Genomic DNA, 57,671 nt, shown 5'->3' with positions numbered 1-57,671 from the left:
CATCGCGACGGCGGGATCTCGCGCGAGCGGCAAACCGCCCTCGTACGGATTCGGAGATTGCAGCAAGGCGCGCACTCCTTTTTTGTACAACTCCTGCTGCTTCTTGTTGAACTGGATTAGCCCGAACGGTTCTTTGTTGAAGTCGTAAAATTGCTCGCCCTCGCCTTTGAAAGCGGCGGATTGGCGCATATCCCACCACAGTACGAAGTAGTAGCTGAGCTCGACGTAGATTCCCTGCTTTTTCATCGCGGAAACAAAGTAGTGGTATTTATCCAAAGCCTTGGGCGCGATATTACCGTTCTCGTCGAAAATTTTGCCGTGAATCCGCACCATGTTGACACCGTATTTGGCTAGCTTACTGGCGAGGTAATCGACATCCGGCTTCTCCAGATTAGTGACGTCGGTCCCAGCGTTAATCGCCCAGAAACGGACTTCCCGGCCGTCGCCGAGCAGCAGCTTGTCTCCCTGCTTGCGGACGAAACCATTTTCGCCGGCTTTCCGCTCGTTCAAATTACGCAAGTCGAGTATAGCGCTGTCGTCATAAGCGTCCGTATCCGGCTCGAATGCCCACCAGCCTTGCTCGGCCAAGTTCAACTTCTCGCCCGGACGAAGCAAGCCGTTAGGCGTATGCGGCGTCTTCGTCAGCAGAAAACTGTCCATCCCCGACACGAAATTGTCGGCTTCGGGATCAGGAGTAAGCGCAAACTCGAAACGATGCTTGCCTTTCGTAAGCGTGACGCTGCCCATTGCCACCCAGTTCGCCCCGATGAACTGGCGTAGGAACGTATCGTCCAGCAGCGTTATATCGCGGTCGAGTTGCGTCCATTCGTTATTATCGAAGCGCCATTTGAACGGACCGTGCAGCCAAAATTTCCGCACATAGAACGTATAAGTCCCGTTCTCCGGTACGTCCACTTCGTATTTCGCATACGGCGGATTCGCGGAACTGGAAGGAATATTATCCGTAGACAGCCAGTCGCTGCCGGACAGTCGGTCTCGCGTATCCGGCAGCGTGTCCACGGAAAAGCTAGACGTTGCCGGATAGTTCGTCTCCAACGCCTCTTCCGCTTCCCACCATACGTACACCGGTTCCGAGGGTACTGTCGGCTTAGGTACGTAAGGATTACCGACTCCGGCGCGCTCTACAACGGTATACATAGCGTTGGGCTTAAGCGCGAAGGTGTAATTGCCGGCGGACGCGCTTCCGGTCGAAGGCTCCTTGTAGTAGCCGTTCATATCCAACGCGTATACGTTCGTAACGTCGGTTATCCCTTTCAGCGTCACGGACGTGCTCACGTTCTTGACGTTCATCGGCCCCGTGCCTAGAGATGTAATCTTCTGCAACGTCTTCCCGTCCTGATTAACCGGCACCGACGCGAATCCGTAAGGCTTATCCTCGGTGAACGCCTGTACGAGCAGCTTGCGGGAGCTCGCGATCGGCTTGCCGTCGAGCGGTACGACGATCACTGTGCCGAAGTCGTTCTCGGAATGGATGGACACGTCTGTCAGTTCGATCGACCCGACAGCGTTCAGCACGCCGGTTGCTCCCTGGCTTGCGGGCGCATCGACTTTGGCGATGCCGACTCCGTAATCCCAATTCAATTGTCCCGTAATGCTGGATATATGCTTGTCCGCGTCGCGGATATAGGAGGATAGATTCGCTGACAGCGTCTCGTCCTTGTCTCCGAATTGCCGGGCCACTCTCCCTACGTAAAAGGCGTAAGGGTCAACGGCGGGCGCCGTCACTTCGGACATCGCGTATAGACCGACATCCACCGCTTGCGCAAGCGGCTTTTGGGATTGGACGCTGTCCCAGACGAACAGCTTGACTCGATGCTTCTGCGGGTCTATCGCTGTGTCGAAAGCCACGGAGAACGACTCGCCAGCTTCGGGTTCCACCCGTATTTGCCTCGTTTTCATTTCAACGATCCGGTTGCCCGAATCGTATAGCGTCGCGATAAGCGTGCCGCTGATGGCGGCCGACGCAACGTTGTTCAGATTGCCGGATATCGTTCCGTTATTCGAGAGCTTCGCCTCATGGAATAGAAGATCTTCTTGCGGGTACTGTCGCGCCGTTGCACCGACAACCGTTTGGTGCGCAGGCCATACGCCTCCGCCGCCTAGCATTGCGACCGCGATCGCAATCGCCAACCATTTTCCGTATCGCATCTTTTGGCTCCTTTCCATTATCTTACGATGATGTGGATTCCGAGCGCGTTCAATTGCAATCCGTTCTTCACCCCCGTTATGGAAGCGCTTTAGCAAACGTGGAGGATGATCTTGGCGGAGCGCTCGATACCAGTCTACTCTTGACCTCGGACGATCGGAGGCGAATTTGGTCTGCTTATCGCCGACAGTTGTTGGTTTTACGGCGCGTGCGGACAATTATCCGAAATCCCGAACGAAATTCGCCGATCATAAACCTTTCTCACTGTTGTTACATGAGTGGTTTCCTTAAAAAAGGGACTGATAGGACAAATTTCGTACAATTCCGTACGAATGTCACTTCGGGGTAAACAGGATTCCATATCGGGGGACGCCATCCGTTGTTATTCTGTTGACGAAGGGGGTGAACGCGCTCTCGTGCGTTACGTGAAAAGCTTAAAAATTCATTTCTTATGAGGAGTGAGGTTCATGTTGAAAAAGTGGTTTACGTTTATGATGGCCTTGGCATTGATAAGCTCCGTGGTACTGCTCGGAAACGGAAAGCCGGCTTCCGCCGCGACGATCACGCTGAACCCGATTGCCGACACCGACACGCAAAGCGACTCCGCGGCGGGCACGAATGCCACGTTATACGCTAGCAAATGGAATTATACGTTCACCAAATTCAGCTTGTCTGGAGTCTCTTCCCCTATTAGCAGCGCAAAGCTGCGAATTTACCATGAAGCCCACGTTTACAATCATACGTTGACCGCAAGCAACGCTTCGACGGAAAGCTGGAGCGAAGGCGGGACGAAGCCTAACTTGGCCGCCTCGATTGCCCAGGCCTCGGTTACGGGTAACGGTTACGTCGAATTCGACGTGACGACCGCCGTGCAGAACAAGCTGAACGCTTCGCAGTCGTCCGCCAGCTTCGGATTCAGCACCAATCTGGACACGTGGGAAGCCTATCAATCTCGCGAAGGCGTCAATAAGCCGCAATTGATCGTGACGACCGGGGGAACTACTCCAACCGGGACAATGAAGATCGGTACGAATTTCTGGTTCCTCGCCCCGTGGTCTGGAGAAGCGCCCTTCAAATCGAACGTGAACTGGGCTACCGCTTATGCAAGCGGTACGGACATCTGGAATCCGACCTTCATTGGCGAACTGGCCCCTTATTCGACGATCCGATTCATGGACTGGGGCGGTACGAACAATTCCAAAGTTCAAACTTGGTCTCAACGGCGCTTGCCGACCGATACCGGCAATCCGGATATCGGTTATATCGGACCAAGCGATCCGTTAAGAGCGGGTCTAGCCTATGAATGGATGATCGATCTGAGCAACCGGACGAACAAGGATATGTGGGTGACCTTGCCGCATATGGCCGATAACAACTATGCCTACCAGTTGGCCGTTCTCGTGAAATCCAAGCTGAATCCGAACCTGAAAGTATACGTGGAATATTCCAACGAAACATGGAACGGAGGATTCACCCAATTCCAGTACACGATCGATCAAGGCGTGGCGTTGAATCTCCCCGGCTACAACCAATGGTACCAGGGCGGCGCGTTCAGCTTATATCGATCCGTAAACATATGGAAGCAGTTCGCGGACGTCTACGGCTCTGAAATGGCGAGTCGCGTCGTACGCGTCGGATCGTTCAGCGGCAACTACGACATTTTCGATCAAAGCTACCAGAACGTCATAAACAGCGCGACTTGGAATCCTACCGGACAAAAAGCGGATCTAATCGCCATTGCGCCTTACGTGGGTTCCGGTCTCGATGGAGCCAGCGCCAACATTCAATCGCAGTTCCGGCAGGATACCGACCAAGTATTCATCGATCGCGTATTAACCGCGGTGACGATCGCCCAGAAATACAACGTTCCGCTCGGTACTTACGAGGGAGGTCAGCATCTTCTGACCAACGCCCACCAATGGAGCGCGAATCAGCAAATCTATAACGAGTACATTTACATGTTCAACAAATTCGCTCCGTACTTTAAGCTGTTCAATCATTATGCCCATGCCGGTACGTGGTCGTCCGGCGGCGCTTGGGGCGCTAAATCCGAGACGGGACAATCGAACGCCAACGCCCCGAAATACAGGGCGATCGTCGATTGGGTTGCCTCGCATCCTTGAGCCGTCAAGCTGTAAGAAAAACCGTCAGGGGACTTTCCCTGACGGTTTTTCGCAGCTTATCGTTTGGAAGAGAGGGTTATTTACCATTCTCTCGCTAGGCACTACGTGTAGAAAGTACACTTAGATTGCCCGAAACTCGGGAGCTTTCTAGTCTAAGTGTAAAATGCACAATTAGATAGCGGATGATCTTCGATAATCGCTCAAATTCTCGAAATAGATGTAACTTCTGCACTTAGATTTCTATTTGAAGAAAAGTATCCCTTCTAAATGTCATTTTTACACTTAGAGGCTGATGCATGAATCTAGCTTGAATATATACTCCCGCTGACAACGAGAATATCACGACTTCGCCGTCTTTGATCGGTCTTACTCTTATATAGCAAATGGACACAGAAGCCCTTATGTGATAGGAATTCAGTAAGTTGTCAGGCGTACTACTACGCGAATCGTACCCGTATGCCTTCCGGCGCGCGGACGTAGTCGAATATGCGGGCACCGGTTTCGTCCAGATGCCACTTGACCTCGACAATCCCGCGAGGATGCGGAACCGTACCCTCGGCCGCGGTCACGTCCGCTGTACGCACGTCGATGGTGACCTCATCCGGATGCTCTAACCCGGGCGGGCACACACCCAGAACGTATCTCGACAGGAAGTACGTAGGGCAAGCGGACCAGGCATGGCAGAGGCTCTGAGCCAAGTCGTAATACTCGGGCGTCTGCTGCAGCCCTTGCTGCAGAAACCATCCCCAGCCTTGACGCATCATCCTCTCCGCAACATCCGCAAGACCGATCCGGTACAATCCGTCGAAAATGTAAAACGAGAAGCTTGGCGAGACATACACGCCGTCCTCGGGTCCGTAGCCGTTCACGAACAACGACCGCAAGTTGCGACGGACGTGGCTCCGCAACGGCTCCAGTTGCTCCTCCGTAAGTACGCCCGAACGGGCGGCGAACAAGCTGGCATGCACCGACGATGTCGTTCGAGCAGCATTGTCGCTGTAACAGCCGCGCGTCCCATCCCAGAACATTTCCCGGATGGACCGCTCGACGATGGCAATCCGTCGCTCCAGCTCAAGCCGGTCCTCCGTCCGGCCGATCGCAGCCGCTAATTCGGCCGCGCATCGCATCGCTATCAAATACGTGCAGCTAAACACGCAATGGATGCCCTTCGTGTCCATGTAGCCTGGAACGATGGCTAGATCTCCATGAAACCCGCCATAATGCGCTTTTATGCCTCGTTTGGTATCCCATTCCGCATCCAGCAGCAAGTCGTCCCGTTCGTCGGCCAACTCATGGAACCAAGCCAGATTACGCATCATGGCGTCCCAATACGTCTCGATCAACTCCCGGTCTCCCGTTCGGCCGTAGTAAGCATGGAAACCTTCCAGCGCGTTCAGCGCAAAGTCCGATATCGTGTAGTCTCCCGTGTTCGGGTATACCGCCCTGAATTTCCCGGTAAAATCCGGCGATTGGCCGATCAACTCCAGGCTTCGCCGCATAAGGGCATGATCGCCGAACGCCATCAGATTGGTGTGGTATTGAATAATCGTATCTCGAACGTATTGACCGCGTTCGCGAGTCACGCAGTCCGTGTAGGCGTCCTCCATATTAACGGCTTGCGTCCGAACGCCCATTGCCCATATTTGCTCCAACAGCGGATCGGAGCAGCCGAACGCTCCGACCGTCTTCACCGGATAGCTCGCCGAAGCTAACTCTAGCTTCCGCAGCGTCACGTTGTCCCGCGCCCCGCGAACCGTCAACATCATATACCGGAATCCGCGGGGCTGGGTCAGCCGCCAATCGAGCGAGGGCTGACGAGAATCCGCCTCCGCACGGTCGCCGAGTCCGTACCAGTGATAGTGACGTAAATGCTTGCCGTCCGGATTCAGATGCTCGCCGTACGTCAGATCGACGGTGGCGCCGCCTGCCCCTTCCAATACGAGCCGAGGCAATACGAGCCGCGTCAATCCCAAATCCAGCAAGAGCGAGAAGCCTTCCGGGTAGTCTTCCAACGCGAACGTCCGTCCCACCAACGTATCCAACTCTAAGGACTCGATCGGTTCGCCGTACGAATCCCAACTGGTCGCCATCGTTGGACTGGCGCCCTGCTCTTCGGCAGCGACGTCGATCCAACCGCCCGCCTCCTGGAAAGCCGTCTCCGTTATCCCGGGAAGCGCGAGATTTCGCATCGCGGACTCGTACTGCTCCTGCGAGACGACCGGAGAGCGGCGGAACCGCGCGGCCGAGCCGATCTCGCGATCGGCCGACACGATCAGCCCCCGGCCTGCCGGCAACGCCAAGTAATGATGAACGCCGTCTTGAAGCGCGTCGATCTCGGCAACGTAATGGTTCCACCCGCCGCGCAGCCGCACGCGATGGTTCAACCCCATGCTCTTGTCTATCGACGGCAACCCTTCCGCGATCGGCTCGCCGTTCATCCAGGTTGTCTGATAGAACAGCCCCAGAGTAACGACCGTATCCGCCGGCGCATAGATCCATGAGAACACCGCCATCTTCCGGCTGGTACGGTCCGGCTCGTGAATCTCGTTCACATGCGGCATCGGGACGCTGAACGAATAGAGCTCTTCCTGCCGGACGAGCGGCAGCGCGTGCAGTACGCGCTTTACGGGTACAGGCTCGCCGGACATGAACGGAATTGCCCGCGGCTGCGGATGTCCCCAAGCCTTCTGATCCGCCAGCTCCGTTCCGCGTAGCCACCGGCCATCATCGTAATCGGTCTGCGCCCAATCCGGCTCGTCCAACCGCTGATCGTAATGATCCGCCGCTTTCAGAAACAGGCTTGCCTTTGTCGCATAACGGTAGGCCGGGACCGGAACCGTTTTCCAGCCAGCCGCCCCCGTCGTTAGATCGACGGATGCGCCTTTCACCGTCACCGCTTCTCCCCATGCCGCGAATCCGCCTTGGGACGGCATCGTCATGAACGTCTTGTGTCCGACATAGTTGACCTGCACGGCGATCGAGTTACGACCGGGAACGAGCAGACCGGTTAAGTCGTGCGCGTCGTAAACCGGATGCCGCGGATCGAATCGTACGGATCCGTTGCCGGCGTATGTTCCATTTACGTACAATTGATAGGTCGTGTCGGCGAACAAATTCAAAATCGCCTTTTTCGGCGCGCCGTCCATCTCGAACGTCAGCCGAAAACGGGCGTACATGTTGCGGCCTTGCCCCTGCTCGTCGAACCAAATCGCCTTTGAAGCCCCAGGCAATACCGTCTCTTCCGTCCCATTCAATCTTTTCGTTCCATCCATTCGTTGCGTCTCGTTCATATTCGTTTCGTCCCCTCCTTCCCGTCCACGTCCCTCTAACCGCAATTTCCCGCTTATTCCTTCACCGAACCCAGCGTAATCCCCGAAATGAAATAGCGCTGAAGAAACGGATATAACAGCATGATCGGAAGCATGGACACGAATATTTTCGCGGCGCTGAGCGTTTTGTCCGAAACGCTGGCCATTCGCTTAACGTCGTCGACCGTCTTGAGCAGGTTCGGATCGATCCGAACGACAAGCTGCTGCATGTAGGTCTGCAACGGCGCGTCTTCAATGTTGCGCATGAAGATCATCCCGGTCATGAACTCGTTCCATATGTTGACGATCAGGAACAGCGTCGTTGTCGCCAGTACCGGCATCGCCAGCGGCATATAAATGCGGAACACCTTGTACCACGGTCCCGCGCCGTCCATCGAGGCGCATTCGTCCAGTTCCTTCGGGATGCCCCGGAAGTAGTTCACGATCAAAATGACGTTAAACACGTTCACGATCATCGGAAGCACAAGCACCCAAAACGAATTCATCAGCCCCATCTGCTTGACGATGAGGTAGAACGGAATAAGTCCGCCGTTAAACATCATAACGAACACGAGCAGCCACATATACACGTTGCGTAGAGCGAAGTCCCTGTTCGTCCTCGACAGCGGATAAGCCATCAACAGAGAGACGAAGAAGCTGAGAATCGTCGTGAGGACAACCCGCTCCACGGAGACGAAAAACGTCCGGAAAAAGGTGCTGTCCTCGAACAGCTTCTCGTAGGAGGCAAAGGTGAAATCTTGCGGGAATATCGTAACGAATCCGCCGGTCGCCTTAGCGGGCGAACTGAACGAAATCGCCAAGTTGTGCAATAGCGGAAAAAAACAAGTGAGCGAGATCAGCACCATGAACGCGATCAGCGCGCCGTCCGCCACCTTCGTTCCCCAAGTTGCGTTCCGTACCATCGGGCTTTCCTCCTCGTGATCAGAATATCCGGTAGTTCGCGAACCTGCTGGCCAGCGCATAAGAGCTGACGACGAGCACGAAGCTGATGGCCGACTTAAGCAGCCCAACCGCCGTCGCGATTTCGAAGCGCCCTTCTTCCAGCCCTGCACGGTATACGTAGGTGTCGATGATATCGGAGGAGTCGTACACCAGCGTGTTGTACAAGTTGAAAATTTGGTCGAAGCCCGCGTTCAGCACGTTCTGCATGCTAAGCGTCCCGACCAGCACGATCATGGGCACGATGCCGGGCAGCGTAATGTAGCGCAGCTTCTTCATGCGGCTGGCGCCGTCGATTTCGGCCGCCTCGTACAACGACGGATTGATCGCCGTCAGCGCGGCCAAGTAGACGATCGTTCCGAATCCGAATTCCTTCCAAACGTCGGAGCCGATAATGATCGTTCGGAACCAGAAATGTTCCGCGAGGAACATCGTCGGCTCGAGCCCGAACTGCGAGTGAAGCCACTCGTTCACGATGCCGTCGATCGCGAACATGTCCCTCAATATGCCCGCGATAAGCACCCAGGACAGAAAATGCGGCAAATAGACGATCGTCTGCATGGTCCGCTTGAACCAACGGATGCGCAGCTCGTTCAACATGAGCGCGAACACGATCGGCACGACGAAGCCGATCGTCATCTTCATAAGGGCAATGACAACCGTATTGGTGAACACTTGCATCGCTACCGGCGTATCGAACAGCAGCTCGTAATTTTCCCAACCGACCCACGAGGAGCCCCATATGCCCTTGGTCGGACTGAAGTCTTTGAAAGCAAGGATAATGCCGCCCATCGGCCATACGCTGAACAGCAGCACGAGCACGATGCCGGGGAGCAGCATCAAGTTGTAATGAACTTGTTCCGACCATCTTCGAATCATGACGTTAACCCCCTTGCTTCCTGAGAGATAAAGGACAAGCATAAACGGCCTTCGCCGTCCTTAGGGATGGCGGGGGAACGTTTATGTCGGAGACATTTCAGAAAAGTAGAGTGGATTTTATACTTTCTGAAATGTTAAGAAAGGCGCCGAGACTTGCTCGGCGCCTCCCCCAAGCCATTACTTTTTCAAAGCTTCGGCGATTTCCGCCAATATTTCGTCGCCGCCCTGGGATTTCCAGTCGCTCGCGAACTTGTCGAAGTCGGCGTCGATGTCCGTAGACTTCATGATCATCGAATGATAGGCTTTCATCTGCAAATCCTTCAGCGCGGTCAGCTTCTTCTCCATCGTAGGCGTCTGGCCATCGAACGCGGAGTAGACGACGTTCAGCTCGTATTGCGCGGCCGAACCCATCGCATCGTACCAACTGCGGGTATTTTGCCATTGCAGCATATTTTTGCTCGCGGCCTGCGGTTGATCCTGCAGCTCGTCAATATACTTCTTAATGTGGTTGTACGCGTCTTTGTTCGTAACGGGCAGCGTGCTCGGATCAACCGTACCGTTCACGGCACCGACGATTTGCTTCGCTTCTTTCGTGATTTTGTCCGTCGAGTTGACGCCCATGCCCCACAAGATCGGTTCCTTGTCGTTCGCGTCTTTGAATTTGTCCTGACCGAGCTTCATGAAGAACTCGTCATGCTGAGGGTCGTTATAGACATTCAACCATTTGATCGGCAGTTCCGGGTTCTTAAAGCCTTTCTTCACGACCAGAATGCCGTTGACGGGCAGCGTCGTGCCATAGTTGATCTTACCGTTCAGCTTGGATGGAATGATGTAAGGCTTCCAGTCGGCGTCCGGCACGTTCTGCAACGTCATGAACAATGGATACCATACTCCCCACCACGCTTGCCCGACGATGCCCGCGCGGCCGCTGGCCAGCAACTCCTGCAGCTTGCCGGTATCCTTTAACGCGATGTCCTTCTCCACCAGTCCGCCTTTGTATAGCTGGGACAATACCTTCAGCCCATCCTTGATACCCGGCTGGATGCCCCCGAACGCGACTTCGCCGGCATCGTTCTTATAGAACAGATCCGGGTACGCTCCGAATTGGTCGAACAGGAATCCCGGTCCGAACAAGCCGGCGGCTTCCTTCTCCATTTGCATGGCGATCGGCACCGTCTTCCCGTCGCCGTACGGGTCCTTATCCTTGAATGCTTGGGCGAGCGCGATGACATCATCCAGAGTTTTCGGCTCCGGCAAACCCAGCTTTTTCCGCCAGTCTTCGCGTACCCAGACGAAGTTGAAGTTTTCCAATGAATTTTGTCCCGGCAACGCGTACAATTTGCCGTCGACCTTGAACAGATCGAGCACCGCATTGTCGGCGCTTCCGAACGCTTCCTTCATTTGCGGAGATGCGTATTGCTCGTAGACTTCGGTCAAGTCTTCGATCATATCCGCGTCGACCAGCCTTTTGAGCGTCGACAGAACGGCGGTCGGACTTGTATCCACGATCTGGAATACGTCTGGAATATCGTTGCCGTTAATGGCCAGCTGGAGCTTTTTATTGTATGCTCCGCCGTCCTGTGGAGACGTCCACACGATTTTCGGTTTGACGTTCAACTGATCTTGCATGAACTTGTTGAAGTCGTTTTCTTCATACGATTGCCCTTCCGGGAATTGCGGATTGTTGGCGACCGGGCGCACGGTCGTAAACTCGACCGTTTCCGGGTACTTCCCGAACGGGTCGATCGCTTCGACCGGCGAGGCGGATGGAGATGCCGAACCGGATGATGCCGGCGGCGCTTCGCTCGACGGCGCGCTCGGCGACGCCCCGTTATTGTTGTTGCCGCCTCCGCCGCTGCAGGCGGTCGTTAGGAATAGCAGCGAAGCCAGCGCGAAGGCTGTCCATTTTGCAGATTTCGTCATTGCGGATTTGCCCCTCTCTTCCGGATGTTGATGACGCTTACAAACTCATATTAACGGAAGCCTGCATGCGGAAAATACGGAGAAAGCGCCTCAGTTGACGGAATGTTGTCATCTGCGCGCTTTTTCGCATTACAATTTTCACTGCCGACGCTACAATAATCGAATGTCGGCATTCCCGATGCAGCGGAGGCCATACTCTTCCGCCGCTTCCGGCATCGCGCGGTATTCCTTCGCGGCAAGCCCCGTCTCCTCGCGAAACAGCTTGCGGAAATAAGGCTCGTCCGCGAAGCCGCAGCGCCGGGATATTTCATGCACGGGAACGTCCGTGCAAGTCAACCACATCCGGGCCCGATCGATTCTTAGCTCGCGCATGAAATCGTTGAAGGTGACGCCGATCGTGCGCTTGAAGCAATCGCTATAGTAGCCGCGGCTGAAATGAATGGAGGCAGCCGCCTCCTCCTGGGTAATCCCTTCCGCAAGCCTTCGCTGCACGCCCTGTATCGATTGAAGAATACGCAGCGAATGCTCCCGATTTGCTTCCGGTCCTTCCAAGGCGCGCTTCAGATCGCGGCGCAACCGGGCGAGCCAAAGCTGCCAATCGGTCCACATCCGCAGCGTCCGAGCTTGCGTCACATAACGTTCGATTTCCGAAAACCTCCGGATACCTCGCCAACATCGAACCGTCCGATAGATAGCGCCGCACAGCGCGGACGGCTCGGGACGTTGCATTCGGATGCGCTCCTGCAGCTCTTGCCAAGCGCGATCATCGGCAATCCACCGGAACGAATCCCATTCTTCCTCCCAATCCGGCGGTTGCGCTTTTTCTTCGAACAGCATGATGTCGCGGAGCGAATCGTGCCAGACGACGCTCCCTTCCTTACGATCGACGAGGTAGAAAATATGGCGCCTGACGTATACCGGCAACAGTTCCCGTAGCCGATCCTTCATGGTCAAATGATGAAGAATGACGACAGCCCAGCGACCGAACCACTTGTTCGTCGGAACGGGACCGTCCGCCCCGTCATCTCTTTTGTCTAACGCCGGCAGCTCGGCGAACCAAGCCTGCTCCGCGTCGCTGACCGGGTTAGGCATCCGCTCCGATACCCAAGGGACCGCGTACAATTCGCCTACGGAGCAATCGGACTGCATAGCGACGAACAGCGCCCCCTCCTTATCGGCTGTAGCGGATTTGGCGGCAGGCGATTGCCGACGAACCCGCTTCTCTTCGATTCGGGAAGCAATCCGGCCGAAAATCCGGTCCAGCTTGTCGTCGTCCATCTCCGTCTTCACGATATAATCGAGCGCTCCAATCCGGAGCGCTTCCTGAACGTATTGAAATTCCTGGTGGCAAGTAAGAATAGCGATACTTACTTCCGGAAATCTCGCTTGGGCTTCTTGGATCAACTCGAAGCCGGACATCCCGGGCATCGTCAAATCCGTCACCAACAGATCGATCGGCTCCCGGCCGAGCAAGTCCAGCGCCTTCTCGCCGCCGTCGAGATCGGCGACGACGCTCATGCCGTGGCGATCCCAAGGCAAGATGTGCAATAACCCTTTGCGAACAATCGGCTCGTCATCAACTAGCAGCGTCCGAATCATCGTCCATCCCCTCCTGCGGTTTTGCCGGAATCCGGATCGTCAGCTTCGTGCCCGCTCCCGGCCGGCTATGGATTTCCAAACCATGCGCTTCCCCATAATAAGTCTGAATAAGCTGATGCGCGAACGACAGTCCGATGCCCATGCCGGTCTTGCGTCCTGCCGTTCGGTTCCCTCGGGACAGCATGGCCACCGTCTCTTCCGACATGCCGACGCCATTATCCGCGACGGTAATGCGCAAGCCGCCGTCCTCCTCTTGGACAATCCTCACCGTAATGACGCCATCGTCGCTAAGAAAGCCGTGGTATAGCGCGTTCTCCACGAGAGGCTGCAGCACGAACCGGGGCAGTACGTTGTCCTCTGCCGCGGGATCGACGTCGATGTCGACTCGGAAGGCGTGATTGTACCGAATTTGCTGAAGCGCGAGATAATCCCGCAAATTCACGATCTCGTCTCTTACGTGAACGAATGCGCCTTCCTTGCCCAAATTGTAGTGCAGGATGCGCGTAAAATAAGTGATCAGCCGGACGATCTCTTCCTGCTTGTTTACTTTGGCGATGACTTGAACCGTATTCAGCGTGTTATGTATGAAATGCGGGTTGATCTGGAACCTCAGCTTCTCCACTTCAATCCGGCTGCGGGCGCGTTCGCGATATTCGATCTCCTTCAACAGGTCGAACACGCGATCCCGCATCCGGTAAAAGCGGCCGAGCAAGTCGTCGAATTCGGCAAGCTGCATGTAACGGCGCGGCCGAACGATCCGGTTGTCGCCCATCCATTCGATTTCCTTGCGGAACGTCTGCAGCGGCCGAAAGATCGATCGCCAGGCGATGATGGCGAGCACGGCGCTGAGAATGAGCGAGAACAGGCCGATAGTGAAAAACTGGGTGAACCAGTTGTTCAGCTCCGACTGGAACACCGTACCCTTCAGAAACACGATCAGCTTCCAGTTTTGCTCTCCGGCGGCGACGAACGTCATCTCGCCTGCTCGTCCGACTTTCATTGCCGCCTCATAGACGGAGCCGATCGGATATAACTCCGTATTCTCGCTGTATACGATCCGATCGTCTCCGTCCAGTAGCAGATGAGTCGCTTGTTCTCCGTATTGCTGGCCTCCGAACAGTTGGTTCAGCGTCTGAAAGTTACTCTCGATGTACACGTAAAAAGACAATTCAGGCTGTTGGTAATCGGTAACCTTGCGGGCTAACGAAAATACGGGATCATCTTCCGGTTTCCCGTATTTGTCGACCGATCGATGGGGAGCTTGATACGACACCCCCTTGGCTTCATGAAGTATGGGGTATCGGTCCAGGTCGACGGTGTCCTGCGACGGGAAGCTTTGGAACAAAATTTGCCGGTTGCCGTCCAAAATCGTCAAAATACCCGCATGGGGGCTGGAATAATTGATCAGCGTCATCCGATCTTGCACGTACTTGATAACATCCTGTTTGACGAGAATGTCGTCGGTCCGCATATACTCCTGGATATACTCGACCATAACGATGTCCAGCGCCAACTGCTGGGAAGCGAAGTTCAAATTTTTGAGCACGTTGTCGACGCCGGTCAGTTCTTTGTTGACGTTCTCCTGGATGCCGCTCGTCAACGTGTTTTTCAGGAAAGAGTGGAACGACGAGTACGAGATTGCTCCAAGCAAAGCTAGCGGAGCGATCGAACTGAGTAGGAGGATGAGCGTCATTCGGCCCTTAATCGTGCGTCCGAACGGGTATATTCCTCGGGGTAACAACGGCATGTCCATCCCTCCTGACGGCTGTCGGCTGCAAAGGTATGCGCTTTCATTAGTTCATTCTAGCATCCGGGATCATATACCTCAATGAATTCAGCCAAGCCTGGTTCCCTTGTCCGGAGCTCGGCCGCGTGTGGCCTGCCTATGCATACTACTCTAATTGTAATGCAAGGAATAGGACGGCGGAGATAGAATGCGGTCGCATAAATCTTGAATTCTGTCATCAATTGATCATCCCGCATGGCGCGGCCGAAAAGCGTAATTACGGAGCCACAACAAAAAGACCGCAAGGGTATCTTCCATTAACCCCATCGGTCTTTTTGGATTGTTTCTTTTTAACTCGCTTCTCTCGAAATTCTTTAGTGTAAAATTTTTTTGACGATTCTTTCCGCCAATTCTTTGGATTGCTCTTGAATGAGGATGAGGGCTAATTCTTTTTCCATCTCGATTTCGTTAACGGCACGGGCAATACGCAGATTGTTTTCATCTTTTGCTTCGTTTACGATCTGTTCAGCTTGAACCCATGCCGAATCCCTCAAGTCTGAAATGATCGTCCGAGCCTCGACTTTAGCTTCTCGGATTACATTTATTTGCTCATTTTGCAGATCGATCTGTTGTTTCTTCAAGTTTTCCCAATCGGCAACATGATTTTCAATCCACATTTTTCTGCGTTCCATCACCGTGAGCAAGGGGGTAATCGCAAATTTTTTCAGCAGCACGTATAAGAGAAAAAAGAACACGAGTTGAAGAATAAAATTGGTAAGGCTTGCCCCATGAAAGAGTATAAGATCACCTCCAAACTTGGAATATGGATTTCCACTCACACTAATATTTTAGTTTAATAGGATAAAATTGTAAATTATTTCATGAAAAAAAGCTTACCCGCGACAATCACGGATAAGCCTCTTGAATGATTAACCGCTCGCCATGTTCCCAACTGCTGAAATGATCTTCCCAAATGATGTGGTACAGATTATCATGGATTTCCACGATAACCCCTTTCGTTCCGTCCTGAACGTATACGACGTGATCTCCGATTTTCATTCGCGTCCCACCCCTGTCACCCGAGTCGAAAGACGATGCCGTGTCCGCCCTTCGGATAGACCCACTTGATGTTCTGATGAGGACAGCCGATGCGACAGCTCCCGCATTCATGACAGCCCTCGTATCCGACATGCATGCGGATTTCTTCCCACTTGTATACCTCTGCCGGGCAGAAAATCGTGCATATTTTATCGGGGCAGCTGGTCATGCATACTTCCGTATCCATCACATGCAAATGCGACTGCGTATCCGCGTTGAATCTGAGCAAATATTGCTTCTCCTCGATGTTGGCCCCTTTGGAAGGAACCGGCTGAGAATCGCTGCTCATTACTTGATCACCCTCCATGCCCGAATCAGATCGCGGGCGATCTTGAACTTCTGCTTGGCCGGACCGATGTCGCGCCATATCTTCTTCTGCTTCTCCCATTTCGAAGAGCCGTCTACGGTCAGCATCTGGCTTGCCGCGCGATTCATCATCGGAATGTACTGTTCGAAATACTGCGGGAACTTGTCGAAATGGTGCGTGGAATCCTTGTACTTCTTCATATCCTGACCGACGAAGCTGCCCATTAATTTCACCCGGTACTCGTCGAGCGACGCTTGGGAGAAGTCCTCCCGCTCTCTCGCCGCCACGATGGTTTCCGCCGCGAACCGCCCCGAAGTCATCGCCATGTTCGAGCCTTCGCGATGAATCGCGTTCACGAGCTGCGCCGCGTCCCCGACGACAAGCACGCCGTTTCCAACTACCTTCGGAATGGAATGATACCCTCCCTCCGGGATCAGATGCGCCAAATATTCTTGAGGCTCCGCCCCAAGAAGGTACGGCCGGATCATCGGATGCGTTTTCACGTATTCCATCAGTTCGTAAGGCTTTATCTTATGCTTAATCAGTCCGGAAAGTAACGTGCCGACGCCGATGCTGAGCGTATCTTTGTTCGTGTACAGAAATCCGGTGCCCAGAATGCCCTTCGTCGCGTCTCCGAACAGCTCGATCGTGCAGCCCTGGCCTTCTTCGAGGTTAAACCGATCCTCGATAATCTTCTTGTCGAGCTTCAGCACTTCCATCGTCGCCAGCGCCACTTCGTCCGGACGGAACTCCTTATGGAAGCCTAGCGACTTGGCGAGCAGGGAGTTCACTCCGTCCGCCAATACGACGACATCGGCGCGAAGCTCTCCGTCCGGACGGTCCGTGCGCACGCCGACGACTTTGCCGTCTTCGACGATGCACTCCAGGACAACGGTTTCGTTGACGAGCAAAGCCCCCTTCTCCACCGCCTTGGAAGCGAACCATTGATCGAACTTCGCCCGCAGCACGGTGAAGTTATTGAACGGTTCCGTTGCCCACTCCATCCCTTTGTAAGAGAAGGTTACCGCCGAGGATTTATCCATCATCATAAACCTCTGTTCCACGATCGGACGCTCCAACGGGGCTTCCTTATGGAAATCGGGCACGATTTCCTCCATCATTTTGCGATAGAGCACGCCGCCCATGACGTTCTTGGAACCGGGATATTCTCCCCGCTCGATCAGCAGCACCTTCACGCCTGCCTTCGCTAACTCGTAAGCGCAAGCGATTCCGGCAGGGCCCGCTCCGACGACGATCGCTTCAAATTTTTCCGGCATCGGCCTCTTCCTTTCTCCCTAGCGCAATTTGGAAAGCTTCGGTAAGCATAGGCACGATCGTCAGCGCATCCCCTACGATTCCATAATGGGAGGATTGGAAGATCGGCGCCGCCGGGTCTTTGTTGATCGCGATAATCAATCCGGAATTCTGCATCCCGACCAAGTGCTGAATCGCTCCCGATATGCCGATGGCAAAATAAATCTTCGGCGTCACCGTCACCCCGGTCTGACCGACTTGATGATGATGCGGAACCCAACCGGCTTCGACCACGTCGCGGCTAGCGCCGACCGCTGCGCCAAGCGTCTCCGCCAAGCGATGAATAACCTGGAAACCCGCGGGACCTCCGAGTCCTTTGCCTCCGGCAACGATAACATCCGCTTCGTCGATCCGAACGTGTTGCGTCGTCGAACGGACGATCTCCAGAACTTTCGTACGGATGTCCTCTTCCGTAATCGGGATGCTCTCCTCGATGACGACACCCGACGCCTCCTTATTGCGGGGGAGCGCTTTCATTACTTTAGGGCGAACGGTGGCCATCTGAGGGCGATACTTCTTGCATAAGATCGTAGCCATGATGTTGCCGCCGAAAGCCGGACGGCTGGCGAGGAGTAGTCCGGTATCTTCCTCCACGTCCAATTGCGTCGTATCCGCGGTTAACCCCGTCGGCAGATCGGTCGCCACCGCGCTTGCCAAATCTTTTCCCGTCGAGGTAGCGCCATAGAGTAGAATTTCCGGCTTATGTTTCTCCACGCAAGCTAACACCGCTCGCATGAACGTTTCCGTCCGATAGTAGCGATAGATGGGCGCATCGTACATATAGACTTTATCCGCTCCGTATTCGAACGCGATCTGCGCCAGCGATTGAACGTTATCCCCGATCAACACCCCGGCCAGCTCCGTCTTTCGTTTGTCCGCAAGCTGCCTTCCCGCTCCAAGCAGCTCGAGCGATACCGAAGCCACGTGTCCGTCCTTCTCTTCGATAAACACCCAAACGCCGCGATAATCGTCGAAGTTCAACTTCCTTCCCCCCCTGCTACAGCATCGAACAGCTCTCTTCGCGTCAACACGACATCCAGCAGCTGTTGAATCTGCTCTTCCGGCGTCCCCTCAAGAAGCTTTCCGCCTTGCGGTTTCTGCGGCGCCCATACCGAACTGACGATCGTCGGCGAGCCTTTCAAGCCTAGCTGCGTCTTGTCAATGTCGTTCAGATCGCTGACCGCCCATACATGCGGCTGATATCGCGCGGCTCGCAACATATTCGGCAGAGTGGAATAAGGAACCTCGTTGATGTCTTTCTCTACCGAGAACAGGCAAGGCAAGGTCGATCGGATAACTTCGTACCCGTCCTCCAGCTTCCGATGAACGATCGCGTACCCTTCGGCCCGATTGATCTCGACCACTTTATTGACCGAGGTAAGCGGCGGCATGTCTAACCTGCGCGCGATTCCCGGACCAACCTGCCCGGTATCTCCGTCAATCGTCATTTTGCCGCAAATGATCAGATCGATAGGCCGGACTTCGGACGCTATCTTCTCCAACGCCTTGGTCAATGCGTAGCTGGTCGCCAGAGTATCCGCTCCCGCGAATGCCCGGTCCGTGATCATGTACCCTTCGTCCGCCCCGATCTCGATGCATTTCCTTATCGCCTTCACCGCCGGAGGAGGGCCCATCGTCAGAACCGACACGACTCCGCCATAACGCTCCCTCAGCCTAACCGCCTCTTCGACCGCATGCGAATCGTACGGATTCAGAATCGCCGGAGCGCTCGAACGATCCATCGTATTCGTCTTGGGGTTCATCTTAATGATCTTCGTGTCCGGAACTTGCTTAATGCATGCAACGATATGCAGCATACTATTCACCCTTTCCGCGCTAGCCTGACATCCGGCTCAACCGTTCAATCTTATCTATATTAAAGAAAGGGCGAGAACATGACTTGGTTTGTCCACGCTCCAAAAAACACGGGATCGGCAGCACTTTCGCCGCGATCCCGTGTTCTTATTTTTCAAACTCTTCTTACTTACCGTTCGCTATCTTCCACTCGTCCAATTGCTTCTGCATTTCTTTCACGATTTCATCGATCCCGGCTTTGTCCAGCTTGTCGTTACGTTTCTTGAGAATATCCGCAGGATCGACCGAACCTGTGCGTAGAATATCTTTGAACTCCGTAAAAATCGTATTATAGGAGGCTACCTGCGTCTTTACGGGATCGGGATTGAAAGAGAAACCAAGCAACGGCGACTGCTCCGCCGTTTTGTTGAATTCCACGTATTCTTCATACTTGCTGTCTAATTCATTGTCTAATAAATAGTTATTTAGCTGGTTGCCGATAATCCACGAGTTGCCCGGAGCATAACCTGAATCCGCGATTTGCTTGATCTTGTTGTCTCCGACCTTAGTGTAGTGTTTGTCTTGAATTCCATATACGACCGTATTCAATAGCTCTTTATCCGTATAAAGCAGATCAAGCACCATCATTGCACGCGCTGGATCTTTGGAAGAGCGGGCAATCGCGAACTGTGAGCCTGTCGCTTGAGACGTCGTTACGAGAGGCGTTTGGGTATTCACGACGGACCAATCGAAGTGCTCTGGACCGCTGCCGGAGTTGTTCTTAATCCGGAAAGAAGCTTCCCGGCCTGGAGAGGTCGTCGTGGAGAGGAACCATATTTTTCCGGCTGACCTAACGTCATCAATCTTCTCTTGCGTTGTCGGAGCGTTTTTGTTCAGATAACCTTTCTTGTACCAGTCATTAAGCAGCTTGTCGTTCTCGAGCTCAATAGCTAAATATTCGGGACTTGTTACGGAGATAACCTTGCTGCCCTCCACCTTGCGGTTAATATAAGTGCCGAAGCCCAAGTCTTGATACCCGTAATCCTGCAACCAATCTAGAACGGAATCTTGCTTGTTGCTATAAACCGGATAGATGTTCGGATCCTTCTCTTTAATGACTTGAAGGAACGGCTCGATATCCTTTAGCTCCTTGACCGTGCTGATGTCGAATTGATACTTCTCCACGATATCCTTACGGAAGGCAAAGCCCCGCCCCTGAGCCAGCTCCTTATTCGTTGGAATTGCATACAGTTTTCCCGCGATGACCGGCGCTTGCAGGTAAATAGGATTGATGGTTTCGCTAATACCCTTACCATATTGGGAGAGCAAATTGCCTTGAGCCAGACTGTCGTCATTCAAGGGAAGGAATGCCCCCTTCGCCGCATTGGAGAAAAACTGATACCATTCCGGAGCGAAGACGAGATCTATCGGCTCCCCCGTTTGAAGCATGAGGTTCGTTTTCTCCAAATAAGCGCTCCAATCGATATAGTTCAGACTTACCTTCGTATTCGGCAGCTTATCCTTAAGTAGCTCATCGATCCTTTCTTCGACGACAACTTGATCCTTCTGTGGCGAACCCGGCATATAAATGGACACTTCGAAGGGTTGAAGCTCGGCTGTAGCGGGTTCTGATGAGCTAGCGCTTGGCGAGTTGCTTTCATTCGTTGTTGCGGTTGGGGATGCGGACGGTGACGCGTTATTGTTACTGTTGCCGCAAGCGCTTAAGCCGATAGCCGCCGTCATGCCTAAAGCGAGCAGCAGGGCTGGAACTTTTAGATGTTTTATCACGGAATACCCCTCCATTAATGAATGCATATCATGATTGCTTCTCTATGCTAACCGGGCGTCCCCGGGTTTAGCCTTTAACGGAACTTACGGCTTGTCTAGCCTTTAACGGAGCCTACCGTCAAACCTTTGATGAAAAAACGTTGGAAGAACGGGTAAGACAATACGATGGGACCAATACCGACAACGACCATTGCCATTCTAAGCGTTTCGCTTGGAAGCTCGCTGAGGTTCAGGTTCATTAGCGCTACTTGATCCATGCGGTCTTTAATGAACTGAACGTCGTTCATAACCTTGATCATGAGATATTGAAGCGGCAGCTTATTCGCATCGTTAATGAACAGCAGCGCGTTAAACCAATCGTTCCAGTAGTTAAGAGTGCTGAACAAGGCGACCGTCGCGAACACGGGCAACGATAGCGGAATGATGATTCTAGCAAAGATTCGAAATTCGCCGGCGCCGTCGATCTTAGCCGATTCCAGAATCGCGGGATGGATCGTCGTCTGGAAGAACGTCCGCATGACGATGACGTAGAACGGTAGCATCAAGAGCGGCAGCAGTAGGGCCATATAAGAATCTCCAATGTGCAGGATGCGAGTATAGACGATATACTTCGTGACCGTCCCCCCGTTGAATAGGAGAACAAAGACAAGGAGGAACGAGAAGATAGGGCGGTAAGGAAGGTCCCTCCTTGAGAGCGGATACGCGTATAGCCCCATAATGAGGATGTTAATCAGCGTTCCAACGAGGGTCAAACCGATGCTAACGCCATAGGCACGGAATACCGTCGAAGCATCCTTAAATAGAAAGTCATAGGATTTAAGCGACCATTGCTCCGGCCAGAAGAGATAGCCGTTCTTAACGATAGAAGTCTCGCTGGTGAACGAGATCACGATAACGAGCAAGAGCGGCACGACGCAAGCGATGGAAACGACAGTGAAAAGAGTGTGGATAAGAAAGTTAGCCGTCGGACCGACAACGTTTTCCCTTCTTGCCGTAAGTTTGCTCATAGAGATCCCCCTCCTAGAAAAGCGAGTCTTCCTTGCTTATTTTGCGAACGACTGCATTTGAACTCAAGACTAAGACGAACCCTACCGTTGATTGCACGAGCGCTGCTGCCGATGACATACCGATGTCGTTAAGGTTAATAAGGGATCGGTAAACGAATGTATCAATAACGTCGGTCGTGTCGTAGAGGATACCTGAATTTAGCGTCACTTGATAGAATAGCCCGAAATCCGAGACGAAAATATTAGCCATCGACAACAGAGTGAGAATGATGATGAGCGGACGGATCATCGGCAATGTAATCGACTTCGCCTGCTGCCAGCGGCTAGCGCCATCGATGACCGCCGCTTCGTAATACTCCGGATCGATACCCGCCATACCGGCGATATAGACGACTGCGCTGTAGCCGATATTTTTCCACAAAGTAATCAGAACAAAGATTGTAGGCCAGTATTCGGAGGAGGAGTACCAATCGATCTCTGCTATACCCATGCTCCTGAGAATGGTATTAATAAAGCCGCCTTGCGGGCTTAGGAATGCGAGCACGAGATAACTCACAACGACCATGGAAAGGAAGTAAGGCAAGATCATTAAGCTTTGATACAGCTTCGCGAACAATCGCGACCTCAGCTCATTGAAGAGCAGGCTGACCGTGACGGCGAACACCGTCGTCAACGACATAAAGGTGACGCTATAGAGGACGGTATTACGAACGGCTCGGATGGCATCGTCGTTGCTGAAAAGAAACTCGAAGTTGTGGAAGCCTACCCAAGGGCTACCGAAAATACCGTCTATATAGTTCACGTCCTTAAAGGCGACGAAAACGCCGAATATAGGCAGGTAATTGTTGACGAGAAGTACGAGCAGTCCTGGAATGAACATCAAGTAAAGCGCTTTGTAAGAGATCAAATTCCGAACAAACCGGGATAACCCCCTTTGCTTGAATGCGAGAGGCTTAACCCCCTTGTCGGCATACACCGTGCGATCTATGGAAGTCTGAATTGCCATGCGAATTCCTCCTGCCTCTAGCTTAATTCTCTAGCGTCGAATATCTGACTCTAGCGGATATAAACTGATTATAGAGGCGATCCTGAGGCATTACGATGACGGTTGTATTCATTATCGTGATGGATATTCATGCCTCGATCGTTCAGGACAAAAACAACTTCGCAAACTCGAGTAGAGTTTGCGAAGCCGGAAAAGGTGCGAGAAATTATAACGAACCGTCATTATCATCCAATGGCACAAGCGGTCGGATCGGTAGACGAATCTCTGCTCTAGTACCCCCATCTTCGCGTAACGAATATCGGATGCCGAACGCGTCTCCGAAATGCAGCTTGATCCGTCGGTCTACATTACGAATCCCGTACCCCTCTCCCACTCCAAAGGCCATGAGACGATGCAGCGATTCAGGATCTGCCGGCTTAAAGCCATTATCGTCGATAATAAAAGCGAAGTACTCCGCCCCTCGTACCGCCCGAATCCAGATTTCTCCCTCGCCGTCCATCTTCCCGACGCCATGGAGAATGGCATTTTCCACAATCGGCTGCAAAATAACCTTAGGCGTAGTCTCGTCCAGTAACCCTTCATCCAAGTCATAATGCACTTCGAATACGTTTTGGTACCGCTGCAGTTGCAGACGAGTATACGCCTGAATATGTTGGATTTCCTCGCGAACCGTTACGAGTTCCCTTCCCCTGCTTAAACCAATCCGTAGAAGAGAGGATAAGTCTTTAACCATTCGCGCAAGCTCGGGCTCGTCCTTATCGATTGCGGTCCAATAAATGGAGTCCAATGTGTTGTACAGCAGATGCGGCGTAATCTGGGTATGCAAAGTCATAAGCTCCATCTGCTGCTGCTTCATTTCCAACAAGTAACGTTCTCCGACTAACTGGTTCACCCGCTCGGTCATTCGCTGAAAGGATCCGTACATTTTGCCGATCTCATCATTGCGTTGCACCATAGACAGAAGGCTGAATGTCATGCCCGGCTCATACCTCTCGGCTAATTTAGACAGCTTGTGCAGCGGACTCAGCATTAGTCGAAGCATGTAGACGAGATACCCGGCAACGAAAAGGAAGCAAAGCAACATAACGACGAATAACACCCGTTGATAGGACTCCTGCTCGCCGATCATCGTATGAACGGGGACCTCGTAGACAAGGCGTGTGCTGAATTTCTGATTATAGATCGAGGTGAATAAGACCTGGCGATTGTGCCAATTCACCACGCGGTAATCGTTAGTTATCTGTTGCATCTGTACCGGAATATCCATCTTACTGCCGATCTGCTCGTTCGAGTCGGAGCTTAACACTTCGTTCCTCTCGTTGATGAGGTAACTACGACTTCCCGATGGAACTTGGTTATCCCAGATGTCGTTAAACAGAATAGTCTCTAGGTGCGTCACATAGAGAACACCCAATGTTTGTTTCGAATCCTGCGGATCGACGATCGCCCTTACGAAGCAGACGGTTGGACGGAGTGAATCGCCGAACTTCACGACGCGAATGATTCCTGTCCCGCGAAGCTGGACCGCTTCCTCGTAGAAGGGCGGCAGACGATTCGAATCGGTATAGATCAAGCCGAATTCCTTACCCGAATCGAGCGTATAATTCCATTTGTCGTTCGCGTCGGGCACGAACAGGGCGTAATGCGTTCCGTCGAGCGTGAACTTGGAAATGATATCGCTGATCGTATTGTACTCGGATAGGTCGCTAATCTGACTGAGGACAATCGGACTCTTCGCATTATTGATGAAGTGCTCCTCAATGAACTTGAGAGTCTTCTCGTTCATGCTGTTTAGCGTTCGCTCCAGCGTAATCCCATTCTGCTTGGCCAGCCGAAACAGAGTAAGGCTCACCTGCTCCTTCGTCATTTCCGATGCCTGCCTATAAGAGAATCCGCCGACTATTAGAAAGGGAATGACGATGAAAGCGAGAAACGAGAGAATGATCTTGTTCTTTAGCGGCATAATGGCTTCCCCTTTCTCCTCCCGCAATGGATGGGTTGTCCTTACCTATTGCGATAGTCGGCGGGGCTGACACCGAAGTGCTTCTTGAATACTCGACTAAAATGCTCAGGAGACTCGTAACCGATGGATTCGGAAATCTCATATCGCTTTTTGTCGCTTTGTAGAAGGAGTCGTTTGGCCTCTTTCATCCGGATTTCCGTTAGGTAGTCCCACAGGTTCTTATCCGTCACCCGCTTGAAGAGATAACTGAAATAGTTCGGGCTAAGGTGAACCTCGCGGGCCACATCCTGCAGCTTCAAGCCCTTGTTTGCATAAGAACGGCGAATATATTCCATTGCCTTCATGACCGTCGAGCTCTCTCGCCGAACATGTCCTACAATGACACATCGGGCGATCTCCGTGAGATAGGCTCCGAATTCGCCGATTTTCTCCTTCGACACCGCATGCCTTGCATAAGCCTGCGGTTCTGGCGGAAGACTCTCCTCTTCCAACATATCGCGTAATTCACCCAGCATCCCGTACAGGCAATATGCCGCCTGCAGCAAGCAGTTCGCCCACTGCTCTTCCGGCATGCCAAGCTTCGTTAGCTCTTTAAGTAAACGCATGACAACCGCCTCGGCCTGCTCGGCTTCCGTTTGCTGTTGCAGCACCTTGACGAGACCCTCGAGATGCTGCTGCCAACGGAGCATTAACTTGTCAAGCTGCTGCTCGACATCGCCGATATAATAGACCGGTAACTCAGGACGGTCATTCTGCTTGGCCTCCAGCGCATCCTTCGTCTCCAGGTACAAGGCTGGAATCCGAGTTACTCCCTCAGTCGTCCGACTAAGCCCAATCCAACTGTTCAGATTGAGATACGTTGAGATATTCGCCTGCATCGTACGCGCAATCAGTTGGATTTGAGTCAATGCCTCTGTGCCCCACTGCTTCCATTCCGCCTCTTTAATCGAGACGATAGTTACCAGTTGGCCTTTCAACCCATAGAAGCTCACCGCCTCCCAGCTTGAAAGACTCTCTTCGATAATATTCAAAGCGGCGAAGAGCAGCAGCTTGCGATCTTTGACGTTAAACCTCGTGTTTCGGCGCAAGCCTCCTTCGCCCAAATCCAACTCGACATTGAGCACGCAATAGAACGGACCCGGCAATAGAACCCCTAGATCGGAGAAGACGACCTCAAGCTCATCCGAAGTCCATTCATTGTCCTCGTCGCTTAGCCATTCATATAACAGAATCGATTTTGCCGTTAGCAATTGGCCTACTGCATACTTCTGCCGTATTTGGTGCTCCCAGGTCCTCAAGTCCTCGGAATGTCGCTTGCTGAGCGCATTGCCTACCACTTGATACAGATGCTCGGATTCCACTGGCTTGATCAGGTAATCAATAGCTCCAAGCCGAAGCGCCTGTTGAGCATAATGAAAATCCTCATGAGCGGAAATGACGATAATCGGAATATTCGGATGCTCGGAGAAGATCACTTCCATTAGCTCGATACCGTTCATGCCGCCCATTTGAATATCTGTAATGATCAGATCGAACTTATCCAACCTCAAATAATCAAGAGCTTCGAAGCCATTCAGCGCCGTCTCGGCCCTCACGATTCCATATTCGGAACGCAGAAGGAATCGGCTGATTGCACCGCAAATGATCGGCTCGTCATCGACGATCAATACATTAAACATCTGCCTATTCCTCCTTGATCCAACAAAAAAAACGAATCCAAGTCTATTACCTCATACAAACTCTTCCATAATTCGCTAGTTTATTTATACCACTGTTCTTATCCTGCTGCGAGCCCTTCAATGTAATGTCGGAGGTGTTGAAGCTTCTGCTATCGTTATATTTCTCTCGAACGAATTGTTCGTATAATCCATTTCCGTAATTCGATAAATATCGTTGACCCTAAACCCGATCTTATAGGTACCCTCACTTGGAATATGCCAAAGATTGCTTCCCTGAGGCCCGCCAGTCGCTTCCCAGATTACGGATTCGCCCGGTGCAATGGAATCCTTGAACACATCGTTATACGCGACGATACCGCCATCTACCAGGAATACGCCACCGACGACCGAGTTAGCCGGAGTCGGTTTCACCCCGACATTCTTGATGGTAGCGCGCAGCAGTACATCATCTCCGGCATGCGGAGAATTCGCGGTAAGCTCCACTGCAGTCACAATGAGATCCGCGCCGGAACTGATCGGCTTGGCCTCCAAGCCTAAATAGCCGAACTTATAGATGGCTATCGTACCTTCCTTAACGACGAGCCTCACGACGTGCAGACCGTCTGTCAGTCCTTCCGTCTTGAATACTTCGCGGTTGAAGCCTTCAAGACCCGCCTGAACTAAGTCGACGGTTGCCAGAAGTATCCCGTCTACGTAGACCTCGGCAATTCCCATGTTCGACTGAATCCGAGAATTCCAGCTGAACCCTGTCCCCTTAAAGGCGAACTCCGCGTAAGCGTCCGGCGTCGAAGCATCATGCGAATCTCCTCCGGCGCTGAGAGCAAATCCGGCGCCGTATTCCAAAAACTCGCTATTATGCGGAAGCTCCTGCCATATCGGCGTTGGCACATATTCGCCGGGATAGAGCTCGAAGTAGTCGACATCCGCACCACCGGTTCTCGATTCAACGATGATGTTGTTTTTCCCTTGCTTTAATTGAATACTCGCTTTCCGATCTTTGTAATGATTGCCGTTAGCCCACCCGCCTGTTGACGGCAGATCGATCAGTACGCCTGGATTGTCGTTTACGACAATGATCTTGCTCGCATCCCCTCCGGCTGCATAGCGAATCGTTAGAGTATAATATCCCGCTTCTGCTGCCGTGATATTGAGTAGAGTGAAAGGACCCGTATGTGTCTGAGCTACGGCCTTGCCCCCGGAAGCGTTCGAATCGTTGACGATGACCATGCCGCTCGCGAGCTGGGTAAATTCCGCCTCGTATCTAGGGCCTCCAGGCGTGACCGGCATGACTAGCGATGTTTTCGTGATCTCGCCGGAAGGAGTCGATACGTTGCCGGAATCGTCAAAAGCCAGCACGTAATAGGTATATATGGTTTCCGGCGCCACGCTGAAATCCTTGTAGGACTTCAATACGCTAGGTAAAGTGTTCAACAGCTCGCCGTTGCGGTAAATCTTGTAACCTGCTACGCGCTTATTATCTGAGGAGCCACTCCAAGCCAAATTCATTTGCTCGTAGGAGATCGGCTGAACAGTAAGGCCTGTCGGAGCGGTTGGAGCGCTGCCATCCTTAGCTTCAAGGATATATTGCACGGCTTCGCCCGGATTCACCGTCGCTTCTAGCGTCAAGTAAGGATCGGCTGTCAATGCGGTCACATCTTGGCGCGAGGCGGTATACGAATCTCCATTGCCATAACGACTGCCTGAATATTGTCCGGCGGTCGGAAGCTTGACCTTTACCTTCATTGTGACCGGCGAGGTTTCGAAGCTGACAAAGTTCAGCAATATTTTGCTCGCGCTAGCTCCTACGCCCGAAGTGCCCAGTCCCGACGTATCCACCGCACGGAACAGCACGCGCTTGTCTTGCACTGCCGCCTTGTCGATATACTCGTAGGCTAACGGAGTCCCGTGAGTCGCATAGGCCGCAGCCAAACGGCGAAACGACTTCAAGCGAGTCTCGCCCGGCTCCTTCGTATTCGGCCAAGCAATCGTATCCTCGGGCTTCTGCGTCCTCCAATTGAAATCGAGATCGAATAAACCAAATGAGGTATCCCCCTCCTCGAAGAAGGCGGCATGCTGCATGATATGGTCTACGTATCCGATATTCGCCCGCATTTCCCGGTCGAACGAGGAAGCGAACCGATAAGCCGTCGTCCCGTATTGGGAGCCATCCACGTGAGCGTCATTACCGCCCGTCTCGCTCATCACCATCTCCTTAGGGATAACTCCATTCGTTTCCGAATAGGTCAGCAAGGTTTCGGGGAGTGAGCTGCCACGAGGAGAGGACACCCCAGTCCCCCCATAGCTATGTCCGTTAGTCATATCGGAGAGATCTTCAATTTCCCTGCGAAGTTCAGGATTGCGCTCCCACCCGGCAGGGGAACCGTTCGTCGGCCAATAGGCCCAGCCAGGTGCAATAACCTTTAGATTCGGCTGTTGAGTCATCCGCTCCTGTTGCAGCATCTGGCCTAGCGCAACAACCGACTTCTGGTGCCAGCCGAACAGTCCGGGTTCGTTCTGCAGCTCCAAGTACTGGAACAGATCGCCGTATCGAGCCACAAACTGACGATATGTGTCACGAACGCCTTGCGTGATCGTGCCTTGTTGCAACACCGTATCGTTCTTCAGATCACCGCCGAACACATTCATCATCGGAGCGAGATTCAAATCTCGTAATGCGAGCAAATAGTTGCGCCCTTCCTCCCACCACTGGCTCTTCGTATCCGTCCAGAACGGAACGCGCATCCAGTTACCGCTGTAAGCAATGCCAAGCCATTCCGTGAGCTGCGGGAGAAGTCGGGTCTGATCGTTACCGAAGGAAAATAGATTACCTAAGTTAGTGCCCAGATGAATATATCTGCCATTCAACGGTTCGACCGCAGGTTCGCTCAGTTGCTCCATCTTCACATAATCCCACTGGTACCATAAATATTGATCTCCGGTATTGTTCGCATACAATCCGCGATCGACCTTTAGCTTCAACGTATTCTCGCCAATTTGTAGGAGCTCTCTAGGAATATATACCTTATAATTCTGCTTGTAGGCTAACGGTTCACCATCGTTATCAAGCGCCCCGCTGCCGTTAATACCTGCAATTTGGACAAGTCCGGTCAGGATGCCGTTCATGAACACGTCCATTTGAGGGGTCGACTTATAGGCATCCAGAATCTTGTAGCTAAGCCTAAGCCCGTGAGCTGGAACCTCGGAAAGATTAAAACGAATATTCATCGTGCCATTCTTATCTGCCTTCATCCCCTTGGAGAAAGCACTCCAGTCGGTGCGTGACGCCCAATCGGATGGGATCGTAACGGTCTCCTCGGAAGGAGCATAATCGCGGAATTCAGCGGAATTCATATCTTCTTGACCGATCCGCCACAGTAGACTTGACGCTTCCTCGCCGGCCTTCACCCCGTTAGATGCACTGAACACGAACGCTTTGTCCGACTTCAGAACGTTGCCCGCCAGACCGTTCGTAGCTGCGGCTGCACGAACGCGCACTTGAACTTCTCCTGCCGCACGGAACGCATTGCCCACGGATTGAGGATTCGTTGTTGCCTGCTGCCAAGTTGCACCGTTATCCAGGGAGTATTCATACTTGCCGGCGCTATCGTATCCGCTAGTATTCGTCCATCCGAAGGAGTGATTCGTGTTATTCACTACCGGGGCCGTCGGTGCGGCCGGAGCATCACCAAGCGGATCTACATAGATCGTCCAAGAAACATCGTCAATATAGGTGCCGATTCCAGGCCTTGGGTTACCCCAATTGGCCAGATCAAACTCGATGCGCACATCCTTGGGCGCCCACCCAGTTGTAGTCGTAAACCGTGGACTGGTTCCTCTGTAATAATAGTTTTCCGTTGCCCCGGTTAAGGCCGAACTTCTTAATGTATCGTCACGCAAATCCTTCCACTGCGTATTGTTGTTCGTGTCCGGATTGGAGTTGACCAGTGACCAATAGAGGAAGGATCCGCTATTCCAGCCACTCGGCTGCCACCTGCGGAACTGTATACGAACAAGATAATTCGCTTTGCCTGACAGTTCTTGAAGCTGGTCCTCCGTCATGCCAAGCGAACCTATCTGACTCTTTCGTATCTCATTATTCGTCATGATAAGGGCTATCGATTTATCTCCGCCATTATACGGGTTGTCAACCCAAGAGGCATTCTGGCCATCCCAGGTCGGCTGATCTCCCACCCAAGGTTTACCGTCTCCAGCGAAATCCCAGCTCTTCACGTATTTAGCCGTATATTCGACGCCTCCATGAATGTACTTATCGCCAACCAACGTAGCGGCCGTTTTTACGACGACAGCCGTACTTAGTGCCGAAGCGTTATTATTAGCGTCGCGCGCTTTAATCCGCAAGGAATAGTTCGCATTTTGCGCCAATCCCGTCAACTTATAAGTCGTTACATTGCCCACCGAAGACAACAAGGCATCACCGCTATAGATTTCGTAAGCCACGACACCTTCGTTATCTGTAGCCGCATCCCAATGCAGATCAAATCCTTTGTCCGTAATACCGTCTGCATATACGTTAGATACGACAGACGGAGGCGTAACGTCCGGCACGATCGAATGAACAGAGGAATTATCGGAGATCGCGTCCGTATTCCCGTTCCCGCTATAGTCATCTGCGAACGGTTCGCTGCTCGGTGTAATCGGTTGCGAGTCATCCGCGAATGCCGATCCGAACGGCAACATCGTCGCGACTAACAGGATGACGAGATACAGACTCAGCTTTTGCTTGAGCGTTACAATTCTCAATGATTTCACTCTCCTTAATAAATATGAAAATCCTAATATCACCTTTTGCGAGCGATTGGAAGCGTTATCATTTCATTTGGCGACATCGCGTTTTCTTCTTCATTTTAAGGATTGTACATAGGACTAGCGATGATCACTATTCCGATCGCTGTGACATTTATTATGGAATTAAAACAATGATCCCGGTAATCTATTCGCCATCCCCTGCTTACCCAAGCAAAACAAAAAAGGTACCCGTTGACTGGACACTTTGACAAAAAGCGTTCGGTCTATGGATACCTTTATTCACCTGCGCAGCTCTATTTCCAGTCTTTAACCGAATATCGCATCGATGACCGGCTTCGTATGACCGCCGGGATAACACAGGTACAGCAGAACGTATACGGTAACTCCCGTTACGACGGTGGTAAACCAGATCATGGCCGTAACTCTGCCCACCTTGCGGTGTTTGGCGAAATTTTTACGGTAGGCAAGCGTCAGCGTCGTAATTCCGAATACGGCGGCAACCGTTGCGAGCACGATATGAAACAGCAAGAAAACCAAGTACACGTTCTTCAAGCTTTCCGGTCCGTTGAACATCGTATTGCCGATGAAAATCGTCCGCGACACGTAGATAATGAAGAAGATCGTTGCCGCTACTGCAGCCGCTACCATAACCTTCTCGTGCGCTTCCCTTTTCTTCTTAATAATCAATCGCCAACCGATGGCAACCAATATTCCGCTGAGCAGAATAAAGCTTGTACTCACCAGTGGAAAAATATCATACCACGACATGTCTATTCACCCGCTCTATCGTCATAACATCCGTCTTTACCCTATTGTACCTGTCCAACGGGCTCAGTTCAAACGTTTCGGCACACCGTCACAGATTGTTAATAATCGTACGGTTACCGATTAGCGGCGGCCGGCTTAAGAAGCTCGTCTTTATCTTTCTCTTCCGATCGCTCTTTCCGGTACCATTGCATGAATACGGTGTAGAGCGCGGCTGCGTTAACGAATTCCTGCAGCAGCTTCATGACGATTCCGCCCAATTGCTGGTCGTCCTTGCCGCTCATCATATTAAAGAATGCTGGCCCTTCGAACTTGCTGAGCAATTCGGCCGGATCGCCGGATACGCAATATCCCATTGCCTTCACCCATACTTGGGGATCGTTGTATACGGCGAATAAAGGACCGCTGGCGAAAATAATCATCGCGCAAGCCGGCGTCAACAACAATCCGCTCATGAAAATATAACCGAGCGTAAGCATGTGGGTCATCCGTCTCCATTCCGGAATCGGACAGTAAACATGCCACCACATCATAACGGACGAGATAAAGAGCAGAGCATAGTAGATTCTATGAACCGTAAAATGCGTCATGATCCAGTCGTGATTGTCCGGCATGTGATAGAACGAGAACAGTAACGTAAACAGTCCCAGGCTGATGATCGGATTCATGATGAGCCGGAAAGCTCCCCATCTCCAGAAGCTAGCCCGGAAAAGCCGTCTCCACATCCAATCAGGTATACCATAAATCAACAACGGAGGTACGAGGATATACGCAAGCGCCATATTGGTCATATGGAACGTAAACATCAGATGCCCCATCAAGCTTAAAGGCCCGCCTTGCGTTAAGTAAAGCAGCACGATCGCAAGCACGAATGACAACTGACGAGAAAAGGATACGGGAGCGCTACCCGCAAACCGATGTTTCCAAGGCCCCACCATAAACGTATATAACACGATAATCGCCATCATGAAGATCATGAACATCGGACTCCACAAATCGCGAAATGAAAAATACTCCAAACCCCACATCATCGTTAACCCCCTTTCTAGCTGTAACGAATCATGCGAGGGTTCGCTCGCCATTCGTTCCGTTCATAAAAATAGAGAGGACGGATTGTGGCCCGCCTCTCTGTAGTTTAACTCTTTTCTTGCTTACCACCAAACCCAATACAGGGCCATGATCACCATAGTGAAAACGACAAAGGCACCCGCAACGATTCCTATGATCGGAAACAAATGTCCGCGATCCTTCATATGCATCCAAAATGCCATTTGAATGAAAACTTGAACAACAGCCATACCGACCAAAATAATATACGTAAAAGTCGTGTTGATTTCCCCTGCGGATACTGCCGCGAACGCGATAATCGTAAGGGCTAGAGATAACACGAAGCCGACGATATGTTTCTGCGGACCTTCCACCCTATGCCGTTTCGGTGCTTCTCCGGAAGCCGCATGGTCATGATTGCTCGACATGAGATTAACCCACCTTTCCCATCAAGTAAACAACGGTGAAGATGAATACCCAGACAACGTCGATGAAATGCCAGTAGATGGCGGAAATATATACTTTCGGCGCCGTCACGACGGTCAAACCTTTTTTGAAGATTTGTCCAATGATCATTGAGATCCAGACGACACCGAACGCAACGTGCGCGCCGTGGAACCCGACTAACGTATAGAACGAGGAACTGAATGCGCTTGTCGTAAATTTATGGCCTTCGTGTACGTACTCGAAGAATTCATAAATCTCCAGGCCTAGGAAGCTTAGTCCTAGCACGATGGTCACGATCAACCATCCGACCATCGCTTTTTTCTTATGTTGGTGCAAAGCTTGAACCGCGAATACGCTCGTTAAGCTCGAAGTCAACAAGATCATCGTCGCCGCGAATACCATCGGGAGTTGGAAAATCTCGTTAGCGGAAGGTCCGTCTCCGATGTTGTGGCGCAGAGCCAAGAAAGCCGAGAACAAAGTACCGAACAATACGGTTTCCGCGCCGAGAAACAGCCAGAATCCCAAAATATTATTACGGGCTTGCAACGTTGCCTTCTCAGGCTCGTGAGGCAAGTGGCCGTCTACGTGGTCGTGTGAACTCATGCTTTCACTCCTTTCTCCTGATCCTCCGGTTCGATATGGTAACCGTGATCGTCAAACAGGGAACGGATGACCATGCAGCCGAACGTGATTACTAATCCACCGCCAGCGACGAGAAGGTGATCATACATAAACCCAAAACCTGCAATGAACAATCCGATGCTCATGATTAAAGGCAGAATCGACGGTGAAGGCATATGGATCGACCCAATCGGTTCCGCAGGCGTCATAGCCGTCTTTCCTTCCATCTTTTCCTTCCACCATGCATCGTACCCGCGAACGAGCGGAGTTTGTTGGAAGTTGTACTCCGGAGGAGGCGACGGAATCGTCCACTCCAACGAACGGCCATCTTCCCACGGATCGTTAGTTGCATTGCGCGGCTTCGCCCAAGTGATGAAGACGTTGAGCAAGAACGCGATCGTTCCGACTCCCATCAAGAACGCGCCGACCGTACTGATCATGTTCATATCGTCATAGCCTTGACCGCCGAGATACGTGTAGACACGGCGAGGCATTCCGAGCAATCCAAGGAAATGCTGTACGAAGAAGGTCAAGTGGAACCCGATAAAGAAAGTCCAGAACGTAATTTTACCGATCGTTTCGTTCAACATACGTCCGAACATTTTCGGCCACCAGTAATGCAATCCGGCGAAAATACCGAAGACCAAACCGCCGACGATAACGTAGTGGAAGTGAGCGACTACGAAATAGCTATCGTGGTATTGGAAATCCGCAGGTGCGGACGCTAGCATTACGCCTGTAACTCCGCCCATAACGAAGGTCGGAATGAATCCGATACCGAACAGGTTTGCCGTCGTGAAACGGATCGAACCGCCCCATAACGTAAACAGCCAGTTAAAAATTTTAACCCCGGTCGGAACCGCGATCAACATCGTAGCGATCGAGAACAAACCGTTGGCAACCGGTCCAAGACCCGTCGTGAACATGTGGTGAGCCCATACCATGAATCCCAAGAACGCGATCAGAACGGTTGCGAATACCATCGAGCTATAACCGAACAGACGCTTACGCGAGAAGGTACTTACGACTTCGGAGATAATCCCGAATGCCGGCAAGATCAGGATGTACACCTCAGGATGTCCGAAAACCCAGAAGATATGCTCCCATAGCACTCCGCTACCGCCGTTCGCGACTTCGAAGAAGTTCGCTTGGAATAGCCGGTCGAACATGATCGCGACCAATCCGACTGTCAGAACCGGGAAAGCGAACACGATCAGTGCGGAAGTAATGAAGATGGACCAAGTGAACATGGGAAGTCTCATGAAGGTCAATCCAGGCGCACGCATGTTGATGATCGTGGCCATGAAGTTGATACCGCCAAGCAACGTACCGATACCGGCGATCTGCAAGCCGATTACGTAATAATCGACCCCGTGCCCCGAGTTAAAGGTCGGCCCCGCCAGCGGAACGTAAGACGTCCATCCCGCATCAGGCACCGTACCGGCGAACCAACTCAAATTCAGCAACAATCCGCCGAAGAAGAACGTCCAGAAACCAAGGGAGTTCAAGAAAGGGAATGCGACGTCGCGCGCTCCGATCTGAAGCGGAATAACCGCGTTCATTAGCGCGAATAGCAAAGGCATCGCGGCCAAGAAGATCATGGTCGTACCATGCATCGTAATCAATTCGTTAAAAGTATCCCCGGCAACGACATCATTCATCGGCTTCATCAGTTGAACCCGAATGATAATCGCTTCCAAGCCGCCAATTAAGAAGAAGAACCCTCCTGCAATCATATACAGTATACCTATCTTCTTATGGTCGACGGTCGTTAGCCAATCCATCAAGCCGCTATAGCGCTTGACCGTGTGTCCATGTGCATGTGCTGCCAAGACCACGTACCCCCTTCAATTCCGCTGATTAATAGTCGAGCTTGTATTCCGCCAAATACTTGGCGATGCTTGATACCTCTTCAGGCGTCAAGCTGTTATCTTCCGCGCCCGGCATCATTGCGCCAATTTTATATTTCTGAGGATCCGTGATCCAATCATGGAGGTTCTGCTCCACACCGGCCTCATCGTTATACAGAATACCGCCGACCGTTTGACGTCCGCCGATTCCCGTTAAGTTAGGCGCGCTGTTACCGCCATTCTCACCGACAGCATGGCAGCTCAAGCATTGCGAAGTGAATTTCTCCGCGATTTCCGCATCCGCAGGCATAACCGCCGGAGCTTTCATCGCCGCAACCCAGCGATCGAACGATTCGGGACTAACGGCTTTCGCTTTGAAATCCATCAAGGCATGGGCCGGGCCGCATAACTCCGCGCACTTACCGCGGAAAACGCCTTCTTTAGGGAAATCAAGATACATCCGGTTCGTTACGCCCGGGTTCGTATCCATTTTGCCTCCGATGGAAGGAATCCAAAAGGAGTGCTTAACGTCGGCAGCGACAAGTTCGAAGGAAATCGTCTTATCCGTCGGAACGATCAATTCCTGAGCTGTCGTAATACCGTAATCGGTATATTCGAATTCCCACCAATATTGATGCGCCGTTACTTTGACCTGCACGGCGTTCTTGTCTTTACTGTAATCCTTGGCAAGACCGAATACGTCTCTGATCGTTGGAACGCCGAGAATCAAGAGCAGAACAAGAGGGATTACCGTCCAAATTACTTCTAGCTTGTGATTCCCTTCCACTTGCACGGGAATGCTTTTGTCGCCTTGACGACGGCGAAAACGAATCAATACGTAAATACAGATGATGAACACAACAACAACGACCAAAGCCATAATGCCGATGGACAGTTTCATCAAATCAAATTGCTTCTCAGCTACTGGTCCTTGCGGATTCAGAGTTGAGAGGTCTTCCCTTCCGCATGCGGACAATAACAGTACCAAACCTGCCAGCAGCGGAAGCAGCCGTTTCATCCCAGGCCACCGATTCATCATATCAACCCCACTTTGACGTTTTCATAGAAAATCGTTTGCCCCGTCCGGCAAACGAATTCTATATGTACACGGATGTTGGACCAAACCAGCAAAATGCTTATCCTTGCTGAAAATCAACAACAAACGCTCTTTAAGCACTCTAATAAATATAAAGATTGTTCCGCCTTCTTGTCAATGTTCACAGAACAGTTCACAAATTGTTCTCAAAACTGTCGAAAACGCCGCCGTTCTAAGGATTTATTACCCTCAAACCGATTCTTTCGACGCAGGTGTCGACGATCGCGGACCGGAACTGCTCCCGAGGCGGCGACAACGTTGCCGCTTTTTACTCCTCCCCTTCTTTTTGCCAATAAGGCCGAGTTTTATGTGCACCGCCTCCTGCATATTTTATCGGCACCGGTAAACCCTAATCTTAAGTTGAATGATTAGGAGGGTTTACCCCATGCCAGCTCGACGTTATTTCCTTCTATTCGGAGTAGTCCTCATGCTTGGACTGACGTTATCCGCCTGCAATTACAAATCGTATTTCCAGAAAAGCAACAACGATTACGCCAGCCGCAGCGCCAATGATCCGAAGATGATGCATGTCCGATCTTATGGCTCCTTGTCCAACGATCCTAAGCAACATGACAACCGTTATTTCGAATATAGCTCCGCCTTATCGAACAAAGTGGCGGCTTTGCCCGGCATTAATACCGCTCTTGTTTTCCTAACGGACAAAAATGCTTATGTAGGCATCTTAACCGATTGGTCCGCCACCGGTACCGAAGCAAGAGGGGGTCCAAGATCGCACGAGCAAGATAATTCCGGAACGACCGAAGGCGTGTATAACGTCAGCAACGGCAGTTCGAAATGGGACAATCGCCAAGTGGCTACGCCTTACAACTCTTATTTCACGCATAAGGACTACGGCGATTTATCGACCGAGCTTCGTCAAGTGATCGGCAACACGGTTAGATCTTCATTTCCGCGCGCCCAGGAAGTTCATATTTCCGCGAACAGGGAGTTTGTGAATCAATCGCTGGAATATGCCAAAGTCGCATGGTTAAAGAAATCTCTTACCCCGTTAACAGCGGACTTTAACACATTGGTTCAATACACGTTCGATAACGGCAACGAAGTTCCGATTCCTCTCTATTTAAAACAAAAAACGGGCCGGTAACCCGAGGGATATCGCGCAAGTCATTGACTCCGCGACAAACCTCGGGCCCTCCGCCCTAAATGGTTCAATTATTTGGTAAGAATGAGCGGGCCCTCCGCCGTAATCGCAACGGTATGCTCGAATTGGGCGGCCAGTCCGCCCTCCGCGGTTAAGACCGTCCAGCCGTCCTCGGCAATGAAGACATCGGGAGATCCGATCGTTAGCATCGGTTCGATCGTTATGACCATCCCCTCCTTAAGCCTTCGTCCCGTCCCCGCTTTACCTACATAAGGAACTTCCGGCGGCTCATGCATCGACCTGCCGATCCCGTGTCCGCCGAATTGACTCACGACTCCGAAAGAACCCGCATTCGCAACATGGCCAATGGCCGTCGCGATATCACCGATCGTCCTCCCGGCTCTTGCATGAACGATGCCGCTGACCATCGCTTGATACGCCGCTTTGCGCAATCGATTCGCTGCGGGAGAGACTTGACCGACCGGATACGTCCATGCCGTATCCGCCATCCATCCGTTCAGCTCGACGACGAAATCCAATGTAACTAGATCTCCGTTCAGAAGCGTTCTTTCGTCAGGCATCCCGTGGCATACGCAATCGTTAACCGCCGCGCAGATCGCGAAGGGATAACCATGGTAACCTTTTTGCGCCGCGTACGCTCCCCGTTCGTTCATGTATTTTTCCGCGAATTCGTTTAATTCCATCGTAGTAACACCCGGTCTAACCCTCTTCCCGAGCTCTCTTCTCAGCCGTGCGGCCAACTTCCCCGCCGCGGCCATCTGAATCAGATCTTCCCGCGAACGAATCGGTATTCCTCCGGCGTATTTCCGGCCATTGTCATCAGCCACAGCCTCCACCTCCGCTTTCCTCTATGTTATTCCGGCAGGGCTGAAATCTTTACGGGCGGCTGTACGATATGTTGGAGGAAATCATTTGATGTTGTTGGCGCGGAAATCTTCTATTGAAATAAAACGTAGCTGGGATTCGTTCTATCTAGGCAGAAATTTTAAGGAAATTTACTGTCCCACGGGCCCCGAGGGCTTGAAATGTTAACATGTACATTGATAAGCATAAGCAGTTCCGCCTGGAAGTGATCATTACTGAATTCTCTTCCGTTATTCGGGTGCGGACAGACCCTTTGGAAAAGGATAACGGCACGGATTTCCTTTATTTCAACGTCCCTTTCTCTTTTCGAGCAATATACGGGGGAATAGCGGAAATCCCTGCCGTTATGCGTCGCGGAAGTGGGGCAGAGAGGAAGATAGCGGCAGGAATTTCCGTTATCAAAGAAGCGTGCCTGCAAAATCGGGACTACCAATCAAACCAAAAACCAACCTCAAGCAAACCAACCTCACGCAAACCCAATGATGACCCCAAACAAGTCGCAGGCAACCTCAAAAAACAAGCCCCAAACAAAGCATTAACTGCTCCACCGCCCTTAAGGTTGCTAATAAACGTTAGCGTCGGAACAACAAAAAAACCGACCGGGAAAAAGCATCCGCCTTTTCCTGATCGGTTAATCCCGCTGCGTTACGATGCGGGGGTATTTAATTTAGTCAGCTCGCGTTCCACGAGCATCGTTAGCTCCTCTTCGTATCCACCGGTAATTCTGTATTTGCGGATGTAGTCTTTAACGAACTTGCGCGGATCCTTGGGGCGGAAAATTCTAGTCAGTTCTCGCAAACTTTCTTGAACTTCGTTGTGGCTGCGTTTGGCCATGCAATTCCCTCCCAGTGGAATGGATTCCGACCCGGCGCAAATCCCGGAACGGAGGCGGTATTTCGCCACTCGGAGAACCGAATTAAGGTTCATCCCTAAGCTTCGATGTTCCACCGCTTTTTACCATAAAGGAAAACGTCCCTGCATTTTCTCATTATACCATTTCTCAGCTGGAGGATAAAGTAAAAAACGATAGGCATTTGAACCCATGGAAGTTTAACTACAATCCTTGACCCGCTTCGTCCCGCACTTCGAAATACTGTTCCTTGCCGGACAAGGAGAACCGTTCTCCCGAGCGGAGTTCATACCGAACTCCGGGCTGAAGCCGATCTCCGTTGGAGAGAAACGTTCCGTTAGACGAGCCGTTATCCTCCAGCAAAAACAAACGGCTTTCTTCTATGAATCTTACCGTACAATGAATGCGGCTGATTTCGCTAGCCTCATACGGGAAGAGGATGGCGCAATGCGCCGGATCGCGACCGATCGTCAGTCGGCGACCCAATACCCGGTAGCTGCTACCCGCGTGCTCGCCTTCTATCCCGCATAACCTCGGTTCGTCCTCTTCCGCCGGCTCGGCTTGGTCCGGGTAAGATAGGATTTTCGTGACGGGAATCGTATAATCCGTCAGCGGGTTGTCCTCGTACTCCGGATTCGGCGTCGTTTCCTCCTCGCCCCACTCTTCGAGGCTCTGCTCTTCATAGGTCTCCTGGTCCTCATCTATCGCGGATTGCGTCGGATCGCGCGACTCCCTGCCCTTGGCAGTCAGCTGCAGGAAGGCGATCACCGCCCCGACAGCAACGACGATGCCTACGCCAAGCGCTGCTAGCAACGGCAACGTTCCCACCTTGACTTGGGACGTTACGATGTCCAAAGATAGCGCGGCGGCGGAAGCGCGTACCGGCATAAACTGCGAACCTGTTAACAGGACGGCGACGCATGCAACCGCCTTGTATAGCCGGGGCGTCGTTCCCCAGCGGTACTTGAAGCGATTCCCCCTCTCATCTGTATGTTGTTCTCGCTCAGTCAACACCCTCACCCCCATTATCGGCCGCACTGGATCGATTTGTTTTGTAAACGCTTTCCTTATTCATTAGAAAGGAAATATAATTTTTTCGCATTCGAATTCATTATAGCGAAAAAGAAGATCTCGTTCAATTCCGGAATCCATTTTTTAGGTAATATTTAGGTTTTCTTCCTTTGTTTCAAGCTCCTCCTTCAGCTTGCGACGTAAGACCTTGCCGATGAGAGACAAGGGTAAACTGGTTCTGAATTCGTATTGTTTGGGAACCTTGTACGCCGCTAGCCGATCCCGGCACCAACGGTCCAATTGCATATCCGACACTTGCCACCCGTCTTTCAGCACGATATAAGCTTTAACCGTCTCCCCCCGATATTGATCGGGAACACCGAGCACGGAAGCTTCTTTAACCGCGGGATGATCGAATAGAACTTCCTCGATCTCCCTTGGATATACGTTATATCCTCCGGCGAGAATAATATCTTTTTTCCGATCGATAATGGTGAAAAACCCGTCCTCATCCATCGTTCCGAGATCTCCGGTTCGAAGCCATCCCTCCTTCAACGCGGCCGCCGTTTCCTCCGGACGGTTCCAATAACCCGACATGACCTGCGGCCCCTTAATGGCAAGCTCGCCGATTTCGCCGATCGGCAACGGCTCCAAGTTATCCTCCCCAACGATTCTAACGTCCGTATCCGGAAGGGGAACTCCGATCGTGCCCGGTTTGCGGAAGTTCCAGATCGGGTTGCAATGCGTTACCGGCGAAGTTTCCGTCATTCCGTAGCCTTCGATCAGCTTGCCTCCGGATTTCTGCTCGAACTTCTCCTGCACGTCGCGAGGAAGCGGTGCCGCTCCGCTTACGCAAACTTTAATCGAGCCAAGGTCATCTTCCTGCGTTTCGGGGTGATTAAGCAGCGCGATGTACATCGTCGGCGCTCCGGGGAAGACAGTCGGCCTGCGCCTTCTAATCGTCTCGAGCACGAGCTTCGGATCGAACCGAGGAACGAGCAGGAGAGTTCCGGCTTGGAAAATCGTTTGATTGAGCAGCACCGTCAGACCGAAAACGTGGAACAAAGGAAGCGCGGCCAAGTATCTTTCTTTACCCAGCTCCATCCGATAAAACCAGCCCGACACTTGAACCGCGTTCGCCAACAGATTGGCATGCGTTAACATAACCCCCTTGGGTTGGCCTGTCGTTCCTCCCGTATATTGAATCATCGCCAGCCCCGTATCCGCGTCTACCTCTTCGCAGATCGGGGTATCTTTACTCTGACGAATAACGGACGACCATCGATGATTTCCTTCCGATTTACTATACTTCACCTTCAGATTAGGGTATTCCCTTCGTCGTTTGATCGGGTACAGAATATTTTTCGGAAAAGGCAGTCCGTCGGACAAAGTGGTAATTATCACATCTTTCAGCGCCGTATTTTCTCTCGCCTTGCTCACCCTGGGCATAAGTAAATCCAGCGTAATCAGAGCTATCGCCCCGCTGTCCGCTAACTGGAGGTGAAGCTCCCTCTCGGTATAGGTGGGATTCGTCTGAACGATGACGGCTCCGGCCATCAACCCTCCATAATAGGCGATAACGGCTTGCGGACAATTGGGAAGCATGATCGCCACCCGATCGCCTTTGTTGATATTCAGCTCCTTAAGCGCATTCGCCAACTTGCGGCATTGACGAAGCAGTTCCTTATACGTGTACCTTCTGCCAAGAAAATCGATTGCTTCGTGATTAGGGAAGTCCCGCGCGGAATCCAGCAGGAAGGAGGCGATATTCGATTTGGGATAGTCGTAAGAAGGAGAAACCTGTAGTGGATAGTGCCGCAGCCATGGCTTGCTAGCCTGCATATCGGTAACTTCACTCATGCTGCATGCCTCCTTAATATCCGACGTAACTTTCGGCAGCGATGACGCGAGAGGATATGCGCTTACGCAAAACGGATAAATCCGTCGGTTCGAATCTCAACAGCCGTTTTAAGACGGACAGCTGTATTCTCAGGTTTTCTCCTTTCTCCAACGCCGCCAATATCGTTCTAGAACGCTGTCCCGCCCGCTCCGCCGCTTCCTCCGCGAATAAAGCCGTCATGTCGATCGGATTGTCCCTACGATCGGCATCGCTTGATTCTTTCTTCGTCAGCTTGAGGGATCTTAGCAAGGAGCTTTCGAGCGCGTACATATCGATCATGGAGTCGGCCAATGCCGCTACGATTTCCTGCTCGCGTTCAAGCCTTAGCCCGTGTTTCTGGACAGCGAGACCTCCGACCATTAGGAATACCTTTTTAAGAACGGACAAAATCGCAATCGGTTTCGATAAAGCGGATGAGCTTGATGCAGCAGCTAACGGGGTAGGGTTCAACAACTCCCGTTGCAACGCTTGCGCCTTCTCCATAAGAGGAAGCTCTCCCTTGAGCGCCCGTTTCAGTAAAGTAGCGGGAATGAGCAGCCGGTTGATCTCGTTCGTCCCTTCGAAAATACGATTAATGCGGGAGTCGCGATACAATCTCTCGATCTTGTACTCTTGGATGTACCCGCTGCCTCCGTGAATCTGAACGCCTTCATCGACGACGGTATCCATCGCTTCGGATGCAAACACTTTGTTGATGGAGCATTCCAAAGCGTATTCGGCGATCGCTTTGGCCGCCTGCAGCCCTCCGTCTACTCCATCCAGATCGGCTTGGCTAAGCGACTGGTCGATTAAACCCGCCGTCCGGTAGACCATGCTTTCGGTGATGAAAGCGAGCGTATTCATATCGGCTAGCTTAGCTGCGATAAGCGGAAACGAGGAGATCGTTTTGCCGAATTGCTTGCGTTGGTTCGCGAAAGCAGCCGACAATTGGATCGCTTCCTTCATGCCTCCCAGACAGCCCGCGGCTAACTTGAAGCGGCCGATGTTTAAGATATTGAATGCGATTAGATGGCCTTTGCCCACTTCGCCGAGCAGTTGTCCGGAGGGAATTCGCGCATCCTCGAAAAATAACGGGCGGGTCGAGGAGCCTTTAATTCCCATCTTGCGTTCTTCGGGGCCGATCGTGAAGCCCGGCGTATTTCGTTCGACGATAAAAGCGCTGAAATGGGTGCCGTCCACCTTCGCGTACACGATGAATAAATCCGCGAATCCGGCATTCGTAATGTAAAGCTTGGAGCCGTTGAGGATGTAATGCTCGCCGTCCTCGGACAGAGTCGCGGTCGTTCTGGCGCCCAACGCATCTGAGCCGGAGCCCGGCTCGGTCAAGCAATAAGCCGCGATCAATTCGCCGCTTGCCAGCAGCGGAAGCCAGCGATTCTTATGCTCGGGCGTTCCGAAGAAAACGATAGGCAACGTTCCGATTCCGGTATGCGCGCCTACCGAAAGCGCAAACGAGGACGCCGGCGACAGCGTCTCCGCTAGCAGCGTCGTGCTCGTTTTGTCCAACCCCAAGCCGCCGTACGCTTCAGGAACGTCGGCGCCCAGCAGTCCCACCTCTCCGGCCTTGCGCATGAGTCGTACCGTTAAGTCGTAGTCCAGCTTCTCGATCTCCGCGTCGCGGGGTTTGATGTCCCGCTCAACGAAAGACCGAACGGTCTCGGCAAGCATCAGCTGCTCCTCCGTGAAATCCTCAGGCGTCACGATCTGTTCCGGCCCGGCATCCTCGACCACGAATCTGCCGCCGCCCCATGCTGCTTTAGACATCGTGCGCCACCTCCTTTGTTCGAGTTAATAGACTACGCCAATCCATCCTCCGCAAATTTCGCCGAAACGCGGCTCCGCGACGGAATTACTCGATTATTTCGAGTAATTCTCGGCGAAATGCGTCACTGCGGCGGAATTGCTCGATTATTTCAAGTAATTCTCGGCGTAAGGCGTCACTGCGGCGGAATTGCTCGATTATTTCAAGTAATTCTCGGCGAATTGCGTCACGCCGCCCCCGGCGCTAAACCACCTCAAACACGCCCGCCGCTCCCATGCCGCCGCCAATGCACATCGTGACCACGCCGTACCCTCCGCCCAATCGAAGTAACTCGTGCAGCAAAGTAACCGTCAGTTTGGCTCCGGTACATCCCAAGGGATGACCGAGAGCTATGGCTCCTCCGTTGACGTTAACCAACTCGTGATCGATCTCCAACCTGTCGATGACCGGAATGCATTGCGCGGCAAAAGCTTCGTTTATTTCCCAAAGGGAAACCTGCTCCTTCGCTAGATTGGCTTGCTTAAGCACCTTGGGTACGGCTTCGACCGGACCAAGTCCCATAATCTCCGGCTGGATTCCCGCTACGCTGTATGCCCTGAAGATCGCCATCGGTTGAATGCCTAGACTTTCCGCCTTTTCCCGGCTCATGACGACGACCGCCGCGGCGCCATCGCTATAGGGAGATGAATTACCCGCGGTTACGGTTCCGTTGACGGCGAACGATGGCTTAAGAGCGGCTAGTTTCTCTACCGTCGTATCCGGTCGCACGCACTCATCGCTCGCCAAGGTATAATGCTTAGTCTCTAATTGACCGTCCGAAGCAGCTTGGGTCGACGACGTAAGAATAGGGAGCAGCTCATCTTGAAACCGGCCGGTTGCCGCGGCTTGAGCCGCTTTGCGATGACTATCCGAGGCGAACTCATCCTGCTGCTCCCTCGTGATGCCGCAACGCCTAGCAACAAGTTCCGCCGTATGCCCCATGCCCATATAGGCGGAGGGCATCGCGTCATAGAGTCCCGGGTGGGGAGAAAGTTTGAAGCCGGTCATCGGAATCCGGCTCATGCTTTCCACGCCTCCCGCGATGACCGTATCGACGATACCGCTCTGGATAGCCGCCGCCGCCTGGGCAATCGCCTGTAATCCCGAGGCGCAGAAACGGTTCACGGTTACCGCGGGAACATGAACGGGAAACCCGGCATGCAACGCGATCAGCCGCGCAACGTTCAGCCCTTGCTCCCCTTCCGGCATCGCGCAGCCGAGAATGACATCGTCGATGTCGGCCGGCCGCAACCCCGGCACTCGTCGCACCGCTTCGCGAAGCACCGCCGCGCCTAAATCTTCCGGGCGGGTCTGAGCGAAGCCACCTTTCTTCCCCCGGCCAACCGCCGTGCGTACCGCCGAGACGATGACGGCTTCTCTGGCTATCATGGCTCTCGCTCTCCTTCTTGAATATGCTGCGGCCCGCTATAGTCGGTTTTTCCGACTATGGGAGGGCCATTGGTGGGTTCCGGCCTGTTATAGTCGCATTTTGCGACAATGGGCGGGCCATGGTTGGTTAGTTGAAGCGGCAGCTTAATTGCGGAGAGGTTTGCCGGTGGCGAGCATTTGGCGCATGCGTGCTTGGGTGAGCGGTTCTCCGCATAAGCTCAAGAAAGCTTCGCGCTCGAGATCGAGCAAATGCTGTTCGCGCACGACAGTTCCCGCGGGAACGTCTCCTCCGCTAAGCACCCCGGCGAGCTTCCCGGCGATTCGGACGTCATGGTCCGAAACGTAGCCGCCGCGGCGCATCGCCGACACCGCGAGCTTCAGCACGGTCGCCGCCTCTCTTCCGCCGACGGCTACTCGCCGATCTGCTTCGGGAACGGCGTAGCCGCGCCGATCGAGCTCCAACACCGCGCTCTTCGCCTCGGCGATTCGCGATTCCTCACGAACAATGACCGCATCGTTCGCCCTCCAATATCCAAGCCGCCTGGCATGATGCCCGCTTTCCGATACTTTCGCCATCGCGATCGTCTCGAACAACTGGGATAGCGGAGAAGTCACATCGTCCGTTCCCGCCGCTTCCGCGCGTTCCTGCGCCATCACCGCCGAAGCCAAACACCCTCCGCCCGCAGGGATTAATCCGACTCCCGTCTCCACGAGACCGAAATACGTTTCCGCCGAGAAAAGAATCCGATCGGCGGGCAAACAAGCTTCCACCCCTCCGCCTAACGTCATCCTGTGCGGAGCCGCAACGACCGGACGCGGCATGACCCGCAGCGTCTTCATGCTCATCTGGAACTCGCGAATAATAAGGTCAATTTCCTCCCATTCCCCGTTTTCCGCTTCCATCAACAGCAGCATGAGATTCGCGCCAACGCAGAAATTTCTCCCTTCGTTAGCGAGCACGAGCCCCCGCCAATTGCTGGCCACCTCTTCGGAAGCCTGGCGAATGGCCGCCAATACTCCGGGTCCGATCGCATTGTGCGGAGAATGAAACTCCAAGCACGCGACATCGTCCCCGAGATCGATCAAGCTAGCCCCGTCCGCCGTAAAAATCTTCTTGCCGCGATCGCGAAGCACGCTTAAAGACAGTTCTTCCTTGTTCTCTTCCACATACTTGTAGTGGCCTTTGGAGTAATGAAATAAGCTTCCCGTTTTTTTAATGTAGAAAGTGGAAGCTTCCTTCGCGAGCATCGAGGCTACCGGAGCCGGTACGGCGATTCCCCTTGCCTCGAGCCGGGCTGCCGTTTCTCCGACGCCGAGAGCATCCCAGGTTTCGAACGGACCTTCCTCCCAGTTAAAACCCCATCTCATCGCTTGATCGATTTCATAGGCGGTATCCGCGATTTCTCCTAGCTTTTCAGCCGAATAACATAAGGTAGCTTCCATAACGTCGCGGGCGAAGGCCGCTAACCTGTCATGCTCCGCGGCTTCCAACAAAGCTTGAAGCTTTCCCGACGTTCCTCTGGCCAGCTTCGCCGCTTCCAAGGCGGGCGATGACACTTTGCTTCGCGACCCGTAGGTCATCGTGACCGGATCCAGCACTTGAATGCGATCTTTTCCCTTCTCGGCGTTGTTTTTGCGATAGAAGCCTCCTCCGCTTTTTTCCCCGATCCAGCCTTTCGATACTAACACTTCTACGATTTCCGGAGCAGCAAAGGCCGCCGCTTCCAATGGATCCGTGACGTTCTCTCTCACATTGCGGCATACGTGCAGGAACGTATCCAACCCGACCATATCCAACGTACGAAAAGTCGCGCTCTTAGGCCGTCCGAGCAAAGGACCTGTAACGGCGTCGACCTCCTCTACCGTCAGTCCGTGCTTTTCCATCGCCTTCAACGTCGCAAGCATCGCATAAGTCCCGATTCTGTTCGCTATAAAATTCGGAGTGTCCTTCGCCATCACGACGCCTTTGCCTAATCTTTCTTGGCAAAACCTCGCAACCTCGGCGACCGCATGAGGGTCCGTCTCTCGGCAAGGGACGATTTCGAGCAGCTTCATGTACCGCGGCGGATTGAAAAAATGAGTTACCATCGCATTCCGTCGGCAAGCCTCGCCGCAAACCGATGTCACTTCGTTGATCGACAATCCGGAAGTGTTGCTGCTGACGATCATCCCAGGTCTCCAAGCCGAGTCGATCAGCGACCATACGCTATGCTTGACGTCCATTTTCTCGGAGACGGCCTCAATGACCCAGTCGCATTCCGATAACAATGCCGCATCCCGATCCAGATCTCCCGCCCGAATCCGGGTAATGAACGAAGGATCGTATAACGGCGAGGGCTTCGTTTCTTTCAACCGAGCGATTCCCTTAGCCGCCAGTCCTTCCAGATCCAACAGCAGGCATGGAATACCGACATTCGCCAAGTGAGCGGCGATGGCCGATCCCATCACCCCCGCTCCGATAACCGCCGCTTTCCGTACATTCCACAAACGTCCTCACCCCTCTCGAGTGTTTTTTTCCGCCGGTCCAAGAACGGACATCGCCAGAATCTCCGCCACATCCAACGCGCCGACCCGCTCCTCGACTCCATGCTTGCGCAAGCCTTCCTCCATCATCGTCAAACAATAAGGGCATGCCGACCCGATTAATTCCGCTCCCGTTGCCAACGCTTGTGCCGTCCTAACCACGTTCACCCGGCGGCCCGGCTCCTCCATCCACATGCGGCCCCCGCCTGCTCCGCAACAAAGCCCTTGCTTGCCCGAGCGCTCCATCTCCTTCGTCGCTAACTCGGGGATCGCTGCCAAGATCGAACGTGGAGCATCGACGATCCCGTTATAGCGAGCCAAATAACAAGAATCGTGCATCGTCATCGTTCGGAATACGGGATACCGGGGCGCAAGAAGGCCATCCGCGATAAGTTCCGCCAATAACTCCGTATGATGCCTGACGTCCGCTTCGAAGCCGAAATCCTTGTACTCGTTGCGAAAAAGGTGAAACGTGTGCGGACAAGTCGTAACGATTTTTTTGATCCCATAGCGCTGGAAGGTGGCGATGTTCGAGCGGCAAAGCTCCTGGAACAGGAACTCGTCGCCCAGTCGCCGCGGCGTATCTCCGGAATTGCGCTCCTCCGTTCCAAGAACCGCGAAAGAAATGCCCGCTTCGCGAAGCAATCGGGCAAAAGCGAACGTCACCCGGCGAGCTCGCGAATCATAAGCCCCCATACTGCCTACCCACCAAAGCCATTCAGGCTGCGGATTGTCCCGCAACGTCGGGATCGACCAGCCCTCCTTGGCGGCGAACTCCTCCATCCATGCCGCCCGATCTTGGCGCGGGAATCCCCAGGGATTGCTTTGACGATCGATATTTTGCAACGTCCGTCTTGCTTCCGTAGGCATCTTCCCTTCCGTCAATACCAGGTAACGACGCATTTCCATCAGAGGGGCTAATTGCATATTCCCGACCGGACAACGCTCCTCGCAATGCCTGCATGTCGTGCATGCCCATAACTCCTGCTCCGTGATCACTTCCCCAATAAGAGCGGCCGGCTGGGAGTTAGCGTTTTTCACCCACCCTTCCGATTGCCACGCCATCGTCCCCGAGATATCCATCCGATCCGAGTCGCCTTTTCCTATCTCGTCTGTCGGGCGAAACGCCTTTCCTTTACTTTGCAAAGTATCGCGAAGCTTCGTCATCAGATGCATCGGAGACAATCCCTTATCGGTGTTCGCCGCCGGACAAACGTCCGTGCACCTCCCGCACTCGACGCACGCGAACAAATCAAGCCTCATTTTCCGAGTCAAATCCTCAACGGCGTTCATCCCGAATTTCTCCGCGGTTTCGTCTTCGAGGTCTAATTTGGTCATCGTCGGAGTGCCGGTCTCTCGCAATAACCAGTTCACGGGAGCCGTAAAAATATGAAAATGCTTAGACAGCGGCACGTAAACGAGAAAACCAAGCAAGAGTAGCAAATGAACCCACCATGAGATTTCGTAACCCGTTTCCGCCCAAACCGCGGGAGCTCCCCCAAACATTTGCTCCATTCCGGATGCCAGCGCGGACGAGATCGGGGCTAAATTTTTGGCGGGAATATGCTCCCTCAGCCGATCAAAGGCCAGCGTAAACACGACGGACAGCATTAAACCCGCGATCCAAATCAGCACGAGCAGCGGCTTCCACCCTTTGGGCAGCCTGGCGAGCTTCTCCCCATACCTCCTAAAAGCACCGTAAGCAACCGCGATCAGTACCAACGCGACCGTTACTTCCTGCATCATCGAAAAAACGCCATTGTCCGCCCAAGCGAACGACTTGCCTGAAACCCCTTTCCACAAAATCTCCAAGGCGCCCAACTGAAGAATAAGGAATCCGTAAAACAAGACGAGATGCATCCAACCGCTGCGACGGTCCTGAAGAAGACGGCGATGCCCGAAAACCTGACCGCCTGCCCGAACGGCGCGCCGCCATTCCAGTCTCATCCCCCCATCCGGCGCGCCGCCTAGAATAAGCTTGATTTTGCCCACGACGATCCAACTGAAAATACCGATTCCGCACAAGGTGACGGCTGCAACTAGCCAACCATTCATCGAGCTGCCCACCTCGCTCCCCTTTGCTTGCGCCCCCGGAGCGATCGCGTTCTTCTGAACCTCCCTCAAGGGTCATACGATGAAACAGAGACCAATCAATCGACTTGATACTTGTAAATTTATTCCTTAGCCCGCCCTTCATATGCTCACATCGGCAAAAAAGGACACGTTCAAGGGGAACTAGCGCCCTACGCAAGGGTTCAAAATTCAACTTATCAGCACCATTCTGCGAATACGTTTACAAGGAGGATGCCATGAATATCGCGGTATTGATCAAATCCGTTATTGCCACGGATGAACCGATCATCGTGCGTAACGGCAAAATCGACGAGGATGGGGTCAAAAAAGTAATCAACCCCTACGACGAATACGGTTTGGAGGAGGCTCTGCGAATCAAAGAAGACGACGGGAGTTCGGTAACCGTCATTTCCGCCGGGGACGAGAAAACCGTTGAAGCGTTGCGGACGGCTCTAGCTATGGGCGCCGACGAAGCCTGGTGGATTCGTACGGAGGGGGCCGGGGACGAACACGTACTTTCGCTGGCGCTTGCGGAAACCGTTCGTCGGGGTGGGTTCGACCTCGTATTCGCGGGACATCTATCCATCGACAACGGCGCGGGCCAAGTTGCCATTCGTGTTGCCGAGTTGCTTGGGTGGCCGCATGCCGGCGCTATTGTCGCTTGCCGAGTGGATCGTAATGGAGAAGACAATGCTCGGAAAATAGGGCAAGGCTATACGCTCCATGTTACCCGGGATGCTGAAGGCGATAGCGAGAATTGGGAGTTGCCTCTACCGGCCTTGCTCACCGCGCAGCAAGGCTTGAACGAGCCGCGGTACCCGGCGCTTGCCGGCATCATGAAAGCCAAACGCAAACCTTTGACCGAGCTGAGCTTTGACGAGCTTCTTGCGGAAAGTGAGGCTAGGACCCTTGCCGCGCGAGGTGTGGGGGGAGGAACAGCGGGACGAGTGGGCGATGCAGATGGAGTAGGTTCGGGGCAGATGGGTTACTCGGAGCGAGTAAGTTCGGAGCGGATTGGCGAGCCGGAGATAGAAAAAGCGAGCCGTGCGAGAGATGGAGAGCCGGAGGTTGCATTGGACGGGGCTGCTGTAGCAGGGCCTCGCACCGAGCGGCTCGGTTGCGAAGCACCACCTCCGCGGCCTGCTGGCCGAAAGCTCGACGGGACGGTCGGCGAGCAAGCGGCGGAGTTGATCGCCCTGCTGCGCAACGAAGCGCGAATATTGAAGGCGAGGTGAGCGAATCCATGAGCCAACACATTGTTGTCGCGGAATGCCGCGACGGCCAACTGCGGCGAGTATCGCTGGAGGCGATTGCCGCAGCCCGGGGCTGCATGAAGGACGGCGACAGGCTGGCCGCCGTCCTGCTTCGCGCGGGCGACGGCGAGGCCGATGCCGTCGCGGAAGCGCTGGCGCAGCACGGCACGGATGAGGTGATCGTCGTCGATCACCCCATCCTGGGCCGTTATGCGCCGGAAGTGCACCTCGCCGCCCTGCTGGAGGCGGCGAGAGCACTGGCGCCCGAGGCGCGGTGGTGGCTCGGCCACACCGCGATCGGGCGCGATCTTGCCCCGCGGCTGGCCGCACGCCTCGGCGCGGGGCAAGTGTCCGATGCGCTTGCCGCCGCCCGGGGCGCGGACGGACGCATCGTGTTTACGCGTGCGCTGCACGCGGGCAAAGCGCTCGAGCGGCGCGCTTTGCTCGTCGACGCGCCTTCCGTCGTGACGGTGCGTCCGAACAACTTCGCCCCCGCCGTCGCTGACAGCGGAGCCACAGCCGCTCCCATCCGCAGCGTGCCGTTCACCCCTCCTCAGTCGCGCATCTTCGTGCGCGATATCGTGAGGCGGGCTTCCGGCGCGGTCGACCTGGCGGAGGCGCGAATTATCGTCGCCGGCGGCCGCGGCGTGAAGAGCAGCGCCGGCTTCAAGCCGCTCGCGGAGCTCGCGGCGTTGCTCGGCGGTGCGGTCGGCGCTTCGCGCGGTGCCTGCGATGCCGGTTATTGCGACTATGCCCTCCAGATCGGGCAAACCGGCAAAACCGTCACGCCAGACCTCTACATTGCCTGCGGCATCAGCGGCGCCGTCCAGCATCTCGCGGGCATGAGCCGCTCCCGCGTCATCGTCGCCATCAACAAAGACCCCGACGCTCCCATCTTCAGCGTAGCCGACTATGGTATCGTCGGGGATCTATTCGAGGTCATCCCCGCACTAATCAAGGAGTTAGCCGCCACCGATTAAGGTGGCGGTTACAACGCCTTTTCACGCTATCCCATCTGCTCAGGTGACCAACACATTCTCTCTTACGATATCCCCTTCGCTCAGGAGTCGACTGGAACCCCTCTTTCACGCTATCCCTTCCGCTCAGGCAACCAACACAATCTCTCTCTTACGATATCCCCTTGACTCAGGAGTTGGATGGAATCCTCTTTCACGCTATCCCATTCGCTCAGGCAACCAACACAATCTCTCTCTTACGATATCCCCTTGACTCAGGAGTTGGATGGAATCCTCCTTCACGCTATCCCATTCGCTCAGGCAACCAACACAATCTCTCTCTTAAGTCATCCCCTTCGCTCAGGAGTTGGTTGGGAGTCACATTTTCACAAAATATAGCTATCTCAGGAAACCTTACTTTCCTGAACCAGAGGGATAATGTCGAAAGCAACTCCGAGCGACCACTGCTCTGGCGACAAAATCACTTTCCTGAGTCAAAGGGATAGCGTCGAAAACAACTCCGAACGACCAATGCTCTCGCGGCAACCTCAATTTCCTGAGCCTAGGGGATAGCGTAGAAAGCAACCCCCAATGACCACTATTCTCACGACAAACTCACTTTCCTGAACCAAGGGGATAGCGTCAAAAACAACTCCGAACGACCACTGCTTTCCCCCACAAACTCACTTCCTAAGCCAAAGGAATAGCGTCGAAAGCAACTCCCAATGACCACCACTGCTCTCACGGTAAACTCGTATTCCTGAGCCTAAGGGATAACGCGAACGCGAAAAGAGACGTGCCGCTTAGCCGATGAACCGGCTTGTGACACGTCTCTCTCGTGATTGGGGAAACTTAGAGTTGTTCGTTGGACAAGAGGACGGCTTCCGCTTTCAGGAGCCACTTGCCGTTTACTTTCTCTGCATCGTTAAGAATGATGGCGCGGTTTTGCGATTTGGTTCCGCCTGTTTCTACTTCGTTAAGCGTGGACACTAGCAGCTTGGCTTTGTCCGATCCGTTGTATTCGACGATGGCCCATTTCTCCGCGGTTATGTTCATCGTTGTCGACTTGAATAAGTCGGTAAGGGTCGTCTTTAATGTTTCTTTTTCGGCAAAATCGACCAATGTGGCTACGTAAGCATCAACGTTTTGTTCGTTGGCGGCTTTGATTTGGTCATCGAATATTTTGCGAATCGACGTATTCTCGGTTTCCGGAATCGTTGCCTTTTGTTCGAAAAGCCCCGGGATATTCGTATATTGCTGAGCTAACACTTCGATACTGTAAATTTTCCACGAACCGGCTTTATCTTTGTGCAAGGTATAACGGGTTTGGGATTTGTTATCGGGAAAAAACCCTCCGCTAACTTTAGACGTATCTTCGACGAGAACAACAACCACCGACGTATCGCTGTAGGATTGAATCGCCAGCTTTTCGATTTTCGTCTTGGTCTTCGTCGTTTTCCAACCTTCCGAAACGCTTGCGATGTCCATGACGGTGTCTTCCGCCATCAGATCTTTAAGACCCTGGGCATCGCCGGCCGCCTCGATGAGGAGCATTTTGTTAAACACTTCGTAAACGGCCGCTTTCTCCTGAGCGGAAGGGCCTGAATACGAAAGGGTGATCGATTTCGCCTTGTTGTCCCATTCTACGTCATGGTTCGTTAATGCCCCTGCGAAACGGAGCCCGACCAACGTCTTTCCGTTCTGTTCGATAACCTCTCCCGTGCTTGGAAGCGTTAATCCGTTCACGAACGCGACATCGCCGCCGACGGAAAACTGAAGCTCCATTTCCTCCGCTTCCGCATAAATGGTACGAAGGGATTGATCGAATTCCGTCTCATAGCCTAGTTGCTTTAGTAATGCCTTGTATTCAACGAATGTCTTCCCTTTCGTGACAACCAGATCCGCACCGAAATCCACGACTTTGTCTTCAAGAATCACTTTTACCGATTGCGATTTAACCGCGGTGGATGCAGATGCCGTTCCTGCCAAGGAAAACGCTAGAACCGCGGAAGATAAAGTAATTAGCATTCGCTTCAAATTAACGCACCAACCTTTATTAGTATGTAGTCCTGCTTCATTCATTCAACTCTATTCTATTTTAACGGGTGAATACAAGTTTGATAGACGCATTTACAGAATATTGACCCAAAATCTACTTACAAGTTACCCGATCAACTGTTGTAAATCCTGTAACGTAGGTTTCTGGAATAATACCTTTACCTGGCCGTCTCCCCATACGAGATCCTTGATTTTCAGCAGCTTCGGAAGATCGTCCCCGATCGGAATCAGTCGATCCGAGAACATCGAATTCGGTAGCGTAATTCCTTTCATCGTCGCTTTTTCAACCGTGGCCACGACATTGGGATTGTCCCAACGGAGCAAGTAAGTCACTTGTATTCCAGCGGATACCTGATTCTTCCAAATGATGTTCAGATCGGCGATAAGCTGATCTCCCTCCAGCGTAAAGTCCGCTCCCGTCACCAACACGTCCTTCTCGACTTGCGGATTGTCCGCCAGCGACTTTATCGCGAGATTGCTTATATCCTCCCCCGTCAAAATCATTTCGGGCGACACCCTGCGAATCATGTCAAGAGCCCGATCCTTAAGCGGCACAGCCTCATACGATAAATCCAGATTCCGATCGGGCTTTACGTAATAGAGCGCGCCCACCCCAGCGAACGCCGCAAGAAATACGAGCACGAACAGAGTTATAAATAATTTTTTCATCGTAATCCCCTTTACTATTCGCGGAACTGCCAAATCTGCGATTGACTTCGGTCATAGAGAAGCGTATAACAGAAATTACATTCGATGACGGGAACACGTTATCTGTACCCTTCGATCTCCAGAGAGTCGGCGATTTGCTGAAAGCCGATGGTTGAAGCTCAGATCAATATCCTCCCCGAGAAGCGACGCCGAAAATCTATCGTAGGCGTTGACGTTCGCCCTCGTTACGGGACGTCGTATACACACTATACGATACGCGAGCGCCAAACGTTGCATCCGGCAGGATGTGAGTTCGGAACGAGGGTGGTACCACGGATAACGATCCGTCCCTTTTACGGGGGCGGTTTTTTTTATACCTAAATAACGGAAAGGATGATCCCGAATGACCAGACCCAAGCATGAAAACTACGTATCTCTAGCCGATATCTTAAACGCTCATCTCGTACTTCAAGACGTAGTGAATCCGACGCCGTTGCAGCATAATCGCGCGCTTTCCGCTAAATTCGGTTGCAACGTTTATTTGAAAAGGGAAGATTTGCAAGTCGTGCGTTCCTTCAAAATACGAGGAGCCTATCACCTCATCGCTTCGCTATCCGAAGAAGAACGAAGCCAGGGCGTCATCTGCGCAAGCGCCGGCAATCACGCCCAAGGCGTCGCCTTCTCCTGCCAAAAGCTGAATATTCCCGGGATCATCTATATGCCGGCCACGACGCCAAGGCAGAAAATCAACCAAGTCCGGCTATTCGGCGGGGACAAGGTTGACATCCGCCTAATCGGAGATACGTTCGACGATGCATACGCGGAGGCGATTCGTGTAAGCCAGCAGCAAGGGCTGCCGTTTGTTCATCCTTTCGACGATGCCCGCATCATCGCGGGTAACGCGACCGTTGGCAAAGAAATCATCGAGGGAGGCTCCCCTTCCATCGATCTCTTATTCGTGACGATCGGCGGAGGCGGACTCGCCGCGGGCGTATCCAGCTATATTAAAGCGATCAGCCCGACGACGCGAATCGTCGGAGTCGAGCCGGAAGGAGCCCCTTCCATGCAGCGCGCTTTGGAGGCGTACGAAGTCGTCACACTGACGGACATCGACAAATTCGTGGACGGGGCGGCCGTTAAACGGGTTGGAGAGCTAACTTATGCGATGTGCCGCGACCTGTTGGACGACGTCGTCATCGTTCCGGAAGGACGCGTCTGCACGACGATTCTAGAGCTGTACAACGAGCACGCGATCGTAGCCGAGCCCGCGGGGGCGTTAACGGTTGCTGCCCTCTCGGCCATGGATCCAGAAGCTTTGCGCGGAAAAAACGTCGTCTGCATCATTAGCGGCGGCAACAACGATATCGACCGGATGCAGGAAATCAAGGAACGCTCGTTGATCTACGAGGGATTAAAGCATTATTTTATGATCAACTTTCCACAACGGGCTGGAGCGCTTAGGGAATTCCTGGATGACGTGCTCGGGCCGAACGACGATATCGTGCAATTCGAATACACGAAGAAGCATAACAAAGAGAACGGTCCGGCACTCGTCGGAATCGAGTTGAAGAGCCCGGAGGATTACGAAGGACTCGTCGGCAGAATGAACGACAAAGGGTTCCAGTTTATCGAACTCAACAAAGATCCGATCCTGTTTAATTTGCTCATCTAGTTGATTAAACGAAATCGTCAAATCCAGAATCGAGGGGTTCTGGGTTCCTTCGAGCGTTTCTTCGTGCGTTTATCCCCATTTTACACTTAGGAGCTACAATAATTGGGAAACCTAAGATGATGACTAACAGGGATAAGCGAGGTGGCAAAAGATGAAACGAAGGAAAATCTTCATCCTGTACGCACGCTTTGGAGAAGGTCACTGGCAAGCGGCTTCCGCTCTGCAGGTTAGCTTTGCCCAGCAAGGTAATACGGAAGTTAAGCTCATCGATCTACTCGCTGAATCCCATCCCGTCCTTAACGAAGTCAGCCGCTAC

The 57,671-nt window shown here is 52.9% G+C and carries 41 protein-coding genes and 1 other annotated feature (2 of these 42 only partly in view); of the genes, 6 read left to right on the top strand and 35 right to left on the bottom strand.

Annotation, left to right across the window (positions count from 1 at the left end):
• Window positions 1-2,169: the 5' portion of a hypothetical protein gene (locus tag HH215_RS28835; protein WP_169283029.1), read on the bottom strand. The gene continues 912 nt to the left of window position 1, outside the view; the window shows 2,169 of its 3,081 coding nt (coding positions 1-2,169); its start codon is at window positions 2,167-2,169; its stop codon lies off the left edge, out of view.
• Between the two features lie 465 nt (window positions 2,170-2,634).
• On the opposite strand from HH215_RS28835, the gene HH215_RS28830 reads away from it, so the two are divergent.
• On the top strand, window positions 2,635-4,290 hold the full coding sequence (locus HH215_RS28830) for a CBM96 family carbohydrate-binding protein (protein ID WP_169283028.1): 1,656 nt from the start codon (window positions 2,635-2,637) through the stop codon (window positions 4,288-4,290).
• Window positions 4,291-4,727: 437 nt separating this feature from the next.
• Here HH215_RS28830 and HH215_RS28825 read toward each other — a convergent pair whose 3' ends face one another.
• From HH215_RS28825 to coxB, 24 genes are all read right to left on the bottom strand, one after another.
• Window positions 4,728-7,580 (bottom strand): alpha-L-rhamnosidase-related protein, encoded by a 2,853-nt coding sequence (locus tag HH215_RS28825; RefSeq protein ID WP_169283027.1) that lies wholly within the window; start codon window positions 7,578-7,580, stop codon window positions 4,728-4,730.
• A 53-nt stretch (window positions 7,581-7,633) separates the two neighbouring features.
• On the bottom strand, window positions 7,634-8,521 hold the full coding sequence (locus tag HH215_RS28820; RefSeq protein WP_169283026.1) for a carbohydrate ABC transporter permease: 888 nt from the start codon (window positions 8,519-8,521) through the stop codon (window positions 7,634-7,636).
• A gap of 19 nt (window positions 8,522-8,540) precedes the next feature.
• A complete protein-coding gene (locus tag HH215_RS28815) occupies window positions 8,541-9,437 on the bottom strand; it encodes an ABC transporter permease (RefSeq protein WP_169283025.1) in 897 nt (298 codons plus the stop codon).
• 177 nt (window positions 9,438-9,614) lie between these two features.
• Window positions 9,615-11,360, bottom strand: coding sequence for a type 2 periplasmic-binding domain-containing protein (locus tag HH215_RS28810; RefSeq protein ID WP_169283024.1), 1,746 nt, complete (start codon window positions 11,358-11,360; stop codon window positions 9,615-9,617).
• Between the two features lie 150 nt (window positions 11,361-11,510).
• Window positions 11,511-12,959, bottom strand: a complete 1,449-nt coding sequence (locus HH215_RS28805) for a response regulator (RefSeq protein WP_169283023.1) — start codon at window positions 12,957-12,959, stop codon at window positions 11,511-11,513.
• The gene (locus HH215_RS28800) at window positions 12,937-14,706 is read right to left on the bottom strand and encodes a sensor histidine kinase (RefSeq protein ID WP_169283022.1); all 1,770 of its coding nucleotides are present in this window, start codon (window positions 14,704-14,706) and stop codon (window positions 12,937-12,939) included. The genes HH215_RS28805 and HH215_RS28800 overlap by 23 nt, the downstream gene beginning before the upstream one ends.
• 353 nt (window positions 14,707-15,059) lie before the next feature.
• On the bottom strand, window positions 15,060-15,524 hold the full coding sequence (atpF, locus tag HH215_RS28795; RefSeq protein WP_169283021.1) for a F0F1 ATP synthase subunit B: 465 nt from the start codon (window positions 15,522-15,524) through the stop codon (window positions 15,060-15,062).
• Window positions 15,525-15,591: 67 nt separating this feature from the next.
• Window positions 15,592-15,744: a hypothetical protein gene (locus HH215_RS28790; RefSeq protein ID WP_169283020.1), complete on the bottom strand. Its 153-nt coding sequence runs from the start codon at window positions 15,742-15,744 to the stop codon at window positions 15,592-15,594.
• Window positions 15,745-15,760: 16 nt separating this feature from the next.
• Window positions 15,761-16,090, bottom strand: coding sequence for a ferredoxin family protein (locus HH215_RS28785; protein WP_375140467.1), 330 nt, complete (start codon window positions 16,088-16,090; stop codon window positions 15,761-15,763).
• Complete coding sequence (locus HH215_RS28780; protein ID WP_169283018.1) at window positions 16,072-17,367, bottom strand: FAD-dependent oxidoreductase; 1,296 nt, start codon at window positions 17,365-17,367, stop codon at window positions 16,072-16,074. Before HH215_RS28780 ends, HH215_RS28785 begins: the two co-directional genes overlap by 19 nt.
• Window positions 17,351-18,385 carry an electron transfer flavoprotein subunit alpha/FixB family protein gene (locus HH215_RS28775; protein WP_169283017.1) on the bottom strand — a complete coding sequence of 345 codons (1,035 nt, stop codon included), beginning with the start codon at window positions 18,383-18,385 and terminating at the stop codon, window positions 17,351-17,353. The genes HH215_RS28780 and HH215_RS28775 overlap by 17 nt, the downstream gene beginning before the upstream one ends.
• On the bottom strand, window positions 18,382-19,221 hold the full coding sequence (locus HH215_RS28770) for an electron transfer flavoprotein subunit beta/FixA family protein (protein WP_169283016.1): 840 nt from the start codon (window positions 19,219-19,221) through the stop codon (window positions 18,382-18,384). The genes HH215_RS28775 and HH215_RS28770 overlap by 4 nt, the downstream gene beginning before the upstream one ends.
• Before the next feature lie 163 nt (window positions 19,222-19,384).
• Entirely contained in the window at window positions 19,385-20,986 is a 1,602-nt protein-coding gene (locus tag HH215_RS28765; RefSeq protein ID WP_169283015.1) for an ABC transporter substrate-binding protein, read from the bottom strand.
• A 95-nt stretch (window positions 20,987-21,081) separates the two neighbouring features.
• Complete coding sequence (locus tag HH215_RS28760) at window positions 21,082-21,993, bottom strand: carbohydrate ABC transporter permease (protein WP_169283014.1); 912 nt, start codon at window positions 21,991-21,993, stop codon at window positions 21,082-21,084.
• 13 nt (window positions 21,994-22,006) lie between these two features.
• Window positions 22,007-22,999 (bottom strand): ABC transporter permease, encoded by a 993-nt coding sequence (locus HH215_RS28755; RefSeq protein ID WP_169283013.1) that lies wholly within the window; start codon window positions 22,997-22,999, stop codon window positions 22,007-22,009.
• A gap of 205 nt (window positions 23,000-23,204) precedes the next feature.
• Window positions 23,205-24,962 carry a sensor histidine kinase gene (locus tag HH215_RS28750; RefSeq protein WP_169283012.1) on the bottom strand — a complete coding sequence of 586 codons (1,758 nt, stop codon included), beginning with the start codon at window positions 24,960-24,962 and terminating at the stop codon, window positions 23,205-23,207.
• A gap of 41 nt (window positions 24,963-25,003) precedes the next feature.
• On the bottom strand, window positions 25,004-26,641 hold the full coding sequence (locus HH215_RS28745; RefSeq protein WP_169283011.1) for a response regulator transcription factor: 1,638 nt from the start codon (window positions 26,639-26,641) through the stop codon (window positions 25,004-25,006).
• Window positions 26,642-26,758: 117 nt separating this feature from the next.
• Window positions 26,759-31,402, bottom strand: coding sequence for a polysaccharide lyase family protein (locus HH215_RS28740; RefSeq protein ID WP_169283010.1), 4,644 nt, complete (start codon window positions 31,400-31,402; stop codon window positions 26,759-26,761).
• A 312-nt stretch (window positions 31,403-31,714) separates the two neighbouring features.
• The gene (locus HH215_RS28735) at window positions 31,715-32,176 is read right to left on the bottom strand and encodes a DUF420 domain-containing protein (protein WP_169283009.1); all 462 of its coding nucleotides are present in this window, start codon (window positions 32,174-32,176) and stop codon (window positions 31,715-31,717) included.
• Between the two features lie 113 nt (window positions 32,177-32,289).
• Complete coding sequence (ctaG, locus tag HH215_RS28730) at window positions 32,290-33,204, bottom strand: cytochrome c oxidase assembly factor CtaG (RefSeq protein WP_310735513.1); 915 nt, start codon at window positions 33,202-33,204, stop codon at window positions 32,290-32,292.
• Window positions 33,205-33,324: 120 nt separating this feature from the next.
• Entirely contained in the window at window positions 33,325-33,648 is a 324-nt protein-coding gene (locus tag HH215_RS28725; RefSeq protein WP_169283008.1) for a cytochrome C oxidase subunit IV family protein, read from the bottom strand.
• 4 nt (window positions 33,649-33,652) lie between these two features.
• Window positions 33,653-34,270, bottom strand: a complete 618-nt coding sequence (locus tag HH215_RS28720) for a cytochrome (ubi)quinol oxidase subunit III (protein WP_169283007.1) — start codon at window positions 34,268-34,270, stop codon at window positions 33,653-33,655.
• Window positions 34,267-36,072, bottom strand: coding sequence for a cytochrome c oxidase subunit I (ctaD, locus tag HH215_RS28715; protein WP_169284625.1), 1,806 nt, complete (start codon window positions 36,070-36,072; stop codon window positions 34,267-34,269). Before ctaD ends, HH215_RS28720 begins: the two co-directional genes overlap by 4 nt.
• A 76-nt stretch (window positions 36,073-36,148) precedes the next feature.
• Window positions 36,149-37,177 carry a cytochrome c oxidase subunit II gene (coxB, locus tag HH215_RS28710; protein WP_169283006.1) on the bottom strand — a complete coding sequence of 343 codons (1,029 nt, stop codon included), beginning with the start codon at window positions 37,175-37,177 and terminating at the stop codon, window positions 36,149-36,151.
• A gap of 442 nt (window positions 37,178-37,619) precedes the next feature.
• Between coxB and HH215_RS28705 the strand changes: the two genes are divergently transcribed.
• Window positions 37,620-38,339 carry a hypothetical protein gene (locus tag HH215_RS28705; protein ID WP_169283005.1) on the top strand — a complete coding sequence of 240 codons (720 nt, stop codon included), beginning with the start codon at window positions 37,620-37,622 and terminating at the stop codon, window positions 38,337-38,339.
• Between the two features lie 68 nt (window positions 38,340-38,407).
• Here HH215_RS28705 and map read toward each other — a convergent pair whose 3' ends face one another.
• The 8 genes from map to HH215_RS28665 form a co-directional block, all read right to left on the bottom strand.
• Window positions 38,408-39,184, bottom strand: coding sequence for a type I methionyl aminopeptidase (map, locus tag HH215_RS28700; protein ID WP_256376644.1), 777 nt, complete (start codon window positions 39,182-39,184; stop codon window positions 38,408-38,410).
• A gap of 682 nt (window positions 39,185-39,866) precedes the next feature.
• Window positions 39,867-40,055, bottom strand: a complete 189-nt coding sequence (locus tag HH215_RS28695) for a hypothetical protein (protein ID WP_169283004.1) — start codon at window positions 40,053-40,055, stop codon at window positions 39,867-39,869.
• A 220-nt stretch (window positions 40,056-40,275) separates the two neighbouring features.
• Window positions 40,276-41,082, bottom strand: coding sequence for an FHA domain-containing protein (locus HH215_RS28690; protein WP_169283003.1), 807 nt, complete (start codon window positions 41,080-41,082; stop codon window positions 40,276-40,278).
• A 144-nt stretch (window positions 41,083-41,226) separates the two neighbouring features.
• Entirely contained in the window at window positions 41,227-42,942 is a 1,716-nt protein-coding gene (locus HH215_RS28685; protein WP_310735512.1) for a long-chain-fatty-acid--CoA ligase, read from the bottom strand.
• A gap of 13 nt (window positions 42,943-42,955) precedes the next feature.
• Window positions 42,956-44,746, bottom strand: coding sequence for an acyl-CoA dehydrogenase FadE (locus HH215_RS28680; protein ID WP_169283002.1), 1,791 nt, complete (start codon window positions 44,744-44,746; stop codon window positions 42,956-42,958).
• A 241-nt stretch (window positions 44,747-44,987) separates the two neighbouring features.
• On the bottom strand, window positions 44,988-46,172 hold the full coding sequence (locus HH215_RS28675; RefSeq protein WP_169283001.1) for a thiolase family protein: 1,185 nt from the start codon (window positions 46,170-46,172) through the stop codon (window positions 44,988-44,990).
• Window positions 46,173-46,316: 144 nt separating this feature from the next.
• On the bottom strand, window positions 46,317-48,659 hold the full coding sequence (locus HH215_RS28670) for a 3-hydroxyacyl-CoA dehydrogenase/enoyl-CoA hydratase family protein (protein ID WP_256376643.1): 2,343 nt from the start codon (window positions 48,657-48,659) through the stop codon (window positions 46,317-46,319).
• 6 nt (window positions 48,660-48,665) lie between these two features.
• Complete coding sequence (locus HH215_RS28665; protein WP_169283000.1) at window positions 48,666-50,750, bottom strand: (Fe-S)-binding protein; 2,085 nt, start codon at window positions 50,748-50,750, stop codon at window positions 48,666-48,668.
• Between the two features lie 254 nt (window positions 50,751-51,004).
• On the opposite strand from HH215_RS28665, the gene HH215_RS28660 reads away from it, so the two are divergent.
• Window positions 51,005-52,003: an electron transfer flavoprotein subunit beta/FixA family protein gene (locus HH215_RS28660; protein ID WP_169282999.1), complete on the top strand. Its 999-nt coding sequence runs from the start codon at window positions 51,005-51,007 to the stop codon at window positions 52,001-52,003.
• An 8-nt stretch (window positions 52,004-52,011) separates the two neighbouring features.
• Window positions 52,012-53,001, top strand: a complete 990-nt coding sequence (locus HH215_RS28655) for an electron transfer flavoprotein subunit alpha/FixB family protein (RefSeq protein ID WP_169282998.1) — start codon at window positions 52,012-52,014, stop codon at window positions 52,999-53,001.
• An 828-nt stretch (window positions 53,002-53,829) separates the two neighbouring features.
• On the opposite strand, the gene HH215_RS28650 is transcribed toward HH215_RS28655, so the two are convergent.
• Together HH215_RS28650 and HH215_RS28645 are read right to left on the bottom strand one after the other, a co-directional pair.
• Window positions 53,830-55,005: a copper amine oxidase N-terminal domain-containing protein gene (locus tag HH215_RS28650; RefSeq protein WP_254450614.1), complete on the bottom strand. Its 1,176-nt coding sequence runs from the start codon at window positions 55,003-55,005 to the stop codon at window positions 53,830-53,832.
• 135 nt (window positions 55,006-55,140) lie between these two features.
• Window positions 55,141-55,704, bottom strand: a complete 564-nt coding sequence (locus HH215_RS28645) for a hypothetical protein (RefSeq protein ID WP_169282996.1) — start codon at window positions 55,702-55,704, stop codon at window positions 55,141-55,143.
• A gap of 75 nt (window positions 55,705-55,779) precedes the next feature.
• Window positions 55,780-56,038, top strand: a binding site (T-box leader).
• Window positions 56,039-56,086: 48 nt separating this feature from the next.
• On the opposite strand from HH215_RS28645, the gene ilvA reads away from it, so the two are divergent.
• The gene (gene ilvA / locus HH215_RS28640) at window positions 56,087-57,355 is read left to right on the top strand and encodes a threonine ammonia-lyase IlvA (protein ID WP_169282995.1); all 1,269 of its coding nucleotides are present in this window, start codon (window positions 56,087-56,089) and stop codon (window positions 57,353-57,355) included.
• Between the two features lie 151 nt (window positions 57,356-57,506).
• Window positions 57,507-57,671, top strand: the beginning of a protein-coding gene (locus HH215_RS28635) for an MGDG synthase family glycosyltransferase (protein ID WP_169282994.1). It continues 978 nt past the right edge of the window; only the first 165 of its 1,143 coding nucleotides appear in the window; the start codon lies at window positions 57,507-57,509; its stop codon lies off the right edge, out of view.

This window comes from Cohnella herbarum, assembly GCF_012849095.1.
Classification (GTDB): domain Bacteria; phylum Bacillota; class Bacilli; order Paenibacillales; family Paenibacillaceae; genus Cohnella; species Cohnella herbarum.
Note: the sequence above shows the minus strand (reverse complement) of the source record. Positions and strands in the feature narration are given on the sequence as shown.

Excerpts from the sequence above, each read along its gene's own strand:
- HH215_RS28830 (WP_169283028.1), top strand. The coding sequence starts at position 2,635 with ATGTTGAAAAAGTGGTTTACGTTTATGATGGCCTTGGCATTGATAAGC.
- HH215_RS28825 (WP_169283027.1), bottom strand. The coding sequence starts at position 7,580 with ATGAACGAGACGCAACGAATGGATGGAACGAAAAGATTGAATGGGACG.
- HH215_RS28820 (WP_169283026.1), bottom strand. The coding sequence starts at position 8,521 with ATGGTACGGAACGCAACTTGGGGAACGAAGGTGGCGGACGGCGCGCTG.
- HH215_RS28815 (WP_169283025.1), bottom strand. The coding sequence starts at position 9,437 with ATGATTCGAAGATGGTCGGAACAAGTTCATTACAACTTGATGCTGCTC.
- HH215_RS28810 (WP_169283024.1), bottom strand. The coding sequence starts at position 11,360 with ATGACGAAATCTGCAAAATGGACAGCCTTCGCGCTGGCTTCGCTGCTA.
- HH215_RS28805 (WP_169283023.1), bottom strand. The coding sequence starts at position 12,959 with ATGATTCGGACGCTGCTAGTTGATGACGAGCCGATTGTTCGCAAAGGG.
- HH215_RS28800 (WP_169283022.1), bottom strand. The coding sequence starts at position 14,706 with ATGCCGTTGTTACCCCGAGGAATATACCCGTTCGGACGCACGATTAAG.
- HH215_RS28790 (WP_169283020.1), bottom strand. The coding sequence starts at position 15,744 with ATGAAAATCGGAGATCACGTCGTATACGTTCAGGACGGAACGAAAGGG.
- HH215_RS28785 (WP_375140467.1), bottom strand. The coding sequence starts at position 16,090 with ATGGAGGGTGATCAAGTAATGAGCAGCGATTCTCAGCCGGTTCCTTCC.
- HH215_RS28780 (WP_169283018.1), bottom strand. The coding sequence starts at position 17,367 with ATGCCGGAAAAATTTGAAGCGATCGTCGTCGGAGCGGGCCCTGCCGGA.
- HH215_RS28770 (WP_169283016.1), bottom strand. The coding sequence starts at position 19,221 with ATGCTGCATATCGTTGCATGCATTAAGCAAGTTCCGGACACGAAGATC.
- HH215_RS28760 (WP_169283014.1), bottom strand. The coding sequence starts at position 21,993 with ATGAGCAAACTTACGGCAAGAAGGGAAAACGTTGTCGGTCCGACGGCT.
- HH215_RS28755 (WP_169283013.1), bottom strand. The coding sequence starts at position 22,999 with ATGGCAATTCAGACTTCCATAGATCGCACGGTGTATGCCGACAAGGGG.
- HH215_RS28750 (WP_169283012.1), bottom strand. The coding sequence starts at position 24,962 with ATGCCGCTAAAGAACAAGATCATTCTCTCGTTTCTCGCTTTCATCGTC.
- HH215_RS28745 (WP_169283011.1), bottom strand. The coding sequence starts at position 26,641 with ATGTTTAATGTATTGATCGTCGATGACGAGCCGATCATTTGCGGTGCA.
- HH215_RS28735 (WP_169283009.1), bottom strand. The coding sequence starts at position 32,176 with ATGTCGTGGTATGATATTTTTCCACTGGTGAGTACAAGCTTTATTCTG.
- ctaG (WP_310735513.1), bottom strand. The coding sequence starts at position 33,204 with ATGATGTGGGGTTTGGAGTATTTTTCATTTCGCGATTTGTGGAGTCCG.
- HH215_RS28725 (WP_169283008.1), bottom strand. The coding sequence starts at position 33,648 with ATGTCGAGCAATCATGACCATGCGGCTTCCGGAGAAGCACCGAAACGG.
- HH215_RS28720 (WP_169283007.1), bottom strand. The coding sequence starts at position 34,270 with ATGAGTTCACACGACCACGTAGACGGCCACTTGCCTCACGAGCCTGAG.
- ctaD (WP_169284625.1), bottom strand. The coding sequence starts at position 36,072 with ATGGATTGGCTAACGACCGTCGACCATAAGAAGATAGGTATACTGTAT.
- coxB (WP_169283006.1), bottom strand. The coding sequence starts at position 37,177 with ATGATGAATCGGTGGCCTGGGATGAAACGGCTGCTTCCGCTGCTGGCA.
- HH215_RS28705 (WP_169283005.1), top strand. The coding sequence starts at position 37,620 with ATGCCAGCTCGACGTTATTTCCTTCTATTCGGAGTAGTCCTCATGCTT.
- HH215_RS28695 (WP_169283004.1), bottom strand. The coding sequence starts at position 40,055 with ATGGCCAAACGCAGCCACAACGAAGTTCAAGAAAGTTTGCGAGAACTG.
- HH215_RS28685 (WP_310735512.1), bottom strand. The coding sequence starts at position 42,942 with ATGAGTGAAGTTACCGATATGCAGGCTAGCAAGCCATGGCTGCGGCAC.
- HH215_RS28680 (WP_169283002.1), bottom strand. The coding sequence starts at position 44,746 with ATGTCTAAAGCAGCATGGGGCGGCGGCAGATTCGTGGTCGAGGATGCC.
- HH215_RS28675 (WP_169283001.1), bottom strand. The coding sequence starts at position 46,172 with ATGATAGCCAGAGAAGCCGTCATCGTCTCGGCGGTACGCACGGCGGTT.
- HH215_RS28665 (WP_169283000.1), bottom strand. The coding sequence starts at position 50,750 with ATGAATGGTTGGCTAGTTGCAGCCGTCACCTTGTGCGGAATCGGTATT.
- HH215_RS28660 (WP_169282999.1), top strand. The coding sequence starts at position 51,005 with ATGAATATCGCGGTATTGATCAAATCCGTTATTGCCACGGATGAACCG.
- HH215_RS28655 (WP_169282998.1), top strand. The coding sequence starts at position 52,012 with ATGAGCCAACACATTGTTGTCGCGGAATGCCGCGACGGCCAACTGCGG.
- HH215_RS28650 (WP_254450614.1), bottom strand. The coding sequence starts at position 55,005 with ATGCTAATTACTTTATCTTCCGCGGTTCTAGCGTTTTCCTTGGCAGGA.
- HH215_RS28645 (WP_169282996.1), bottom strand. The coding sequence starts at position 55,704 with ATGAAAAAATTATTTATAACTCTGTTCGTGCTCGTATTTCTTGCGGCG.
- ilvA (WP_169282995.1), top strand. The coding sequence starts at position 56,087 with ATGACCAGACCCAAGCATGAAAACTACGTATCTCTAGCCGATATCTTA.